Source organism: Oleidesulfovibrio sp. (assembly GCF_047973035.1).
Classification (GTDB): Bacteria; Desulfobacterota; Desulfovibrionia; order Desulfovibrionales; family Desulfovibrionaceae; genus Oleidesulfovibrio.
The window spans coordinates 114344-172014 of sequence record NZ_JBKEBF010000008.1; the positions used below are offsets into that span (position 1 = coordinate 114344).

Below are 57671 nucleotides of genomic sequence, written 5' to 3' on the forward strand. Positions count from 1 at the left end.
AGTCCCATCCGAATCCGGCAACCCCGAATACAAGCGATACGCCGAGCAACGTAAACGCTACGGGAAAGCCCATCAGAAGCAGCGCAGTGACACAGACAAAAAGCCAGCCGGCAAGTTCCTGATGCATGGCTATGCCTCCAGCCTGTGTTCGCGTTTGCCCAGCAGGACAAGCAGATTTTTAAGAAAGAAAGAGACCCCCTGCAGGGCCATCAGGCCGAAGCCGAAGGGAATGAGCGCCTTCAGCATCCATCGGTACGGCAGGCCGCCTGGATCGGGCGAAATTTCATTCATCATCATGCTGAACTGCACTATGGGCAGCGATGTTTTGATGATCAGGTAGCAGCCGGGAAAGAGAAACAGCAGACAACCCAGCACATTAATGAGCGCTTTTCGTTTGTCAGAAAGATGCTGGTACAGAACGTCCACCCGCACATGCGCATCGTACCGTAGCGTATAGGCGCCGCCCAGAAGGAACAAAGCGGCATACGCATGCCATTCCAGCTCGCGAAGCGCGGCAAAGCTGATGCTGAAAAAGTAGCGCAAGGCCACATCTACAACCACGGTGAGCACCAGAAAAAGAGCCAGCAGCATGGCTGCACGGCCGATGGTCTCGGTTATTTTGTCGATCACGCGGATAATGGTGTCGAGCATGTACTGTTCCTTGTTAATGCTGCAAAACATTCTATTATACTGAAGGTACGGCATAATTCATAAGCGACACCACATAACAAAAACATGGCACTTGCGGCAACGTAAAATTTACAAAAATGTAGCATTCTATGGAATGGCACACGGTTACGGCGGGCAAAACTGTTGCTTGCACAGGGGCCTTGTTTATGGAAATGTGGCGCCACATTCATTAGAGGTAAACGACATGAGCAAAAATCAGTCACAAGCGGATGAACTGCGTCAGGACTTGCTGGAAACAGCCTGCGAAGCCCTGATAGAAGGCGGCTTCCGTAATATAAAAGGTCTGCTGGATGAACTGGCGGAGCCTGATACCGTGGGCGGCTATCAGCCCGACCTGCAGGGCGAAAACACCAAGGGTGTTGTCTACTATTTTGTGGTGGAAACCGAGGTGACACTGGCCTTGCTGGAAACAGCAGAGCGCGTGAACGCCCTTGCAGAATATGCCGTTGAGCACGGCTGCCAGTGCGTTATCATCGTGCCGGAAGGCGATGAAGGCGTTGCCGGAGCCATGCTGGAAGAACACGATATCCCCGAAGATAATCTGGATATCTGGGAAGGCTAACCAGTCTTGCCGGAAAGAATGTTGAGCGCACGGAGTTATCTCCGTGCGCTTTTTTTTTTGCGAGGTGGAAGGGGCCGGGAAGACGCACAGGGGGAATTGTTCTGGTCTGGGTGCGTTAGAATAAAAGGTAAGGGGAGCTGTGCGCTGCGGGACAGAGCGTAACGGGTGGGGCCGTATAGCGTTTTTTTTTGCCTCCCGCGGCTAGGGGAAAGAATTCTCTTCGGCCCCCCTGTCAGGCGGGACATTGTTTTTTGTATTGGTAAGTAGGTAAGCGCTATGGTGATATCATGCGTTGAAACTTCATCGAGCTGTTTTTACTGCGGTAGCTTTTAACAATATCTATTCAAAGGCAGACCTGATGGCGAGCGTTTTTACTCCCATCCATGAGGAACAATGCGTATCTGAACAGATGCGCTGCGACCTGTGGCATCCACCAGTGTCAGGTTGGTAAAGCCGATGCTGTCCGGTAGCCAGAAGGTCTGACCTTCGGGCAGGGGGATGCCGTTTGCAATCCATCGCAAAGGGGCTGTGCCGCCCGAGGCTTTCAGAGCGATTCCTCCGCCCCTTTCGCTGCCCAGCGATTCGACAATTGTTCCGTCCCGGGGGTGCAGAATGCGCGGCGGTTCACCTGCCAGTGCGGGCAGTCCGCGTGAGTTGGCAGATACAAACCGTTGCAGGCCTGTAGGCAACTGTCTGTTCTGGCGTACATCCAGAACTCCGGCGGGGCGTTCCGGCCAAGGGGCGCTATCCGGTGGCAGACGGTCAAACATATCCAGAAGCAGCGGCACTGCCGCCGTGCGCCCGACCTCACCGGGGCGTGGCTGACCATCGGGTCTGCCTGTCCATATGCCCACCACCCAGTCGGGCGAAGCTCCCACCGCCCATGCATCACGATAACCGTATGATGTGCCGGTTTTAAAAGCCACGGGCCGGACGCCTGTTTCAGGCGCAAGGTAACCCCGCGGCCTTGGTGAATCGCGCAGAATGTCTATCACCTGCCACGCGGCTGCGTCTGTCATCAGGCGGTATCCGCCGGAAAGAAGCGCCTGCGTAACTGTGGAAGCGGCAGGATCTGTGGCGTATGACGTGCTGTTTCCGGTGCTGTTCTGCGCGGGGCTTATGGGACGTTGCGGTATGTTGCGTGGTTGCAGCGTAAAAAGAGGCGGCATTGCCACGCCGCCATCGGCAAGCGCGGCATAGAGCATTGTCAGGTCCAGCAAGGTTGTTCCTGCACCGCCAAGTGCTACAGGCAGGGTTGCATCGCCGGAAACAGCCAGAGTCGCCCCTGCGTTGCGCAATGCAGCCACAAGCCTGTCCGGCCCCATAGCGTACAACACGCTTACCGCAGGCACGTTCAGCGAATCACGCAATGCTTCGCGCACAGTTACTGCTCCCTGAAAGCCTCTGCGAAAGTTGCGGGGCCGGAAATCGCCGAACCGCTGAGCGGAATCGCTGATATGCGTTTCGGGGTGCAGAATGTGTTCATTGAACGCAAGCCCGTAGATAAAAGGCTTCAGCGTGGAGCCAGGTGAGCGGAGGGCCTGCGGCAGATCAAGGTAGTTGCGGGAACCGTCCGCATTTTTACCGCCGACATAGGCGCGGACCTCACGGGTTTTACGATGCATGACCACCGCGGCAACTGATGCGCCATGTTCCAGACCCAGCGCGTGCCGCTGGCACAGCATTTCGGCCGCCCTCTGCAAAGGCAGATTGAGCGCGGTTACAATGCGCTGGCTTTGCGGGTATGTCTGGCGCATGGATTCTGACAGTACCGGAGCCAGCATGGGCATTTGTCTGCGTATGGCGGGAATGCTTTCCGTGCGGGCTTCTGCATGTTGTTTTGCGCTGATAGTGCCTGTACTCCGCATGCGGGTAAGCACCTTGTCGCGGGCTTTACGGGCCTCCAGTGGATTTCTGTCCGGCCGCAAGCGCGTAGGGGACTGCGGCAGAGCAACCAGCAGCGCTGCTTCGCCGTATGTCAGTCTGTCCGGCTCCTTGCCGAAGTATGCATACGAGGCCGCTCTGACACCTTCAATATTAGACCCGAAAGGCGCCAGCGTAAGGTAAATGGACAGGACGCCGGAACTGCCGTTGCGCCAGTGCAGCTGGATTGCCCTGAGAGCTTCTGTAATTTTTGCGCCAAGCGTGCGCGGGCGGGGCTCCAGCAGGCGCGCGGCCTGCATGGACAAGGTGGACGCGCCGGAAACAACGTGTCCGGTAGTCAGCATCTGGCCTGTGGCACGTAGAATCGCCAGCGGGTCAACGCCTGGATGCAGGCCGAATCGCTTATCCTCGTAGGTGGTCAGCAACTCTATATAGCGCTTGTCCACATCCTTCGGAGTGGTGTGCAGCCGCCACATGCCATCAGGGCTGAGGAATGCATGCACAAGGCGTTTCTGTGCATCCATCACCAGTACGGAACGCTGTTCGTAACGTGTCATATCCGGCGGAAAGAGCGCATCCAGTAACAGAAAAAGCATGCAAAGCAAGCCAAGGCCGCTTGCGGCAAGAGCTGCGCGGCGACGCCACGCGCGGGTGGTGGCGGTGTCTTGGAGGGACATGCCGGCAGGGGTGGATGGGCCGGAATCACCGGAATTGTCAGAAGCGCCGAAAGGCCCGGAAGCGCAGAAACGGGCGCAATCGGCGCAACTTGTGTTGTCCGGCGCGGTATCTTGTGTGTGTTCTGGCGCGGTGTCCGGCGTGCAGCAAGGTATATGAGAGCTGTTCTTCGGCATTCGGTGCAGTATGTTCCGGTGATGGCTGTATCGCCAGTAAAAAGTTCCGGCTACGGCATGATAGCTGCCGCAGCCGGAAAGGGTATTCTGTGGTGTAGTGCGGCCTGTCTCGTTGCTATGGTGCGATAGTCAGCGTTCCTGCTTCGCTACGCACAGCAAAGGCAGGGTCGTACATATCTTCCGCACTGACGGGCGGCAGTGTAAAGCTGCCTGCTGTAACTGCGCGGACCACATATGCGGCTACCAGCGGTTTTGCACCGCGGGCGTTGTCCCACGGCAACCGGTCAAAGTCATAGACTGCCACAACGCGATCATCCTGCTTTTGCAGCATGGATGCTGTGGTGGGCTTCAGCCATGACCATGCAGAGCCGTTTTGCGGCACGATGCTTTCCACTTCCAGTCCTGCCGGCAGCAGATCATTCACTACAATCTGCCTGCGCTGGCTGTGCTGGGCAGACATGGTCAGACGAACGATGAACCTGTCATTGCGGCGCAAGGTCTTCAGGTCTACAGGCTTGCCTTCAAAGGTCAGATATTCGCGTTTCAGGCTTAAGCCTCTTCGGGCAAGTGCAGGCAGCGGACGCGCAGGCGTAAAATCAAACGCCGTTGTCACCCATGCGATGCCCTCGCCGATGTTCTTCAGGTTATGCTCAATCATGGCGGTCATGGTTTCAGGATCTGTGTAGCCGGTAAAGGGGCCTTCCGGCAGCGAAGCCAGAGCAACGCCGTCCACTACGCGTAACGGCGTGCCGTTCAGCTCTGCTGCCGTAGCGCCGGAACCTTTCAGCAGACCGTGCACCGCAAGCAGCTTCCAGCCCGCTTCCTGTGTGGTGGTGCTCCATTTGCCTGCATCTCTGTCAAAGCCGCCGCCGCGTTGCAGTAACTCGGCTGCAAGCTGTATGCGACCGGATTCTGCCGCACTGGCAACAACAAAGGCAAGGTTGCGCTTACCCCATTTATAGGGCGCAACGCGCACATCTTCTGCAGGTTTGCGACCTGTTTTGATGATGTCAGTGGCGTGTGCAAAGCTGGAGGTAGCGCGCGGTCCGTCGCCGACCAGATCAAAAGCCCTGCCGAGGTTGGCCCAGCCGGTGCTGTACAGTTGCGGGGCGTTATCGTGGAAGTAGCGCATGTCGGCTGTCAGCAGAACGCCTGCCTGCGCAAGCACTCTGTACGAATACGCAACGGCCTCCGGCGAGGCGCCGTATGCGCTGCGGCGGGCGACGCCGGTCAGGTATGTTTTGGCCCCTTCCAGCACGGCATCCGGCACGCTATGCCCCTGCAGACGCGCGCGTACAAGAAAGTCCATGGCGAAAACCGTTGTCCACGGGTCTGCACGCCATGAATCTCCGGGCCACATGTTCAGGCTGCCGTCTGCGTTCTGCATGTCGGCAATGCGGTAGATGGCCTCGCGGATGCGGTCCGCTACGGGAGCAGCGTCCTCTGCGCCGGTCATCTGAGCTGTTTCCGCCATATACAGCAGCGGCATGGCCCTGCTGGTAGTCTGCTCAAGGCAGCCGTACGGGTACCGGTCGAGCCAGCGCAGCAACGTGGGAACATCGGCTCCGAGGATGCCGCCTACCTGCACGGTCGTTTTCAGGCTGCCGGGCAGTACGTCGGCAATATCCAGCGCTCCGTACTCTTCCATGGCCTGCAACAGTTGCAGTTTTTTTAACGTAAGGGTTTTGCCGGAATCCAGCGTGGTGGCCGTTTGTAAGTACACCTTGCCGTAGCCGGAGCGCACAGTGATGTCCCGCTCAATTTTTGCAGTAAATGAAGGCCCGTTGACCGTGGCGGTTACAGAGCCCTGCCCGATGCCGGTGGCCGTAAGCGGCACGGGCAGCAGCACGCGCTCCCCTTTTTGCAGAGTGACCTTCTGCGTTGCTGCCATCGCATCAAGGGTGCCGGAAGTGCTGACGGATACTTCGTAGGTTCCGGCAGGTGCTTCCACATTATGCAGCAGCATTGTGGCATTCACGGAATCCTGCGGCGCAAGGAAGCGCGGCAGAATAATATCCGCTACCAGAGGATCACGGACAGTCATGGCGGAAGAGGCTGAGCCGACACCGTTTTTGTCCCATGCTACAGCCATAAGGCGCAGACGCCCCTGAAACTCCGGCACAGTAAGCTGAATGTCCGCCTTGCCGGATGCATCCACAGGGACAACTCCGCTGAACAGCGATACAATGCGCAGCGGCACAGCAGCCAGCGAGCCGGAGGCTCCGGCTATATCGCCGCCCTGACGTATGGCGCCGACAACGCCTTCACCTTCAATCAGCCTGCCATAGTCGTCACGCATGGTAATGCCCAGCCGGCGCTTGGCGTAAAAGTATTTTTCCGGCGAGGGAGAAACAAAGCGGGTAAGCTGCAGGATGCCTTCATCCACAGCCGCAAGGGTAACATAAGCCGATGTCGCTCCCTGAACCTGCACAGGTAAGGAAACGGTGGTACGCGGCCTGATGGTTTGCGGAGCTTTGATGGACACGGGCAAGGTATGTTCGCCCATATCTATGCTTATCCACGCAACACCCACGGCGCGGGCGGGAGAACGCCCTTTGCGCGATTCAAGCGGCTGATGCAGCGTGACCAGCGCGTATGCACCGGCTCCCCATTCTTTGCTTACGGGAATAGAGATTTCGCCGCCGCCTGCGGGAATATCCGCAGAGATGACTTTTTGTATATTTTCGTTGGCAATGACAACCGATGCCTTACCGGCAACCGGAGTGTTTACAAACAATGTTGCCGTAGAACCTGCGGTGTACCCTTTCCGGTCAAGGCGCACATCAAGCCTGTCCGGCCTGTCGTCGTCAGTCTCCGCACCCCAGCCCACGTAGAACTCATGGGCAACAACCGCATCTGTTTCAGGGTGGCGGATTTCCACCAGATATTTACCCCAGTCCAGCGTACGACTGAAACGCTGCGGGCCTTCGGCAGGTAACGATACGTTTTCTGTGCGGGTATCGACCACGCGCTCGACGTGTTCGTAGCGCCAGTTGCCGTTATCAGTGCGTGACCACTGCCACGAAACGCGAATGCGCTTCCATGTGACCTGTGCGTCAGGCAGTGCAACGGGATTACCCTTGGCATCCGTGCAGATTGCCATAAATTCTGTGGGCTGGCCCACCGGTGCATACCCGTCTCGGAAGAGAGGGCGAAGGCCTATGTACTGCTGCTGTGCAAGAACGGGAACAGCCACTGCGACTGTTGTGGTCCTGCCTCCGGGTTCCTGCACGCGTACGGTCACATCCGCACGGGCGGGCTGCTTCAGCAGCATTGTGTAGTCATTCTGCTGGCTGGCTGCGGATTTTTTCAGTGAAGCCAATGAAAGAACCAAGCTGGCTTTGCCGTCTGCATCAGTAGCGGGAATGTCCTGCTCCATGCGAATGGGACGGGTCTGCATATTGCCGAAGATGTAGCCGGCATATGCATTGCCGAATGGCGCAGGGTCGGGCCGCAGAATGATGTCACCCTCGGTCGTCAGGCCGTCGCCTGCTGCGCCGTATAAAAAGTCTGCCTGCACGTTGACCGTGGCGTTAGTGGAAGGCGTAATGCGCTCCGGCTCCACATGCAGCGCCACGGCAAGGCGTTCGGGCACAAAATCTTCTACCTGAAAGAATACTTCGCCCACGGGCGGGGCTTTGGGGTCAATGTGGGCTGTTGCCTGCCAGCGTCCGCGCAGGGCGGTTTCCGATAACTGCACGGGCAGATGTAGTGAGCCGTCCTGTTGTTTTTGCACGGTCGTGCGCAGGTATGCTTTGCCATCCGGTCTGTTGATTGTAACGGTAAGAGGAACATCACTGACTGCCTTGCCGCGCGGGTCGCGCAGCATGGTCACAAGGTTCACGGTTTCACGCGGACGGTACACGCCTCTGTCGGTGTACAGGTAGGCATCCACGCCGTGAATGGGCATGCGCCCTTCAATTCCGCGGTCTGAAAGGTCCAGCGGGGTGCCGCGCAGGTCGAGCAGGGCCGTGTCGTCACCGTTGGTTGCCGTAAGCATGACAGGCTCGGCTGCTCCCTTGCCGCGCACCAGTCCGGCAGGAAATTCCGCCATACCGTCCGCGCCTGTGGTGATGGTGCCAAGTTCTTCAAGATTGCGGCTTATCAATGTAACTGTGGTGTCTGCCACAGGCTGTGCCGTGGCATACGAACGTACAGCAACGGTCATGCCGTTTGCGCCGTGGTACGTGGTCAGCGCAAGGTCGGTTTCCAGCAGCATCTGACCGGCTACTTCAGAAGGAATGTCTTCATAGCTGAAGATGCCGTCAGCAGGAGCCAGCGGTTCGGGCGACCCCAGCACGAAATACAATCCGGCTTTACCTTGTGTTGCGATATCGCGCACGGGGAAAAGCGTGGTAATGGTTTCGTTTGGTCTGGATGCCACCTGCATGGTTCCGTTCCAGACAAGGTTGGCATGCCAGCGGTTCACCTGCACGATTTCCCACGGGTTGAAGCGTCTGCCGGAAATCGAATCGTTGTATACCTGCGTGATGGCATGAGGCGGCATACGCAGCACGGCAATCCAACATTCGTTTGTGTTTACTGTGGAAACGGGAAGGCCTTTTGCAGAGCCTCTGGGCAGGATGAAGCCGCGCTCAAAGTTTACCGAAGGCTTGCGATTGCGCAGCGACACAGCAATTTTTTCATCAGCAGGTAATGTTTCCTGCGATACGGCAGGCAAGCCTGCGCGCAGGGTCAGCGAGACGGAATCGCCCGCTTTTGCGCCTGTCAGGCACAAACGTTGTGCCTGTACGCGCGAAACGGTCAGCCTGCTTTCAGTAAGAATGTAGTCCTGATACGCCGTAGTGCCGGATTCATCCAGTGCCTGTGTAAAGTCGAGGCATATTTCCGGCCCATTTTGCGCTTCAATGATGCTGTAGCTTTTGTAGCCGAAGGGCAATGCTGCCTCTTCCTGCGTGGGGGAAGAAGCGCTGCCGGAACCCGCGGGCTGTGCAGGCGTCGAGGCGTTCTGGTCGGTAGCGGCAGATTGCTTTGTGTCGCTTGCTTTATCCTCGGCGGACTGGTCGCAGCCTGCAACCATCAGCAACGCTGAAAGCAGCAGTAGAAGGATCGTGAAACGGAACGGAGAACCGGATGCGGAACGGTGACGGAATGTTAAGCGCATGTGCGCCTCCTGCTTTGCCTTGCGTATTAAGTCTGGCTGTGTGCCGGGGTGAGTATTGTGCATTACCTTCGACGGGTCGTACAGTATGTGCTGAAAGTGGATATTAAGTGCCGGATGTAATGGCGGACTGAAATATGCCAGCTGTACCAGTCGTATCTTTCTATAATGTATTGCCATAACGCTGTTGTATCGCAGCGCTGTTACGTACCAGGACGTATGTATACTGGCTTTGCGCAAGAAAGGGAACATGCAGGCAGAACTATGTGGATAAAATAAAGCAGGTGTTTTGTCAGAAAGAGCCGGAGGAGGCCAGAAGCCCTTTCAGAAGCCGCTGATAACAGATTGAACTGCGTATTCTGCCGGAACTGCCAGAGCATCAGGATGACAAAAGCAAGGTGGTGGCTTTTTACCTGCCTTCCATAAAAAAGCGCCCTGTTCACACAGGGCGCTTTGGGGTCGTATGTGGTTCAACCGTGTTACAACCGGCCTTCTTCTAATGCGTGACAGGCCACCAGTGCTCCGTCGGGTTGCTCGATGGCCACAGGTGTTTCGCATCTGCAACGGCCATTGGTGTGCGGACAGCGCCCGTTAAACACACAGCCGCTGGGCAGGTTGATGGGGGTAGGCACATCGCCGGAAAGGCGGATATGCTTAAAGCCCTTTTGCCCGATGCGCGGAATGGCCGAAAGCAGAGCCTGCGTGTAGGGGTGGCGCGGGTTATTGAACAGAGATTCTGCCGATGCCAGTTCACACAGACTGCCGAGGTACATAACGGCAACGCGGCTTGAGATGTGTTCCACCACGGAAAGGTCGTGGCTGATGAACAGGTATGTCAGGCCGAACTCTTCCTGCAGGTCCATCATCAGGTTGAGAACCTGTGCCTGAATGGAGACGTCCAGCGCAGAGATAGGTTCGTCCGCTACGATGAATTCGGGCTTTACCACCAGCGCACGGGCAATGGAGATACGTTGGCGCTGACCGCCGGAGAATTCGTGCGGGTATCTGTCCGCCCATGCGGGGTTAATGCCCACCTGATCCATAACTCCGGCCACGCGTTCGCGTACTTCGGCGCGGGTCATGGTGGGGTTATGAAAGCGGACAGGTTCTTCCAGAATCTGACGCACGCGCATACGCGGGTTGAGCGAAGCGTACGGGTCCTGAAAGACCATCTGCATACGGGTGCGGTAAGGCATAACTTCTTTTTCAGAAAGATTGTCTATGCGTTGCCCGCGGTAGAGTATTTCGCCGCCGTTGGGCGGGTACAGGCCGATGACCGTACGAGCCAGCGTGGATTTACCGCAACCGGATTCACCTACCACAGACAGGGTTTCGCCTTCGTTGATGGAAAACGAAACATTGTTCACGGCGTGCACCACGGTCTGTTTGCGGGTCAGCTTGCCGTTTTGGAAACGAAGCTGGTCAAGCAGGCCGCCGGATATGTCGAACCGCTTGGTAAGGTTCTTTAGATCGAGCAATGGTGTATTCGCCATGACTTATTCCAGAATGTGGCAGGCAGCCATGCCGCCTGATTTCTTAAGTTGCAGGCTGGGGCGTTCGGTAAGACAGATGTCTTCCTTACAGGTACAACGGTTGTTGAATGCACACCCTTCAGGAATGGACCCGAGGCCGGGCATGATACCCGGAATCTGGTTAAGGCGTTTGCCTTTGACACCCTGAGGCAGAGCCGCCAGCAGACCCTTGGTGTAGGGGTGTTGCGGGTCGGCGACTACTTTGTCTGTGTCGCCCATTTCAACAATGCGGCCTGCGTACATTACGGCGATTTTTTCTGTCACCTGAGACACAACGCCGAGATCGTGCGTGATGAGGATAAGCCCCATGTTTTCCGACTCGCACAGCTCAAGCAGAAGTTCCATGATCTCTGCCTGAATGGTTACGTCCAGTGCCGTTGTAGGCTCATCTGCAACAATAAGTGCCGGAGAGGTAAGCAGAGCAATGGCAATGACTATGCGCTGGCGCATACCGCCGGAAAACTCGTGCGGGTACTGCTTCAGGCGTTTTTCCGGTGAGGGGATGTACACCTTGCGCAGCTTGTCCAGCGCGATTTTTTCTGCCTCTTTTACCGAGACTTTTTTATGTGCAAGGATGGTTTCTACCATCTGGGTACCGATGGTCAGCACGGGGTTCAGGGTCATCATGGGATCCTGAAAGATCATGCTGATACGGTTGCCGCGGATGTGCCGCAACGTTTCGTCAGATGCTTTGGTCAGGTCGTGCCCTTCAAACAGAATAGAGCCGCCGGTGATGCGGCCGGGCTTGCTGACCAGATTGATTATGGAAAAACCCGTTACAGATTTGCCTGCGCCCGACTCGCCCACAAGGCCGAGACGTTCACCCTTTTTAAGCGTGAACGAAACCTTGTCGACCGCGGTCAGCTGCGAATCGCGCATGGCGAACTGTACGGTCATGTCTTTGACTTCCAGCAGCGTACTCATGGTCTAGTCCTTGTAGAGCTTGGGGTTCAGATAATCCCGCAGCCAGTCGCCCAGCAGGTTGATGGTGAGCACAAGCAGTACCAGCACCACACCGGGGAACAGGGTGATCCACCAGCTGCCGCTGAAAATGTACTCAAAGCCGGATTTGATGAGTGAACCCAGCGAAGGCTGGTTTACGGGCATACCCAGTCCGAGGAACGAAAGTGCAGCCTCACTCATGATGGCGTTTGCCACCTGCACGGTGGAGATAACCAGCACAGGAGTGAGCGTGTTGGGCAGAATGTGGCGCCACATGATCCGTCGTGGCTTCAGGCCGATAACGCGTGCTGCTTCAACGTATTCTTTTTTCTTTTCTGCCAGCACGGATGCACGCACTGTACGCGCATACTGCGGCCATTCGGACAGGCCGATAACAAGGACAATGAACGGGACGGCTATTTCTGCAAATTTTGCCACGCCGAAAGACGCCTGAATGACAGCCCCGAAGAAAATGGCAACCATGTATGACGAGAACGACAACTGAACGTCTGTGATTCGCATAAGGAATGTATCAAGACGCTTGGAGCCGTAACCGGACATAAGGCCCACCAGAATTCCCAGCGATGCCTGCAGCGCGACAGCACCAAGGCCGATGAGAATGGATACACGCATGCCGTACAGAATGGCCGAGAACATGTCGCGGCCCTGTGCATCGGTGCCCAGCAGAAACTCAGGCGAACCGCCCGGCTTCCACGAAGGGGGCGTTTCGGCGTTCATAACGTCGATGGTTGCACCGTCGTACGGGTCATGAGACGTGAGCAGCGGCGCAAAAAGAGCAGACAGCACCAGCAAAGCGACAATAATAAAGCTGGTAAGAGCTACCTTGTCGCGAACAAAGTGGTACAGAAAGTCGGACTCGCGGAATTTTTTCCATGCGGACATTGCTACTTCCTCCCCGCGACGCGAACCATGGGGTTCACCAGTCCGTAAATGATGTCTACCACAGTGTTCACCACAACAAACAGCGCACCTACAAATACCATGTAGGCAACCAGCAGGGCTGTGTCGGAGCGTTCAACCGCTTCGATGAACATAAAGCCCATGCCCTGCCACTGGAAAACCGTTTCGGTCAGAATGGTATAGGCGATCATAATGCCTATCTGCACGCCGCCCACGGTGATGACAGGCAGCAAGGTGTTCTTGAAGCCGTGCACCATCAGTACGCGGCGTTCGCGCAGACCTTTGGCGCGGGCAAACTTGACGTACTCCGTTTCCAGCACTTCTTTCATTTCGGCGCGGATAAGCCTGATGAAAAGCGGCAGCATGATGGAAGAAAGAGCAATACTGGGCAGGATAAGGTGCTTGAGCCCGTCAAGGGTAAGCAGGCCCGTATCCCAGAAGCCGAATAGTTCGACTGTTTCCCCCCTTCCGTACGATGGTAGCCAGTGCAGTTCGACCGCAAAGACATAGATCAGCAGAATGGCTGTCAGAAAGACGGGTATTGATACGCCGACAACACTGAAGCCCATGAAAAACCGTGAAATTGGCGAGTTTGGTCTGTACGCGGCGTACACCCCGACCGGCGTGGATATGAGCAGGATGAGGAGTGAGCTACAGAATACCAGCTCGAGCGTGGCCGGAGCCTTGTCGAGGATAACTTCCATAGCGGGTTTGCGATAGAAGAAAGAACGCCCCAGATCGCCCTGAGCCGCATTTTTTACAAAGCGTACCCACTGGACGAGGTAAGGGTCGTTCAGCCCCAGTTCTTCGCGCAGGGCTTCGCGTTCCTGAACAGAAACGCTGACCCCCACCATTTCACGCACGGGGTCGCCAAGCGAATGCTTGATGGCAAACCCGATAAAACTGATGACAAACATGACGATAAGCGCCTGTGTCACCCTTCGGATAATAAAAGCGAGCATATGTGCTTGTGGGGTTAGAGGGTTGAAATCATGTGGTTGGTTGTCTTTATAGAGACACGGAACCGGCCTGAGGCCGGTTCATTGTAATTTTCTGTCTCAAAGACGCTTTGAAAGGAAGGCAAACAGGTTACGGGTTGCCTTCCTTTCAAAGCGTCTTTGCATAAGCGGAGCGGGCATATGCCCGCTCCGCGGTATGATCAGGAATTATTCGATCACAAGGTCGCCAAAGTAGGGGAAGTCCATAACGTTGACGATGTCTTCTGCGTTTTTCACGTGGGGAGCAACTGCCCAGGACAGGTGCTGCCAGTGCAGGGGAATGTAAGCAGCTTCGTCGTATACGATCTGCTCTACTTCCTGCAGCTGGGCGGTACGCTTTGCCTTGTCGGTTTCGCTCTGCGAGGCGATGATCAGCTCATCAACCTTTTTGTTGCAGTAGTTGCCGCTGTTGTACTGGCCGTAGCCGGTTTCCTTGTTGGGGCACATCAGCAGGAACTCGGTGTAGTTGGCGGAGTCTTCGGTATCAGGGTGCCAGCCGACCATCTGGACGTCAGCAACCTGTGCGTCGAACTCATCCCAGTACTGAGCCTTGGGCATGGTCTTCAGGTTAACGGTGATGCCGATTTTAGCCATCATGGAAACGAAAGCTTCAGCGATCTTTTCATCGTTCACGTAACGGTTGTTAGGAGCGATCATGGTCACTTCAAAGCCTTTTTCGTAACCGGCTTCCTTCATCAGCTGTTTTGCTTTTTCAAGGTCGAAGCGGGGAGCAAGCTCAGGCTTGTAGCCGAAGAAGCCTTCGGGACCCTGCTGACCGGCGGCAGTTGCGCGGCCTTTCATGATTTTGGCTGCGATACCTGCATTGTCGGTAGCGTATACCATGGCCTGACGAACACGTGCGTCCTTGAAGGCTTCTATACGGTTCTGGTTCATCTGCAGGGTGATAAGGCGCGAACCGGCCATGGTGATCAGTCTGACTTTGTCATGGCTGGCCAGACGGTCGTAGTCCTGCGGAGGAACGGGCATGATGAAGTCAACGTCGCCGGAAAGTACGGAAGCTACACGGGTAGCGTCGTTCTTAATGGGCTTCAGGTCAATTTCTTCAACGTTGCCGCGGGGGCCCCAGTATTCGGGGAAGGCTTTCAGAACCATCTGTACGCCCTGTTCGCGGGATACCACGTAGAAGGGACCGGTGCCGGATTCGTTTACGTTGGCAAACGAGGGGCCGGTTTTGACGATGGCATCTTTGGGCTGGCCGCTTTCATCGTTGCCGGAGTAAAACTTGCTGTCCATGGGGAAGATGTAGGTAGCCATGTTCAGCAGCAGGGGGTACGGCTTTTTGGTGATGATGTCGATGGTGTAATCGTCGATGATTTTAGGCTCGGCAAAGGGTTCGAACAGCGCCTTGTAGTCCTGAGACTGGTGCAGGCGGTTAAGAGTCCATGCTACGTCAGCTGCGGTGAATTCGTTGCCGCTGTGGAACTTGACGCCCTTGCGCAGATGAAAGCGCATGGTCAGGGGGTCAATACGCTCAAATTTTTCAGCCAGACGGGGCTCAAAGCCCATGTCACGGGTCCAGCGAACCAGCGGGTCGAATACGATGTGCGAGTACTGCAGCATGCCACCGGAAAGCTGAACGTGGGGGTCAAGAGATACAGGGTCTGCATCCATGGCAAGGCGCAGGACTTTTTTATCAACTTTAGGTGCTTCAGCTGCTTTTTCAGCGGGAGCTGCGGTTTCAGCCTTTTTTTCTTCGGGCTCTGCACTGCAGCCGAACGCGAGCATGGCAACAAGTGCGAGCAGCATGAGTTTCAGGATGCGCTTCATCCAGTACCTCCAAATGAAAATTTGCGAAAAATGTGACAGCCCGCATATCCGGCACCCTTCCGCAGGTGTCGGTGTGGGGGATGGGGCAGTCTACAAAAAAATCGCTTCATCTAAACCGAGCAAGGTGCAATGAGTCAAGGCATTTTCGTGCTGAATGCAGAGATAAAATGACAATTACATTTTTGTAACTTGCTTGATTTTCATGTTATTTGAGCTGTGTGTAATTACAATATCTGTTGGTAGTACTCTTACTGTCTGCCGTGCTGTAGTGGTAAAACGACTGGCAGTATAAAGAATAGATACGGCAATACAATTGATACAGCATGTAGCGAAGTATTACCCGCTGAATACATTGATGATTCTGTCCAATGCTTCCTGAAGCACGCTACGCGGGCAGGCAAAGTTAAGCCGCATGCACAGCTCGCCTCCGGTACCGAATGTTGCACCGTGATTCAGCGCCAGTCGGGCTTCCTGCTGCAGCTTCCGGATGATTGCATCTTTGGGCAGGCCTGTTTTTTCAAAGTCGATCCACGTCAGGTAGGTAGCTTCGGGGCGCATCGGTTCAATGCCGTTGACGGTTCCAAGCTGTTGCTGCACCAGCTGCCTGTTGCCGTCCAGATATGTGAGCAGTTCCTTTCGCCACGCATCTCCGTGGTTGTATGCGGCAATGGACATTGCAAGCCCGAAGGCAGAAGGATCAAACAGGCCGGCAGCGTGCATGGTTTTTTGCAGGCGTGCGCGCAGTCCGGCGTTTTGTACCACTGCCAGACCCAGCATGGAGCCAGCCAGATTGAATGTTTTTGTGGCTGAAATGCAGGTGATGGTGCGGTCGGCAATTTCAGGAGCAATAGTTGCCAGCATGGTATGCGTATGGCCTTCGTACACAAGGTCGTGGTGAATTTCGTCACTGACAATAAGCACATCGTACTTCAGGCAGATTTCTGCCAGCCGCGAGAGTTCTTCCTTGTGCCAGACTCTGCCACCGGGGTTGTGAGGACTGCACAGGATAAGCACCTTGCCGCCGTTGCGGCACTGCTCTTCTAGGTTGTCATAATCCATTACAAAGCGCGGACCATCTGGGCCTTCTTCGCGGCGGAGCGGGTTTTCCAGCACTTTGCGGCCGTTGTTTTGCGGGGCAAGCAGAAAGGGCGGGTATACAGGTGGCTGCACTATGATGCCTTCATCCGGTCCGGTGAATGCCTGAATGATAAGATGCAGCGCTGTGACCACGTTGGGCATGCGCAACACCCACTGCGGATGGATGTTCCAGCCATGACGGCGTGAAAGCCATGAGGTAAGAGCTTCGTCATGGTCGTGCCATGCGCCGGGGTAGCCGTACAGACCGGTTTGTGCCATGGCGGCAACAGCTTCGTTCACTGCCGGAGGCGATTTGAAATCCATATCTGCCACCCACATGGCAATTCCGGCAGGGTCGCCCGTTGCAGGTACGCCGTAACGGGTTTCCATCTCGTCCCATTTTTCAGAACGTGTGCCCAGACGATGCAGGCGAGTATCAAAATCATATTGCATAAAGCCTCCGTATGCGGAGCCCGTGCGGGCAACGCAGAGCGTGAAATGTGCAGAGCCGCACCCACGGCTACACCACTACGCGGCGGAAGTGAAGGAAAGGCTCTCTTTGATTTTTAATGAGGGAGTCTGAAAGAAATTACGTGAGGCGTGACCTTGCACGCGCTAGCCACGTTCGGAGTTTTTATAACTGGATTAAGAGGTGGGCTTGCCTGAAAGGTAAGGTCGGAGGGGAAGCTATAAAGAAATCAGACAGCAGCGATGGCCGATGCCCTCTGCCTGCTGTTTGCCTGATAGAGTCTGTGGTTAACTACTGACGGCTCAGGTCGTGGCTACGTGCAGCGTCGTCGTTTTTTGTTCTGCCAGCAGGAAAAGAGGCAGGCGTGCATCACGCCACATTTTCGACTCGGTACATATCCCATTGCTGAAGGAATGCAGCCTCGAACGAGCGGCTTTCCGCATAGGCACGTGCTTCGCGGCGCATCCGGGTAAGCTGCTTTTTATCAGCGCAAAGGGCTTCCATGGCGCGAGCCAGTGCCTGCGCGTTGCCTTCCGGTACTATGGTGCCTGTCTCATGGGGCAGCAGGTTTTCGCAGGGGCCGCCCTTGTCAGTTACAATGACGGGCAGGCCGGATGCCTGCGCTTCCAGCACTACGTTGCCGAAAGTATCGGTGCCGGACGGAAAGACGAAAACATCGGCAGAGGCATAGGCTGCGCTCAGTTCATCATCGGCAAGGTAGCCGGTGAAGATGACAGGCAGCCCTGCAAGCGCAGACTGCATGGGTTCCGCCCAGGGGCCGTCACCCACAATGACTAGTTCGACATCGTTACGACGGTTTATCAGCTGCTTGAAAGCCTGCGCCAGTATGTGCAGGTTTTTTTCGCGTGAAATGCGGCCCACGTAAAGCAGGCGTGTTTTGTCAGGCGCGCTGTTGTACTTTTTGTAGAACCCGTTGCGGTATGCAGGGTTGAAACGCTCGGTATCAATGCCTCTGGGGTAGAACACCACTTTGTTCGGGTGGATACCGCGGGCTATCAGGTCTTGCGCAGTCGCTCTGGAAGGTACGTATACCCTGTCCATCTGATTGTAATACCACACCATGTAACGCCACATTGCGTCTTCCAGCCCTGCGTCTTCGGTCAGCATGCTGACATATTGCGGAAAGGCCGTGTGGTACGTGGCATGGATGGGCAACTTAAGGATACGGGCAACTGCCAGAGCCATCAGCCCCATGGGCCCAGGGGTGGCAGAGTGTATGTGCGTGAAGTCTTCTGTGTAGCAGTAACGGATTATATCAAGCACCGGCGGAGAGAACAGCTTCAGTTCAGGATATTCAGGCATGGTGCAGGTTCCTACGGATGGAAAATTAACAACACCTTGTAGTCTGACCGGTTCACCTCCTTCCGGTCCGCAGGTGATAATTTTCAGCTGCTTGTCATTTTTTATGGCCATCTCCATCTGCATTTGCAAAGTCAGGGCAACGCCGTTCACATCGTGAAACGTGTCGGTAAAGTGCCCCACGTTCAGACTGGCATGGGGCCGGTGTGTATCCGTAAAGGCATCGCGGCACTGGCGGCAGAATTCGCGGTCTCTGGTGAACAGCGTATATGCGACAAAATATGGTACAAGCATGGCGTACAGCGATCCCGCAGACCCCATGCTGTTGAATACACTGAACAGGTTGGCACCCTGCAGGTTGTCCATCAGACTGGCGCCGAAGCCGGTCATTACTTTTTGTGTGGCACGGTTCACAAACCGGTACCATGTTTCTTCTCCGGTCGTGCTGCCTGCATCTGCATTTGCAGCGGCCTTGGCATGCGGGCGCGGCGTAGCTGCTTTTAGCTGACCTGCCGCAATGTTACGCAGCTCTTCGTCGCGCCAGATGATGTCTTCGGCTTCTTTTTGCAACAGCCCCTGCACAGAACGCGGCGGGCCGGAGAAAAAGTGTGCGGGCCTGCGATAACCGATGAGACTGTGCAGCTTGGTCATCAGACCGCTTTCCGGTTCCTGCGCAGCGCATAGTGATTTGTCGACAAAGCGCAGCAACAGGTCGCGATGAACGTGCTGCCCCAGCGAAAACTTATCTTTATAGAACTGGTAGGCGATGGAGTAGAGGTTGTGGGCCATGGTTTCCGGCGTGGCATCGCGGCCTGCCGGTTGCGAGCGGCCATTCATAACGCCGTGCAGGTAGTCTTCAATGTGCAGTTCTCTCCGCGCATTGATTCCGGTCACTATGGTGTGGCTGCGGGCGATGTTCAGCGAAGAATGGTCGTCGGAGCCAGCGGTCAGGTTTTTGAGCCATGGCTTTTCCATACGCGGGGCCATGTTATGCTTCGCAGCCAATTTTTCCATGGCTGGAGCGTCAAGGTTTTGCAGAATTTCCCGCAGGATGTTGTTCTGGTAGGCATCGCGTGAGCCGTTCAGCTCGAACGTGCGGAAAAGCAGCAGCATGCGTTCGAGGTGGCTGACAGTAAGCTTGTCGTTAAGTGAATACATCGGATGGGCGATGCCGTGCGGGATGCCTGTGTATATGAGGTAATCCACAAGCTCGTAGACGTTTTCGCGCAGGCGGGAGATGTCTTGATGATGAGCTTCGGTGATGTTCCATGCCAGTACATGAAGCTTGCACCGGTCTTCAGGAAAATATGCGGTTATTTCTTCGCTGATGAAGGTGTTCGGCAGGTGGGCAATCTCAAGACTGCCGGATATTGTATTGTGATCGGTGATGGTGACCAGATCCATGCCGCGTTGCAGGGCTGTATGATACAGCACGAGCGGGTCTGTATAACTCTCTGCGCAGCCTAGCTTTTGCAGAATCCATTGCGATGGTCTGGTTGAATACCGCGAGTGGACATGCAGATCGGCCTTAAGCGCTGTTTCATCCATCGAAGCCTCCCGGGGCGTTGCCCTATGCCATCAGGCATCATCTTTTTGATCAGGATATTGGCTACAACAGGTGGCAGGTGCGTGCCGTTGTTGTGGAAATTTCTTGTCCGTTTGATGGCGGACGTGTGGCGGGGAGGGATTAGCTCTTTGAATTATGTTGGCAGGTGATTGTATGAAGTCTTCAATAAACTTATAGCAATGCCGCATTTTTAATAAGTCTAGAGCAGTTATCCCTGTACTGCGATAATACCAGTTGCGAACACGTTCTGTGGGTATATTAAGGTCCAACGCAACTTGCTTAGTCGTAAGTTTGTTTTTCTTTAGTATGAGCACAATGCAAGATGTCAATATTGTATTATTAATTTCTATGTTGTGGCAAATCTGCCACAATAACTTTCTAGACATAACTCTTTCTCTGGTTGAGATTGTAAAACTGAAAACTCAATAACAGAATAGGGAGCTGTTCAGTTGATGCTGCAAGGAGAAAGAACATATACCGTTGAAGAGGTGCAACAGCTTGGGCTTAAATGTGCCATCTATGTCCGGATGTCGACAGACCTTCAAGCGGAGTCTTTAGAGAATCAAGAACGGCAAATCCGCTCTTTTGCACTCCATTACGGCATAGAAGTAGTTGAAGTCTATGCCGACTTCGGTGTTAGCGGAATGACAGCAGAAGGCCGTGAGCAGTTTCTCGCTTTGATTGCTGATGTTGAGGCCGGTGAGAATACCTTTAATCTCGTTTTGTATTTGGATGAAAGTCGCTGGGGGCGCTTTGTTAACAGTCGCGATGCGGAGTTTTATAGGATGTTGTTGGAACGAAAGAACGTCATGTGCCACCCCTGTGACAAGCCTCTGTCGCTTACGAGCACATTGGCTGATCGTATCATGACCTTACTAAGAGATGAGAGTGCCAGTGACTACTGCCGTCAGCTATCTCGAAAGGTATGGATTGGCCAATGTAATTTGGTTGAAAAAGGTTATCGGCAAGGGGGTGTTGCAGGGTACGGACTCCGGAGAATGCTTTTAGATGAAGCAGGCCATCGCAAACAAGAGTTAGTGATAGGACAACGTAAAAGCTTGCTTACAGAGCGCGTGATATTAATCCCTGGTCCCGAGGAAGAAAAAGATAATGTTCTTTGGATTTATGATCAATTTATCAAAGGGATGCGTGAGTCAGAGATTGCAACCCATCTAAATCAGCGGGGGGTGTGCAATCAATTTGGGCGACCTTGGTCTCGTGGGACAGTGCGAGAAGTGCTTACCAACGAGAAATACATTGGAACCAATGTATTTAATAGAACATCCAACAAAATGAAAAGTAAGACAAAGGTTAACCCAGAAGGTGAGTGGATTCGTAAAGAAGGAGCATTTGAGCCTTTAGTGGATATGGAGCGGTTCTATACTGTACGGGGAATATATCGGGAGCGGAGCAAAAAACTAACAGATACAGAGTTATTGCAAGGGCTTCGGGAGCTTTATGATCGTCAAGGGCGTCTGTCAGCCTTGATCATTGATGAAGCAGGCTCCTTGCCACCGAGTAGTTTGTTTCGTACCCGCTTTGGCGGTCTTCTACGCGCATATCGGATGATTGGCTACACCCCAGAACGGGACTATCAATATGTTGCCATTAATCAACGCTTACGCGCCTTACACTTTGAAATAGTTGCAGATGTAATCAATCGTGTGGAAGCGTTGTGTGGGAGGCACATCCTCGTCGATCCTGAAAGTTGTTTAATGGAGCTCAATTACAACTTATTCATTTCCATAGTAATTAGCCGATGTGTTGCCACCTCTTCAGGGGGACGACGTTGGAATATTAGATTTGATACTGGGCTTCGGCCAGACATAACCATTGCTGTGCGTATGAATCTCAATAACGAAGCTATACATGACTATTATATCTTGCCCGCACTTGAATTTTCTTATGATCTTTTGAAATTATATGAAAGGAATATAGGGTTTCTAGATAGTTTTCGGACAGATAGCTTGGAAAATATGCTCAGTTTGAGTGTTAATATTCCCCTAGATAAGGCGGTCAAAGATGCACATAGACGAAGTCAAACTTATCCCCATTGAGGAAATTAACATTTTGAACCCGCGCGTTCGTAACCAAATTATCGCAGAAGAAATACGACAGAACATTTTGAATGTAGGTCTTAAGCGGCCAATAACGGTCACGCTGCGAGGCAAGAGAAATGGGAAAATGTATGACCTTGTTTGCGGGCAAGGACGGTTGGAAGCGTATATTGCAGCTGGGGAGGATGAGATTCCGGCAATAATACGTGAAGTAAGCAGAGAAGAAGCACACCTTATGAGTTTGGTTGAGAATATTGCTCGACGAAGCAGTAATGCTCTCGAATTGTTGCAGAGCATCAAGCTTCTACGAGAACGAGGATATTCTAATAGCGATATTGCCAGAAAAACGAACCTCGGAAAAAATTATATCCAAGGAATTATCCGGTTATTGGACCAAGGAGAAGAGTATTTGGTCAGCGCAGTGGAAAAAGGGCGTGTTCCTTTGTATCAAGCGATTATGATTGCAACAGAAAGAGATTCTGATGTGCAGAAAGCTTTAGCTGGTGCGTATGAATCTGGCGAATTGTCTGGGAAGAAGTTTAAGGAGATTCAGAAGATTGTGACGCGCCGTAAGCATTATGGAAAGGGGAAGTACGCTCCTATCCGTCCCTCAAACAAAATTTCAGCTGAAGAGTTGATTGCAGCATATGAAAGGGAGTCAAAAGAGAAAAAGCAATTAGTGGCGCAATCGTATTATATTAAACAAGCATTGACGTATACGACAAGCGCACTTTCTATGTTACTAGAAGATGTTCATTTTAGAAATCAGCTTAAAGCTGTAGGTATGCATGATATTCCTAAAAATATTTTAGGAATATTAGATAGGTAAGGGTATGGCGGATAGAATAAAGCAAGGTTTTCAAACGGAACTCATTGAACTTGAAGTGTTTGATTTGCACCAGACAAGAAGAGTTTTTTCACAGAGCCTACGGGGAAGAAAATATATCCAAATACTATCTTCAATTAAAGAGGTTGGATTGATTGAGGCTCCAGTGGTTTCTCCTCTTGGAAATGGTAATGGCTATTTGCTGCTAGATGGACATTTACGCCTTGCAGCACTTAAGGAGCTTGGTATTGAACGCGTCTCATGTCTTGTTGCAACAGAAGATGAAGCCTATACTTATAACAAATATATCAACAAGCTTTCAGCGATCCAAGAACACAGGATGATTGTGAAGGCAATAGAAGCTGGCGTTTCGGAAGAGAAACTTGCTGCGGCTTTAAACCTTGAGTTGCGAACAATTAGAAATAAGAAGTATTTACTTGCAGGGGTTTCTTCTGAAGTAGTTGAACTACTGAAGGATAAGCCTGTACCGGAGCCTGTATTTCGAGTGCTCAAAAGAATGAAAGCGGCAAGACAACTCACTGTCGCAATGCTTATGAATGATCAGAATAAGTTTAGTTCGACCTATGCCAAAGCCCTTTTGAATGGAACTCCAACGGATCAACTCATAGCTAAAGGGAAACCGACGCAGGGTAATCCTGCAATTCTGGCAAGGCAAGCTAGACTTGAAGAAGAGAGCTTAGCCTTGTCTCAGGAAGTTTGTTCGCTGAAAGAACAGTATGGAATTGATATGGTAGATTTTATTTCGATCCAGTCATATTTGAAAAGATTGCTCGGTAATGAAGAGGTTACAACGTATTTACAAAAGTACCACGAAGCGATTTTTGAGAAGTTCAAAGAGATGGTTGAACTTGATCTATTTAAGTTTAAAGGAATAACGTAGTTGTTTTTTTATGATAACTTCTACCAATGTCTGAATTAGCTGTTTATTAACTCCTCTATCCTTAGATAATGTTTTAAAAAGTTCTCCTTCTAAGAAGCCAGCAAGTAATCAATACCCTTGCGATATCCTTTTGCGGCAAGGAACGGCTCAAGTTCTTCCGCGGCACCGTGCCCGGCAAGGTATGCAAGGCAGAATCCTTTGCCTGTTTCGGGTAGCGCGTTGCGTCCGCAGACGCGGATGCCGTCTACGATGTTGCCGATTTTGCGCGGGTCAACGTCAATCCAGCAGCGGATGGTGATGCCGTGCTCACGTAGCAGATTGGCGCGGCGTCTGCTTGTTTTGCCTGCGCCGATAATGGTGATTTCGGGATGGTGCGGATTGTTTTGCGCAAGCCAGCGTGCGAGATAGCGTGTTTTCAGGGCGTAAAAATTATCCACGTCATAATTGGCATGCGTGCGTGAAAGTCGCGTGGGCGGGTCGTACCAGTTCAGCAGGGTCTGAGGCAGCTTCTGCATGTTTACACCTGCTTCAAGCCAGCGCAGCCACAGCTCGTAATCTTCAGGAAACGGGCCGTCTGCATACTTTCCGTGCTCGGCAATAAGCGACGCGCGGAACATGACGGAAGGGTGCGCAAAAGGAGATTCGCGAAAGCGTTCAAGCGCGATGTCCTCTGCCGTCAGTAAGGTGTTTGTCCAGTCCACATAGCGTGCATAGCCGCCGTTTACCTCTCTGTCACCGGCAAAGTTGACACGGCACGAGACAAGGCCCGTCTGAGGTGATGCGTCAAGGCAGGCCGCTTGCAATGCCAGTCTTTCAGGATGGCAGGTATCATCGGCATCCATACGGGCGATGTAACGCCCCCGCGCTGCTTCCAGCCCTGCGTTAAGAGCGGCTACAATGCCCCCGTGCGGAATGGAAACAGGGAGTACGCGGCTGTCTGCCTGTGCGTAGCTTTTTAAAATGCGCAACGTGTCATCATCAGAACCGTCATCCACAGCCACAAGTTCAAAGCTATCATATTGCTGCGCCAGCACACTCTGCACAGCGGATTCAAGGGCGCTTTGCCCGTCTCGCTGTAGCGAAGCCGCGTTGTAGACTGGCATAAGAACGGAAACTGCGGGTCTGGGTGACGTTGTCATAGCATTGATGGCTGGTTGGAGTTGCTGCGCGCTGTCCGGTTAATTGATGGCCCGGGCCGGACTAGTTTGCAGATGTAAGAAAAGTATCCGGCTTGAAGAGCAGGATTTGCACTGTCAGGTGCATTCCGCGGTTATCTGAGGCTTCGGATTGTTTGAAAAAAAGAGATAATGCAAACCGGAACCGCCGTGTGCCACCTGTCTAAAATATCAGATAGCAGTTTCGCAAGCATGTTTCCGGTTGCGCGGGGCGGGGCAGAGGAGCTTAGCACTTTGGTTTGCCGCAAGGAGTCGCGGGAAATGCGTACTCACCTTTCATACAAAGCTGGTAGGATGACCCTTTTATCATAACATGAAACTCCGCCCTGCCGGTAAGGTTGCAGGCAGGGCGGAGGAGATACTTAATCCTGAGATACTGCTTCGCGAATGCGGCAGACACCGCATACTTCTGCGGAAGTGGGGTACCCGCATTTTTCACACGGCTGCAATTCGTCACCGTGGGTTTCTTCGTGCTTGGCAAACACTTCTTTACCGCGCTCCAGAAAGCCTAGGTAAAAATCCAGCTTGCGGCCGGGCATCTGTTCTTCAAGGTCGGCCCACAGCTTTTTGTACTGTGTAAAGCTTGCGCCTTGCGAGTAGGGGCAGGGCGCATAGTGGTATTCAATGCCCTGCAAAAAGCTGTAGTTGGCGGTTTCGAACTCCGACAGACGGTACAGTGGTTTGATTTTGCGCGCAAAACCACCTTCTGCAGGCAGGCCGGGGCCCTGATCGCTAAGGTAGGCAAGGTCCCATCGCAGGGTGTTGGAGAACAGACGTGCGATTTCGTCATCAAGGTTATGGCCGGTGGCAAGCACCGTATAGCCTTCATCCAGCGCGGTTTTGTTAAAGAAGTAGCGCTTGATTTTACCGCATGCGGAGCAGATGGGGCGGTTCAAGCGTGCTTTTACGTCGGGAATTGCCAGCCCTTCTTTTGCCATTTCCTTAACAATCAGCTTGAAGCCGTGCTTTTCGCAAAAGCGCTCGACCACGCCGCGGGCGGCTTCGGAAGAGTTCGGGATGGAAAGATCAATGTGCAGGCCGGTTACATTGTAGCCAAGCTTGCTGAGCACCAGCATGAGCGCCAGCGAATCCTTGCCGCCGGAAAGGGCAACAAGGATGCGGTCTTCAAATGTGAGCAGCTTTTGTCTGCGGATGCCCTTTTCTACCTGACGGGTAAAAAACAGGTCGTAGCACTCTTCGCAGAAACCTGCATGATGGCTGGGCAGCGCTACTGCGGCTGTCGCTTTGCAGCGTTTACATTTCATGGTGTGTTTTCCTGTAGTTTGTGTTCATGCGGCCCCCCATGATGTGCGGGGATGCCGGAGCCGTGCCGGAGGCAACAAGCCGTATCAGCCTGCAGAAACCACTGTGCGGACGATTAGTTCGTCGCCGCGGAAAAGCTTGCGGTCGGGGGTAAGCAGCTTGCCGTCGCGGATGACAAGCACGGTGCCCTTGCGCGCGCCTACTTTGTTCAGCAGCTGATGCACGCTGGTGACGTAGGGCAGCTCAAGCTTTTTGCCGGAAGGTTGCAGCTCTACGGTTGTGCCGTATTTGTTGCTTTTTTCGGTCATATAAGCCGTTCCGATAGTTGAAGGTGTACACAGCAAAAACGTGTCCGCGGATGGTATGCGGCCATGTTCTTCGCCTTTACATGTGTGCAGCGCCATGAATACGCTGCGGCAGCTGGCAACATGCCCCGATTGGCGCCTGTTGGCAACGACTGACTAAGGAACAGCTTGTTTTTGCAATACGCATGTTGGCAGCGGTGGAACTGCTGCTTTCTAGTAGTGGAATTTTAGTGAGTGATATATTCTGCCGCGTTGGAATGAGTGAATTGCAAAAGGAGGAGACTGTATGATCAGAAAGTTACTGGGGGCGCTGACATTGGTAATGATTTGGAACATGTCCGCTGCAGCAGGTTCAGATTTTGATTTTACCGGAAACCTTACATACCACAATGACATCCACTACTATAAAATTGTTATGCAGAAGGGGGCGGATACACAGCTTTTCACCACCTCGTGGTTGGGGGCAACTTTGACCCCATGCTGGCAATCTGGACTGCTGACGGTGAGTTGCTGGAGTTTATGGATGATGCATTGTATTCGCGCTCGGTGAAGTCAAACGGCGTATCCTACACGTTTGGCAGAAAGGATGTCCGCATACGCGTTGGAGCCGGGGGAATATACGGTGACGCTGAATGCATATTACAATGTGAACAAGTCGGACTATCTTGCCGATGGTTTTGCTTATGACGGCCAGCCTCCTGTGGAGATTGTCAATTGGGACCAGCAATGGGAAGGCGTGAATCCGGATTTTTACGATCTGCACATTGTTAATGTGGACTGGGCAGGGGTGGCACCCACTCCCGCGCCGGAGCCCTCCGCCCTGCTGTTGCTGGCGGTCGGCCTTGGCGGGCTGGCCTTTTATGGCCGTCGTAACTCTGCCGTATAACAGATTGTAACGTTAACTTGATAAAAACGCCCTGAGAGATCGGGGCGTTTTTTTATACTTTGTTGCAGGAGACGTTGCCTGTTATGTAGATGATGGTGTATTTTTGTACTGAAAATATTTTACGCGACACTGGCTCACGCATAGCCCGCTGCAGCGGCACGTTGGTTGCCCGTAGCGGGGCGGGGCAGAAAAGGAGGCATCATGCCTGCGAAAACGATACTAGTGGTAGATGACGAAAAGCACATCAGGATGCTGTATAAAGAAGAGCTGGAAGCAGAAGGGTACGCCGTTGTCACCTCTGACGGGCAGGAGCCTATTATGGAGGTCATCGCGCGGGAACAGCCTAATCTGGTGATTCTTGATATCAAGCTTGCGCCGGATGTCTCCGGCCTTGATCTGCTGCAGCAGATACGCAGCCATAACCATGATCTGCCTGTGATTCTGAGTACCGCGTACGACAGCTTTCAGCACGATCTGAAGTCGATTGCTGCTGACTACTATGTGGTGAAATCCGTGGATCAGGAAGAACTGAAGAATAAGGTAGCGCTGGCGCTGGCAAAAACAGAGTAGCTGTACCTGACCCGTTTTACTTCAGACTGCCGGCCAAAGGGTGGCAGGTCTTTTTGTATATCGCGTAAAAACGCCCGCAGCCGTATATCCTGTTGCGGGCGTTTTTGCGCTGTTTGCACGTGATTATAGCGGATTGGAGGGCAGGAGATGCAGGTTGAAACTCTGTGATGCAGCGTGTGTGGTTTGTGTATGCTTTTGGCGCAGGGACTTAGCCCTTAACACATGAACTGCATTGCAGAAGCAGCCCTGCTTGTCCGGCTCTTCAAAATTATGGCTTCTTCACAGCATGACATGCCGGAATGACAAGGCGCTGTGGCAATTCTTTACACTGTGTAAGTGGCGTTTTTCTTGCTCTCCCTGCGTCTTCGTGGTAGCCGCAAGACGCTATGTTTGACATTGATTTTGCACAAAGTGTACAGCGCATCACCGTGGCATTCGTCCCCATGATGCTTGGCATGGTCTGCCATGAGGTTGCTCATGGCTGGGCTGCATGGCGTCTGGGCGATCCCACTGCCAAGTCGCAGGGGCGTCTTACGCTTAATCCCGCGGTACATCTCGACCCGATGGGGTCGCTTATGTTTGTGCTCACTGCACTTACCAGCCCGTTTGTTCTTGGCTGGGCAAAGCCTGTGCCTGTAAATGCCCGTTGGTTCCGCAACCCTTCAAAGGGCATGATGCTGGTTTCTTTTGCCGGCCCGCTGACCAACTTTGTACTGGCAATCTGCTTTGCCTTGTTTGCAAAGGTGCTGACAGTGCTTCCGCCCGCCCTGCAACAGGGCACTGTGTTTGAATTTTTCATCAACATGGCTGCCATCGGCGTATGGATTAACTTTACGCTGGGCTGGTTTAACCTGATTCCCATCCCGCCGCTGGACGGCAGTCATATTCTTGCGGGAATGCTGCCACCAAAAATGGCGTGGCAGTATCATCAGGTAGGCCGTTACGGCATTATTATCGTAATTATTCTGCTTACAAGCGGTATGCTGGGGCGTGTTCTGTGGCCGCTGGTGGATGGCTCCGCCAGAGTGGTTCTGAGTATGTTCGGGCTTGCCGGCTGATTATCTTATCTGGAGGAACACTGACAATGAGCACTAATCGCACTGTTTCGGGCATGCGTCCTACTGGCGCACTGCACCTTGGCCACTATTTCGGCGTGCTGAAGAACTGGGTAGAAATGCAGCACGAAATGGAATCGTTCTTTTTTGTGGCCGACTGGCACGCCCTGACAAGCGACTTTGCCGACCCCTCCCGCATTAAAGAATTTGTTCCCCAGCTGGTGATGGACTGGGTTGCTTCCGGCCTTGATCCGCAGAAGTGTACTATTTTCCAGCAGTCTCAGGTGAAGCAGCATGCCGAACTGCATCTTTTGCTTTCCATGATTACCCCCCTTGGCTGGCTTGAACGCTGTCCCACGTATAAAGAACAGCAACAACAGATTACCAACAAGGATCTGGGTAACTACGGTTTTCTCGGCTACCCTGTGCTGATGGCGTCGGATATCCTTATCTACCGTCCGCAGTGGGTACCTGTGGGGCAGGATCAGTTGCCCCACCTTGAAATGACGCGCGAAATCTGCCGCCGCTTCAATCATTTCTACGGCGATTATCTGGTTGAGCCGCAGGCAAAGCTGACTCCTGCCGCCAAGTGCCCCGGCCTTGACGGACGCAAAATGTCCAAGAGCTACGGCAACGCCATTCACCTCGGGGATTCTATGGAAGAAATCACCCCCAAAGTGCGCGGTATGAAGACGGATGAAAACCGCCTGCGCCGTAATGATCCGGGCAACCCCGAAGTCTGCAACCTGTTCCCCTACCATGAGCTGATGACAGATGCGGACAAGCAGGCAGAAATCCGTCAGGGCTGTTCTTCTGCATCGCTGGGTTGTGTGGATTGTAAAAAGATTCTGCTCGAAAGCCTTGAGCGTTTCCTGACTCCCATCCATGAACGTCGCAGAGAGCTTGAAAGTCGTCCTGATACTGTTCAGGACATCCTGCGCGACGGTAATGCACGGGCCAGAGAAGAAGCTGAGCGCACCATGGAAGGCGTGCGCCAGCGGCTAAGCTTTGACTTTTAATTGAACGACAATAACAGGCGAGCGCACTATGTGCGCTCGCCGCTTTTTATACAGGAGCCGTCATGACCGCGCAGCATAACGATGTCGATACTACTCAGGAATTTCTGGACAGCATGCCGGAACTGAAGCAGGGCGAAAAATTTCAGTTTGCCTGCCATCCCGGGGTGGCCTGCTTCAATGCCTGCTGTTCTGACCTCCGGATGCCGTTGTCGCCTTATGACGTGCTGCAGCTTAGGCAGGAAACAGGGCAGGGCAGCGAAGGTTTCATCAAGGCGTTCACCCGTGTTGAAACCTACCCCAATACCAACTTTCCCATCCTGTACATGAAAATGACAGACGGCCCCGCACGGACCTGTCCTTTTGTGTCGCAGGCAGGCTGTCAGGTATATCCCCACCGTTCTGCGGCGTGCCGTACATACCCGCTCGGCCGTGCTACCCGCGTGGATAACGGCGAGCTTGTGGAACAGTATTTCATTATTGCAGAACAGCACTGTCATGGCTTTTCGGAAGAACCGGTATGGACCAGCGCAGAGTGGCTGCAGGATCAGGAGTTGATACCGTACAACCATTTTGGCGACCGCTATACCAGACTGATGGCCCGTGCTATTGAAAAAGAAATGGTGCTGTCGCAGAAACAGCTTACCTTGTGTCTGCTGGCATTGTACGAGCTGGACCGCTTTGGCGATTTTATTCAGGGTGTGAACCTGTTTGCACGGCTGAATGTTCCGGAAGAAGAGCAGCAACGCATTCTGGAAAATGAAGAAGCTCGTCTTTCATTCGGTCTGGACTGGGTGGAGCTGGTGCTCTTTGGCGATAATGAACGTTTGCAGGTGGTAAACCCGTAATGAGTACCCCTTGTGTACCGTCTGTTCCTGCGCACCCGAAGGTGGTGACTCTGGATGAACTGCTGGCTCAATTGAAAGACCGGCAGGGCGAGCGAGTGGTCTTTACCAACGGTTGTTACGACATACTGCACCCGGGGCATGTAGACCTGCTGGCTCGTGCCCGTGCCGAAGGCGATCTGCTGGTGCTGGGACTGAACAGTGACGACTCTGTCCGCAGATTGGGTAAAGGTGCCGACAGGCCTGTAAATACCTATGCTGTACGTGCGTATGTTGCTGCACACCTGCAAAGCGTGGATTATGTGGCCATGTTTGAAGAAGACACCCCGTATAATCTTATCAAAGCCATCCGGCCTCAGGTGCTTGTGAAGGGCGGAGACTGGAGCGTTGACCGGATTGTGGGACGTGATGTTGTTGAGGCAGGTGGCGGCAGGGTTCTTTCTTTGCCGTTGTTGCAGGGGTTTTCTACTACGAGGCTTATAGAGAAAATTCAAAATTCAGCTGTGTTGTAAGAATACAAAGCTATATGCTGTTAAGCGGTGCATGAAAGTGCGCCGCTTTTTTTATGGTCCGCTTTTGTGTGAAAAAGGACAAATAGTATTCTTAATAAATGTAAAAGTATGAAATATAGTTGTATTGGCTGTAAACAGTAATAGCTGCTTTTATCTTGCTGTGTTGCTTCGTACTCCTTATAGTTGCTACTAACTAGTTTAAAATAAATGTTAAAAAGCTCTGTGCCATACGGGGAAAGTCTTTGCACATTTTCTACTGGTAAGTGTAAGCTTGTATTCCTTTTGGTAATAGTTTTTGATTGCAAAATGATGGAGAAGCTTCCAGCAGGGTTGTATATTCCTGCTGTGTATCTCTGACGATGTAACCTGTTATATTGTCTATGCTATAAGTTGTATGTGTAAATTATTGTGCTATAACGTAGTTGCATATTCAAAAAAGCTTTTTTCCGATAACATGCTGAAACATAATGTTTTTAAAAGATAGCAATGCTGGTACGTCAGTCTTTACTGACATGCGGCAAAGTAATGCAGCTACAGTCAACAATAGATTGACACTATGGGCTATTGTTGTGGTATGTATAAGAGAGTTTTTTCACAATCTGTAACAGCGCGAGGTGTCTATGAACTCAGCATCGGCCTTGCGGTACTGTGCTTTGGCAGCACTGACAGTTGCGGTGGTAATGGGGGTATATCTGGCCAAGGAATCCAAGGCCACATCATACCTCTCCAGCGAAGCCACAGCCTGCATTAACTGCCATGTCATGGAGAGTTACTACTCTACATGGATGCATAGTTCGCACGCCCAGCGCGCAAAATGCGTGGACTGCCATCTGCCGGTAGAAAACTACATCGACAAGTACGCGTCCAAGGCCCGCGACGGGTGGAACCACTCTGTTGCTTTTACATTCAATACATACGGTAAACGCATCATGATAAGTGATGACGGCGCCAGAAGGGTTCAGGAAAACTGCATTCATTGCCATTCAAGTTTTGCAAAGCCGATTATTAAAAACGTGGATCGCCAGCACGCTTTTGATAGCAGCACCTTAGGTGACAGGAAATGCTGGGACTGTCATCGCATGGTACCGCACGGCAAAGTACGCAGCATTAACGCCACTCCCAATAGTCTTGCTGTAAAGCAGGCGCTGCAGAAGCTTTAGTCCAACAGAGAGGAGTCACAATGAAGAAGAGCTCTTTCATACTTGTTATTTCGCTGCTTGCCATCGCAGTGATGACGTACATGCTGCTGTCCATCAGCACCAAAAAGCAGGAACAGGTCGTACTGAACGCCAACCCTGTTGTGAAGGCAGAAGGCATAGAAAGTAAAAACGAAGAATGGCGCGACGCCTATCCGCGTCAGTATGATTCGTGGAAAAAAACTGCACAAAGCGACAAGATTGAAGATCTTGTTAAAAAGTATCCTCAGCTTGCCATCCTGTGGGCCGGATATGGTTTTTCAAAAGATTACAACGCACCTCGCGGTCACTTTTATGCCTTGCAGGATAATATCAACACCCTGCGTACAGGCGCACCCACCGGTCCCGACGATGGCCCCATGCCTACCGCGTGTTGGACATGTAAGTCCACAGACGTCCCCCGCGTAATAGCGGAAGAGGGCGAAAATGAATACTTTACCGGCAAATGGGCACGCCTTGGCAACCAGATTGTCAACCCCATCGGCTGTGCCGACTGCCACAACACTCAGACCGGCGAACTGCAGCTTTCGCGTCCGTACCTGACCCGCGCTCTTGAAAGTGCCGGTTGGGTGATGAAAGACGTCAGCTATCAGGACATGCGCTCGCTTGCATGCGCACAGTGTCACTCTGAATACTACTTCAAGAAGACCCCTTACACCGACAAAGAAGGCAACAAGCAGGTTGCTAACGTTGTTACCTTCCCGTGGGAAAAGGGCTTCACCGCAGAAGCGATGGAAGAGTACTACAACTCTTACGGCTTCAGCGACTGGACACATGCTCTGAGCCGCACTCCTCTTATCAAGGCTCAGCACCCCGGGTATGAAATTTTCAGAACCGGTATTCACTTCAAGCGCGGACTTTCCTGCGCAGACTGCCATATGCCCTACAAGCAGGAAGGCAGCGTGAAGTTCTCTGATCATAACCTGCAAAGCCCGCTGAACGATGTGGCAAACTCCTGCCTGACCTGCCACCGCCAGAGCGAAGCAGAGTTCAAGGCCATTGTGGAAGAAAAGCTGGAACGCAAGAATCAGCTGAACGTCATCGCTATGACCAACCTTGGCAAGGCTCACCTTGAAGCCAAGAAGGCATGGGATGAAGGAGCCACCGAAGCTGAAATGGCTCCCGTACTTGCTCTGCTGCGTTCTTCGCAGTGGTTCTGGGATTACTCCATTGCCAGTCATGGTTCCTTCTTCCACGCACCGGAAGAAACCCTGCGTCTGCTTGCTGTTGCCAATGATAAGGCCCAGCAGGCACGTAACCTGCTGGTGGGTATTCTGGCTCAGCACGGTGTGCTGAATTACGAAGCCCCCGACTTCTCCACCAAGGAAAAAGCTCAGGAACTGGCGAACGTTAACCTGCCCAAGCTGGTGGAAGAAAAGCTGCGCTTTAAGCGTGAGCTGCTGCCCCAGTGGGATGAAGAAGCCGTTAAGGCCGGTCGCCTGAATAAAGAATGGAAAGAAGGAATGTCCGATACGGCATCCTACCCGCAATAGCGGTTAGCTGACTGCACCAATCGTACATGAACACAGCGGCCCGCATGGATTCCATGCGGGCCGTTTTTTTATGAACGTCCCTCCCGCGCTATGGGCGGGGTTCCAATAAGGCGAAGCCTATGAGCGTCCGCCAAAGGATTTCTGCGTGTTAAGCAGAGTTTCCGGATAGTTGCCTCAGCCAAAGAGGGCGACAATGGTAGACCTCTTTGGCTGAGCATACGCGCTGGGACTGCAAATATCCTGTGGTATGGGCCCGCTAAGTTTCTGCTGGGCCGATCTGATGATGCGGAACGCTAGGTGCTATGTCTGTGCTGCATGTTGTTCAGGAGCCAAAGAAAGGAAGCTTGGATCAGGGAGATAAGCTGGGATAACAAAGAAAAAAGGCGGGTGCCGGAGCACCCGCCTGAATCGTTCGTGCTATTTGCACCCTAGCGGGAAAGCGGTCTGGTTGCTTCGTCCACCAGATAGAGAATAGAGCGGTACGACAAGTCGCTATGCAGCGACAGACCGATTTCGCAGGTACGTGATGTGGAATAGCCGTCGTCGCATCGTTCAACCTGCGGCTTCAGCTCTTTGAGGGCTGATGCATTGAGCTCGGGGAAGCTGAAGCCGCGGTCACCGGCAAAGCCGCAGCAGAAGACGTCTTCAGGGACGACGACTTCTTCGGCGCACAGTTCCGCCAGTTTTTTGAACTTGGCATCAAGGCCCATCTTGCGGCTGGTGCAGGTAGAGTGAATAGCCACGCTACGCGGCAGCCTGGTGAACTCCAGCTTGTCGGTCAGGTGTTCCAGCACAAAATCGATGGGTTCCCACAGAGTGAGTCGCTTATCCAGCGTTTCGCGCATACGGTACAGGCAGGGGCTTGTATCGCACAGCACGTGCAGTTCGCCATTATTGGATGCGCGCAGCAGGGCGTCGCTCAGTTCTTTGGATTTCGCATCTGCTTGTGCGGTATAGCCTTTGGATTCAAAAGCCTGACCGCAGCACAGCTTGTCCATACCTTCGGGGAAAATGACCTCGTAACCGGCTTTTGCCAGCAGGGAAACGGTCTTCTGCGGCAGCGGGTCGCGGTCATGGTCGTTCTTTGCAGGGCCCATGGTGCGGCTGACACAGCTGGGGAAGTAGACAACCTTCAGCGGGTTGGCCTGATTTACAGGTATAGGCTTTATTGCGGAAAGGCCGTTAGGCATTTCGCGGTTCCACATGGGAATTTTTTTCAGCGAGACAACGCGCAGCGTTTTGGAGGCACCGTCCATAAAGGTGGTGCCGAAGAGCTTGTGCGCAAGGTTTACGCCCTTAAGCGCTGTGGCAACGGACTTCGCTACGGTGTCAAAGTGTCCGCCTACCCATGCGGCGGCTTTTTCCTGACGGGGGCCGACCTTGGTGGAACGCAGATGCTTGACGAACGAGCCGGTGTTGATGCCTACAGGGCAGCGGGTGGCGCACAGGCCGTCGGCTGCGCAGGTATTATCGCCAAAGTAATTGTAGTCTTTGAGCAGCTTTTTAAGCAGCTTGCCCTTTTCTTCTTCATTTTCCATGCGGCACACTTCACGCCAGCTGACAATGCGCTGGCGTGGGGTGAACGTCACATCCCGCGAAGGACAGACAGGTTCGCAGAAACCGCACTCGATACACTTGTCCACAATGGAATGCGCGGGCGGCAGTGCTTTCAAATCCTTAACGTGTGCCTCAGCGTCTTCGTTGATGATAACACCGGGGTTCAGCAGGTTATGCGGGTCAAAGATGTTTTTGATTTCTTTCATCAGCATGTAGGCATCATGACCCCATTCCATTTCAACAAACGGAGCCATGTTGCGGCCTGTGCCGTGTTCTGCTTTCAACGAACCTTTGTAGCTGTCTGCAACCATGGCGCATACTTCGTCCATGAATTCCTGATAACGTTTCACTTCTGACCTGTCGCCGAAGTCCTGCGTGAAAACAAAGTGCAGGTTGCCCTCAAGAGCATGACCGAAGATGATGGCTTCGTCGTAACCGTGTTTTTTGAACATGGCCTGAAGCTCAAGGGTGGCGTCTGCCAGCGATTCAATGGGGAAGGCCACGTCTTCGATGATAACGGTGGTGCCTATGCGGCGCACTGCGCCTACTGCGGGGAACAGCCCCTTTCGCACCGCCCACAGCTTGCCGAACTCTTCGGGGATGTCTGTGAACTCATGTGCCCGTACGCTGGGAATATGCTTGATGGACGCCAGAATGGCGGCAATCTGCGCATCCAGCGTTTCTTTTTCGTTAGAACGGGTTTCCACAAGCAGGGCCGCTGCGTCGTCTCCAAGCTCCGTCAGGCCTTCGGGCATTCCGGGCTTGTCCTGCACGCTGCGCAGACCGGCACGGTCGATCAGCTCTACCGCGGCAACAGGCTGCTGCTTCAGCACAATGGTGGCTTCGCAGGCAGATTTGATGCCGGGGAACAGCATCAGAGCAGAAGCCTTGTGCTTGTGTTCGATAACCGTGCGGTAGGTTACTTCTGAAATAAAGCCCAGTGTTCCTTCAGAGCCGATCATCAGATGCTGGAGCATGTCGAAGGGGTCTTCGAAGTCGACCAGCGCATTCAGGCTGAAGCCGGTGGTGTTTTTGATCTTGAACTTTCGGGTGATAAGGTCTGCCAGCTCTTTGTCTGCCATGACTTTCTGACGAAGCAGGCGCAGGCGCTCCAGCACGTTGGGATGACGGCGCGCGAATTCTGCACGGCTTTTGTCGTCAGATGTATCCAGCGTGGTGCCATCGTACATGACTACACGCATGCTGTGCAGGGTCTTGTAGCTGTTTTCAGCTACGCCGCAACACATGCCGGATGCGTTGTTCGCCACAATACCGCCGATTTTGGCGCTGTCGATGGAAGCCGGGTCGGGACCGATTTTTTTGCCGAACTCTGCCAGCAGGCGGTTGGCATGGCTGCCGATGATGCCGGGCTGCAGCTGCACCTTGGTGGCGTCATCGAATATCTTGAACTTACGCCAGCCGTCCCCAAGGCGGACCAGAATGGAGTCTGAAACAGCCTGACCGGACAGACTGGTGCCGGCAGCGCGGAATGTTACCGGCAGCTTATGTCTGGTTGCCAGCTTCAGAATGCCTACCACCTCGTCTTCCACATTGGTGTCGATGACAATTTTGGGGATGAGACGGTAAAAGCTGGCATCAGTGCCATAGGCAAGTGTGCGCAGCGGGTCGGTGTAGATGCTGTCTGCCGGAATGAATTCACGAAGCTCTTTGTAAAAAGCTTTATACCTTTCGGGAAGCATAGGTCCTCCTGACTGTGTGTGCGTTTATCTTGCCGCGGTAAAGCGGCAACGGGATACTCATGAGAATGCGGCAGCATGAAGATGTGCCGGATTCATATGATAGCATAATTCCGGCTGTGCGGGAAAGAGTAAAAAGCTTTGAAACGTTTGTGTTTGCGAGTGCTTGCTTTATTTTTGCCAGGAGGCGGGCACACGGACTTTCTGTTTTGCCTTGTTGGTAAACAGCAGATAGCCGTTTTCGCGGCCGAACAGGTACAGGTCGCGGGTAATGCGCACGTCCTGTTCGCAGTATCGTGTGATTTCATCGATTTTGCCCTCTTTCCACCATTTGAGCGCCTGCAGGCCGTCGGCGGATTTGGGCGCATCAAGCGTGGCACTGGCAAGGTTGTCCAGCGAAAGCCGGTAGCTGAGGCGTTTTTTTACTTCGTCCAGCATGTCCAGCGTAGGCAGGTCTGTCAGCTGCCACGGCGTTCCTGCCGGTAACAGCGGGGTAAGAACCTTGTAGTCAAAGCGGATGATGTTAAAGCCGATGACAAGGTCGAATTCCGCAAGGCGCAGCAGCATTTGCGGAACCTGTTCTTCAGTATACGCGTAAAAGCTGTCATCACGCGAATCGTACAGTACGGCAATGCTGACTCCCATTTTGTCCGCTTTGTGCCAACCGCCTACCTCCTGCGCGGAACGCCGTGTTTCTACGTCCAGCACAGCGAGTGATGCCGGTTGCGTGATAGGAAAGCGGTTGCTCATGCGTGGCTCCTGTGGGCTGGTGAGGATAGAAATATTTTGTACTCGTCCGCTGTTGTTAGCCGCTATGTCGCCAGACATAGGCGAAAAGTAAGGCTGATTATCAACGCCGTTGACTTTATCAGGAGCGTCGACCGGAGCAGTCTGTGCAGGCATGGCCGCATTACCTCCGTCAGCGTGGGCATGGCGGGTGCCTTGAACGCCGCCTGTGACCGGAGGATGCGTATTGCTTGCGTAATGCTCCGGTCGGGGCAAAGCGCCAGAAACAGTGTTCTGTGTACCGGTCTGTTCTCTGATATCGGGCGCAGGCCATGCGGCTGAAGGAGCCAGTGGTTCGAGAACGAAGGAACCATCTGCAGGGGGGGCGGCGCACTTCATGGCATCCAGCAGGAACAAAGCGCCGTCTTTATCAATAGGGCGGTTGCCCGAGCCGCATTTGGGCGACTGTACGCACGACGGGCAGCCTGTTTCGCACCGGCATTCGGCAATAACCTTGCGGGTGCTGGCAAACAGTTCTTCCGCCTTGTCAAAAGCCATGCGCGAAAGTCCGGCACCGCCGGGCATTCCGTCGTAGACAAACACGCATGGTTTGCCTACCTGCAGATGCATGGGGGTGGATATGCCGCCAAGATCGTTTCTGTCCGTCATGACGATAAGAGGCAGAATGCCGATGGCGGCGTGTTCCAATGCATGGATGGAGCCCATGAAATGCAAGTATGCGTTTTCAACTTCACGCTGTGCTGCGTCCTGCACCTCAAACCATATGCCTTCAGTCTCAAACACATGAGGCGGCAGGTCCAGAGGCGTTATACCCAGCATCTGCCCGCTGCGGGTATTGCGCTTTTCATAGCCTGTAATCTGCTCGGTTACGCGCAGCCGCCCGAAGCAGACGCGGGTATTCCATGCGACTTTCTGGTCGATGACCTGCAGAATCTCCGTAGACTTGTTGCCGCGGACGCGGGTGAAATAGTCAACCTTTGCCGCAACGGCCTTTACGGTGCGTGCTCCCACATCAAGGTCTGTCACTACAAAAGATCTGCCCCTGTGCAGGTACACTGCCCCGGGGTGCGTTTCCCTGAAAGCTCTGTGGCCGTCCACACTGCCTATGACATTGCCTGTTGCAAGGTCTTCAATATGGAATGTGGGGCCTGCGCCGCGCAGGTCTACATGGCGCTGCGGTCGCTTGCGCGCAGCCAGCAGGCGGGTACCGTCTTCTGTACGCAGCAGCATGCTTTGTTCTTCCAGTGCGGCGGCAGCACGGCGGACAGCTTCTGCTTCGAACCACGGCTCTGTGATTGTCAGGGGAAATTCTGCGGCGGCACATTCCAGATGCCGTTCCAGAATGACGGGGTTGTGCGGGTTTAGCACTGCTTTTTCCGCAGGACGTTCGAAAAAATCCTCCGGATGCCGCATAAAGTACTGGTCCAGAGCATCCTCTCCTGCCACCAGCACAACGGCAGACTCCTGTTGCGCTCTGCCTACGCGCCCTCCGCGCTGCAATGTGGACATGACAGTTCCGGGGTATCCCACCAGAATGCACAGATCCAATGAGCCAATATCGATACCAAGCTCCAGCGCACTGGTAGTGATTACGGCCAGCAGGTCGCCGCTGTTCATGCGGGATTCAATCTCGCGCCGCTCTTCCGGCAGAAAGCCTGCACGGTATGCGCTTATACGGTTTGCATAGGCTCCTGCATTGTTGCCCGCCCACAGGCTGATAAGTTCCGTCATGCGGCGCGACTGGCAGTACACAATGGTGCGCATGCCCCGGGCAAGAGCGGCTTTAAGCAATTGAATGGCCGTGGTGGAAGGGCTTTCCGGCGGGTCAATGAAGACAAAGTGCCGCCTGCCTTGCGGGGCGCCGCTTTCCAGCACCGGCTGGGGGCGTATACCTGTAAGGCTGGTTGCCAGTTCTTCCGGATTGCCCACCGTGGCGGAGCAGAACACAAACGAAGGTGCGGTGCCGTAGCGTGAGCAAACCCGCCCCAGCCTGCGGAAAAGCTGCGCCATATGCGAGCCGAGTACGCCGCGGTAGGTATGGGCTTCGTCCACGATAATGTACGAAAGCCCTGCCAGAAATCGTGTCCACTGTTCATGATGCGGCAGAATGGACAGATGCAGCATTTCCGGATTGGTTAGCAGAATATTGGGCGGATTATTGCGGATTTTTTTGCGGAACCATGCGGTGGTGTCACCGTCATAAATGGCGGCGGTAGGGCGTGCGTCTGTACTCCAGTGCTCCGTCAGGCTGTTCAGAGTAGCCAACTGGTCCTGAGCAAGCGCCTTTAGCGGAAAAAGATACAGGGCGCGGGTTTCCGGATCGTGAAGAATCTGCTCAATGACCGGAAGGTTATAGATAAATGTTTTGCCGCTGGCTGTGGGCGTGGCTACCACTACATGCCTTCCCGCACGAATGTGGTCAGTGGCAAGTGCCTGATGCGCGTAAAGAGCTGTGATTCCAGCGTGTTCCAGAATGCCTTGCACGGCACGGGGCCACGGGCGCGTTACGGGTGCCGTACGGGCCTGTTTGCTTTGCAGTACTTTGTGGCAGGTAACAAAAGACCCCAGCCTGTCAGAGGCTTTAAGGGCGTCAATGTATTCCGCCACGGTATCTTTGGTGAATTTGTACGTCATGGGATGTTGCAGCCTTTATCGGCAGCCTTTGTGTTGAGTATGACGGGGGCGTTGGGTTGTCAATGAATGCACGGGGTGGGCTGCTTCCGGCCTGATACGGCATATGAAAGGGCAGTGGCAGAATAATAACGCCGTTGATATAACGGGCCGGATAAAGAAAGGAAATGGCAAAAGTTGCACCAATCGTCTGGAGCCCCTTGCAATTACCTTTGTTTATAGCAAATATACGGCATGTTGTATCGGGGCAGGCATTACATGCTTAGTGCAGCTTTGCTGTGTACGGCGTTTATTTTTGACATTCTTTATGGCTACGGCTTTGCCTATGCACACAGGGCCGCGCCGGAGTCTGCCGTCAAGGTGACTGTGCTGTCGTATTATACCTCTCCTCCTTTTTTAACAGCAGAGGGCAGGGGGCTTACCCATGACTTTGTTGCGTTGCTGAATAAAGCCGCAGGAGGAAGGTTTCACTTCGAGCTGAGCTGTCTGCCGAAGCGGCGTGCCGAGATGGCTTTGGAACGGGCGGATACGGCCCTTCTGCTTTTTGTGAATCCGGCATGGATAGATGTGGCAGGCCGCTACAGTTGGTCGGATGGTTTTTTGCCGGACAGGAACGGCCTGTTATCTTCTGCAAAGCAGCGTGTCAGCTATGATGGTGTGGAAGACCTTCGCGGGCTGACCATGGGTGGCGTTTACAGCAGCCGTTACGGTGAGCTTGATACGGCAGTCGCCTTAAAAGAACTCAGGCGTGAGGATGCCGCCACTGTCAGGCAGAATCTGCTTAAGCTTGTGATGGGGCGCATAGATTTTACCGTTGCGCCGGAGTCTGTGTTGCGTAGCCTTGTGTGCGAGCTGGGGCTGGAAGGGCAGGTCTATTTTTCACCCCTGCCATTCTCTGAATATACACGGCATATTATGATAAAAGGTGATTCAAAAGAGCTTCAGGGGTTTGTGACGCATTTTGTACGGGACCTGCTTCATAACAGCGAATGGCAAAAGATTGCAGAACAGTATTACCTTATTCGTGATGGAGCCATGAATCTTGCGAGTAACAGTGAATGGGCTTCGCAAGGTTGCCTGCTGATGGAAAAACAATAAGCCCCGCATCCGGAAGGAGAGCGGGGCTTTTATGTAGTTGTTTTGCAGACCACTTTTAGGCGGAGGTCTTTTTACCGGCTTTCTTTCCGGTAGTTTTTTTACCCGCTTTGGGTTCTGGTTGCGTACTTACGTTTTGTTTGCTTGAGCTTTTTTTTGCTGTTTCTTTTTCAGGCTGAGCTTTCGGAGCAGAGGCGGAACTATCTGCTCCGCTGGCGTCTTCGGGGTCGGATTTTTCTTTCGCCACCTTCCCATCGGCGCTATCTGAAGCCTTGAGCGGGGAGGTGCGGGGAGCGTCGTTATCAGGATGTTCCGCAGCTTTTTTTCTGCCCCGTCAGTTTGCTCCTTGCCTTCAGCTTTGCCGGATACGTCTTCAGGTTCAGCCGGTTGTTCCGCTTCCTGCCACGAAAGTTCAAACTCGACTTTCCGGCCGGTTCCCTTTTGCTTCAGTTCCAGTTCCAGCATTAGGGTTTCCGGAATACTCAGGGTCAGGGCACGCTCTTCATTTTCCAGCGTAACAGTACCTTGCTTCAGACCGGTCAGAATGCATTCAAGATAACCGATTGCCTCGTCACGCGTGAGCTGCTGCTCGATGCCGACTTTGGTCTTTTGCGCACTTTCTGCGTTTTTTTCGCTCTTTCCCATCATGTCACCTCGTTTGGTTTGCTCTCAGCAAAGTGAAAGCAGTATCGGATTAAGACGTCTGGGGTTTATTCTGTCACAGTTGGTTTCTGTAAGCGGCAGGCGGAGTATGCGTACGCCTTTTGCTTCAAGAGCCGTTTCCCCGGGGAATGGCTGGCAGTTGATATCCAGCAGAACAAAGTTAAGCACATCAGTATCTGTGATGGAGGTATTGTCTTTTTTCAAGTGGGCAAGCAGCGTATGCACCTGCGCTGCTATGTCGTGGCCGTTCAGTTCGGGGTCGTTGCCGGTATTGGGAATAAAAACCTTGGGGCAACGATTTTCGGCTATTGCGCTGCCAACACCGCGGGGCAGAAGGTTTGCAATGAGACTGGAGTAGAAACTGCCCATGGGATAGCAGATAAGCTCTGCAGAGCCTATAAGTTGCCGTGTCTTATCGCGGATGGTAACTTCGACAGGCGTCGGGTCGTTTTCGCCTGCGGCAAGCCATATTTCACTAACGGGTACCTTTGGCGGCACTTTGTTTTTGCCGGTAAAACGATGCTGCCCGCAGATTACTTGTCCATCTGCCAGCCGGACGCACAGGTGTACGTTGTTATTTGCTATGGGGCGTACAACGCCCAGTACCTGCACCATCTTGGAAAACAGGTAAATGACAGGGTCAAGGTGGCGCCGGTTGGCAAGATATCCTGCCGCCAGCACGAGGTTGCCGATGCTTGCGCCCCGCAGGTCAAAGTCTTCCGGCATCATATCTATGAACTGATGCAGGTGGTTGCGCAGAATGGCCCGTAAAGGGTCCGGTATATGCGTCACCAGCGGATGCTCGCCGTATGTGATGGTGGCAAGCTCATCCAGCAGGCTGTCGTGGTCTTTGTCGCGCGGCAGTCTGTAGGCAAACAGCTCGAACATTTCAGGGTTGCCCTGAATGGTCTGGTCAGCCAGAGACATAAGCCGGTTGCGGATGTCACCCACGGCAGGAATATCAAATGCCCGACGCAACTTGGCGGAGCTTCCGCCGGAATCAAACGGCGTAATCAGGTGAATGGAGTTGTGCGTATACTGGATGATATCTTGCGAAAGAGAGCGTAACGCGCTGCCGCCGCTGAAAAAAAGAATGCGTGGCCCCAATGCGGGGCTGTGCCGGAAACGCTCCAGCTTGACGGCGTCGGGTAGTGATATTTCTCTGGTTATGGAAATGCGCATGGCTCATCCTTAAAAAAACATATGAATGCTCAGGGCGGTACGGCTGGCTGAACACGGTAGCCTGTCAGCCTTTCACTACGCTCCGGTTATTGTCGGGGCTATGGAATAAGGCATAACCGCCTGATGAGGCTGTGATAATCGCAAAATCGATAAAAAACCAGCTTTCACTTTGCGGTATGAATGTACTTTGTCTTGCCCGGAAACTGCTCCGCCTGTGCCGCTGCTATTTGTATCTGGCGTGGCAGGCGGACTTCTGTCTGTTCAGCTCTTCCACGGCAGCACTGGCCGTTGCGGTATCGCCTTGCTTACAGGCTGCTTCCAGACTGTGCACGGCATCCATATAGTCGTTGTAAAATTCGTCTCCGTAGCCGGAAAACGAAATCATGGTGTGTGAATCTTCTACAAACAGATCAACCGTAGCCTGCTGCGGCATTGTTCCGTTACGGGCTGCGGTAAGCAGCGTGCGGAATGTGGCCTGCATGCGTTTTTTCAGGTGCTTGTAGCTGGTATCAACTACGGGGCTGCTGCCGCACTCGGAACAGAACAGGTCATCGTCGTCCTTTGTTGCAAAGCTGACCAGACAACGGTCCCCTTCATCTTTTACTGCCAGTTTCAGTTTGCGGAATGAATCCGTTTTGGGCAGTGGGTATGTGTCGGAGCCCTTACCCTCTACGGCGTCTGCTATGGCACGCAATACGTTTGCAAGTTCTGTTCGGGTACAGTGAAAGGCTGTTTTATATTTCATACGGTCCCCCGTCTTATCATAACTGTTGTCCGGCATTATGCCACGACCTGTCGTGGCGCAACGCGTTGTTATATGTACCATGTACCAGCCCTCCGGCAAAGATGGCAGAGGCGAAAAAGTTACGACGCAGTACCTGATGAAAATAAAAAAGCCGGAATACGGTATGTATTCCGGCTTTGAAGACAAAAAGAAGGCAAGCCTAATGGCCTGTGATGCCGTATTTTTTAAGCTTGTATTGCAGCAGGCTTTTGGAAATTCCCAGAAGTTCGGCAGCTTTTACCTGAACAAATTCGCTGCGCACCAGAGCTCGGCGGATAAGGGCTGATTCCAGCTTGTCCAGCGTGTCGGCAAGGTCCAGCTTGACGGGCAACAGGTCGACGGCACTTTTCAGCTGGGTTTCTTCGTCGCGGATTTCGTGCGGCAGGTCTTCCACCCCGATGGTATCACGGGGGGTCAGCACCATGCAGCGTTCCACGATGTTTTCCAGCTGCCTGATATTGCCCGGCCATTCATAGCCGGTCATGTAATCAAGAGCTTCCGGCGAAAATGTCTTGGGCTGTGTGTCATTGTCGTCGGCAAACTTTTGTACAAAGTGTGCCGCCAGCAGCGGAATATCTTCGCGGCGTTCACGCAGGGGGGGCAGCTCAAGCTGCACGACGTTAAGGCGGTAGAAAAGGTCTTCGCGGAAGGTTCCTTTAGTAACCTCTTCCTGAAGATTTTTGTTGGTGGCTGCCACCACGCGGATGTCCACCTCAAGGGGGTCGCTGCCGCCTACGCGTTCAAAAGTACGCTCCTGCAGCACGCGGAGCAGTTTAACCTGCATATCGTGCGAAAGTTCGCCTATTTCATCCAGAAACAACGTGCCGCCGTGGGCCATTTCAAAGCGGCCGCGCTTCATGGCGGTAGCGCCGGTGAACGAGCCCTTTTCGTGGCCGAACAGTTCGCTTTCCAGCACGCCGGGGTTCAGTGCCATGCAGTTGACGCTGATAAAGGGACCGTCTTTGCGGGGCGAAGAATAGTGAATGGCGCGCGCTGCCAGCTCCTTGCCGGTGCCGGATTCGCCGGTGATGAGCACAGTGGATTTACTGGGGCCTGCCCGTTGCACCATGGTCAGCACATCGCGGATGGCACGGCTGTTCCCCACAATCTGTCGCGGGCCGAAGCGCTGTTCCATGGCTTCCGCCAGCAGACGGTAGCGGCGGTGTGCCAGAGCCAGCTCTGCAGCGTTCTGGACTGACAACAGCAATTCGTCGTTGGAAAACGGTTTGGTGATGTAGTCGAAGGCTCCGGTCTTCATTACTTCCACTGCACCTTCGATGCTGCCGAAAGCGGTCATGATAAGAACAGGAACGTGAGGGTAGCGCTTTTTTACATGGTCCAGCACATTTTGCCCTGTCAGCTTGGGCATTTTCATGTCGGTAACGACTACGTCCACATCGGATTCATCCAGAAATGCCAGACCGGTTTCCGGATCACTGATGGCCGTGACCTTGTATCCGGCATCGGTAAGCAACGCTTCCAGCACCAGAAGATAGTTTTTTTCGTCGTCAAGCAGCAGAACGTGGGTGTCTTTGGTCATAGGTCATCCGTATCATGCCTTTGGCAGCAGAACGCGCACTTCCGCGCCGCCGCCTTCGGCATCGGTCAGTTCCATCGAGCCTTCATGGCTGGTGATGATATTGTTCACGATGGCAAGGCCGAGGCCGGTGCCTTCGTCACGGGTGGTGTAAAACGGATCAAGCAGCTTTTTGCGGCCTTCCTGAGGGAAGCCGGGGCCATTGTCCGAAAAGCGTATTTCTATGTTTCCGTCATTGCCGTTGCGTGTGGCAATGGTCAGTACGCCGTTATCCATGCTGTTACCCTGCATGGCCTGCAAGCTGTTAGCCATCAGATTGTAAAAGGCACGGTACAGCAGATCTTTGTCGCCTGCCACCGCAAGACCTTCGGTAAAATCAGTGGCCACGGAAACATTCGAGCGTGAAAATTCGCCTTCCATGAAGCCTGTGGCCTGCGTCAGTAAGGCTGCCACGTCAACGGCATCCTTGGCAGGACGCCGCGGTCGGGCGTAGTCCAGAAAATCCGTCACAGTCTGCCCCAGACGTTTTGCTTCGTCAAAGATGGCCTGCAGAATCTTACCGGTAAGAGGGTCGGCGTTGCCGGTGCGGCGCAGCAGCAATTCTGCACTGGAGCTGATAATCCCCAGAGGATTGCGGATTTCGTGGGCGATGCTGGCTACCATGCGGCCCATGCTGGCAAGCTTTTCGTTTTGATGCAGGTCGCGTTCGAGGCGTTCTTTTTCCACCAGCCGTTCGTTAAGAGCGCGTTCCGCTCTGCGGATGATGACCACCAGCAGCAGGAACAGCGTCAATGACGATGCAAGCGAGGCTCCTACCAGCAGCCACAGAAAGTTGACCACTTCTTTGTAGTCGCTGGTTATGTCCTGTGCAAACTCCATAACGCCGATGATTTCCTGCCTGTCGTCCGGCAGGTCGTCTTCCATGGTACGCAGCACATACGTCGTGCGCAGAATAAAAGTTCCCGGCTCCATGTCAAAGTTGAACATGGCATTGAGCAATGACGTGCGGCCGATGATGGAAAAGCTGTGCCCTCCCTTGTCAAAGGCGTTGGTAACGCTTCTGTCGGCCAGTGTTTTGAGGCCCACTTCATCCACTTTGGAAGAATATGAGATTGTGCCGGAATGGTCGAAAATTCGCAGATAATCCACCTGCAGTCCGTGGATAGTGGTCTGGATGACCTGATCAAGCCCGCGGTACTGAAAGGGTTTTATCAGCTCAACCCTGCCGAATGCCAGACGCGTGGGTTTGACGAAGCGCTTGTATATGTGGCTGTTCAGGTTTTCAGCCAGCAGCATGGCGTAATCTTTCTGCTTCATCAGCAGAGTTGTGCGCGCACTGTTTGCGATAAACAGCGAAAACACGGTGCTGGTGACTACAATGAGCACGAGTGAGGTCCAGGAAAGAAAGCGGGCGAACCGTAATGGGCGCTCACCCGTGCTGTAAAGTGCCGGCAAAGTTTAGAACTCCTGCTGCTTTCCTTGAGCGCTTAAAAAAGCGCCGAGGTCAGCTGTTTCGGTATCGTAACCGGGGGCGCCCAGCTTTGCGTTGGCAAGGCGTTTGCCCAGTTCAACTGCAGGCTGGTCCAGCGGATTTATATCCAGCAGCCAGCCGGTAAGCAATGTTGTAATTTCCAGAAGGCCGATAAGCCGCCCCGCCTGCTCTTCGTCAGAGCCTGCCATGTTGATTTCAACCAGCGGTGTGCCTGTGCTGTGCAGCGCCATGCGGGTGCCCAGCGCTTCTGCGTGCAGCAGTTCGCCAAATCGCTTGCCGCGCAGGAAATGCCATTTTTCGGGCATATCGTCGGGGAACTGGCGGCCTTCGGGTAATGAGCTGCATGTAAGGAACAGGCATGCCTTATCACGCGGGCCGTCAAGGAACATCTGCTGTGTGGAGTGCTGGTCGGTTACACCGACGGCAGGCAGCGGCATGGAGCCTTTACCCTCCTTGCCCAGACTTTCGGCCCACAGCTGCGCAAACCAGAACCCGAACTGTGCCCATAGCGGCATGTACGAAAAGAAAATCAGCTGGCTGTAGCCTTCTTTCATAAGAAGGGTATTCCACACGGCAAGCTGCCATGCGGGGTGCGCGCCCAGAGTTGCGGCGTCAGGATTGGCGTAAAGCGGAGCGCCTACGGCTTTTGCGCCGCGTACAAGCGCCTTCCAGTCCATGCCCATAAATGCCGCGGGAATTAACCCCACGCCGGAAAGCACGGAGTACCGGCCGCCCAGATTGTCGGGTACCGGCATGGATGCAAAGCCGTGGGTGTTTGCTTCATCGCGCAGAAAACCGTTGTTTTCGTCCGTTACGGTAACAACATGCTGTGCCCAGCTGTTGCCGCATTGCTGGCGCAACCAGTCGCGGACTATGAAATATTGACCGATAGTCTCAATGGTGCCACCGGATTTACTGATAACAACAACAACGGTTTTTTCTGCAGGCAGGCTGGCAAGCCATGCCTCAAGGCTGTCGGCATCCACGTTGTCTGCAATCCACAGCCACGGGCCTTTGTGTCCCGGACGGTCCTGCTGAGGGAAAAAGGCTTTTTGCAGGGCACGGGCTCCCAGTGCGGAGCCGCCGATGCCGAGAACGACCATATGCTCAAAACGTGCAAGCCCGGGAGTCAATGCTTCAAGCTGCTGTGTCATGCTGTCTGCATACGGCATGTTGATAAACGGCAGTTTTCCTGCGGCAATGTCGCGGCCCAGCAGGTTGGCTGCTTCACCAAGACGGGGAGTAAAGGCCGCAGGATCGGCTCCTGCCACGCGGCCGGTGTATGCATGGGCCCAGTTCAGAAAGGCGCTGCTGCTCATGTGCTCGCTCCTTGTTGGTTGTCGTGAATCGGCATGTATCCGCCCCCTTCATGTAAAACGAAGGGGGCGGCAGTCCGATCCATTATTCCCTATAAGGGGATTTATGGAAAGAGCACTTTGCTTATTTTGCCGAGAGCATCGCGAAGTGTTTCTTCTGAAACAGCGTAGGAGATGCGTACGCAGCGGTCATCGCCGAAGGCGACACCGGGGACAAGAGCCACTCCGGCGTCTTCCATCAGACGGGTGCACAGCGTTGCGGAATCGGGAATGGTGTCGTTGTACAAGCGGTGCACATCGGGGAACAGGTAGAATGCTCCGTCAGGCTTTGGACAGACCACGTCTTTCCAGCCGGACATGATGTCCAGCGCGATGTCGCGGCGACGGGCGTATTCCGTGCGCAGGGTGTCCAGCGCATCAAACGGGCCGGTAAGCGCGGCAAGTGCTGCTTTCTGGGCTATGGAGCACACGTTGGACGTGGACTGCCCCTGAATTTTGCCCAGAGCTTTTACCAGATCAGGGTGGCCCAGTACGTAACCTACGCGCCATCCGGTCATGGAAAAACTTTTTGCAAGACCGTTAACCACGCAGACCTGTCCGGGGTTGCTCTGCCACCACGGAGCAAGGCCCGCGGGGCTGGCGGGAGCGTATACCAGCTGGTCGTAAATTTCGTCGGAGATGATGAACAGACCATTTTCAATGGCCCATGCTGCAATCTCGTCCATCTCTTCGCGGGTGTAACAGGCTCCCGTGGGGTTGGACGGAGAGTTCATCAGCAGCACGCGGGTGCGCGGGGTAAGAGCCTGCTTCAGGTCTTTCACGCTGATTTTAAAGTCAGCTTCTGCACTGGCTGCCACGGTAACGGGCACGCCGCCTGCAAGCTGCACCATGGCGGGGTAGCTTACCCAGTACGGTGTGGGAATGAGCACCTCGTCGCCGGGGTTGAGCAGTACCTGAAAAAGGTTGTACAGAGCCTGTTTGCCGCCGTTGGTTACAATGGTGTTTTCAACGGCGGCATCAACGCCGTAAAAACGGTTGAAGTAACCTGCAACGGCTTCACGCAGTTCCGGAATGCCGGGTACAGCGGTGTAGCGGGTAAAATTGTCGTCGATGGCCTGTTTGGCCGCAGCCCCTATGTGAGCTGACGGGGGCACATCCGGTTCGCCTACAGATAGGCTGATAATTTCACGGCCCTGCGCTTTCAGTTCCAGCGCTTTGGCATTAACAGCCAAAGTGGCCGAAGGTTTGACCTGCATAAGACGGTCGGAGATCTTCATCGGGGTGTTCTCCCATGCTGGTATTGGTATGATGCTCGTACGGGCGTGGTTATCAGGTTACTGCACAACTGTAAATTTGACTTTGTCCGGGTGGAGCATTTTCCTGCATTTCATTATATAACGTGTGCTGTAGTATGTTTTTTCTGTGTAGCTGCGGTATGTTGCAGGATAGAGCTCTTATGCTGCTCCGCCGTTGAATTATATAAAGGATAAATACAATGAGTGATACCCCTTTGCTGCCCTTTCCCCGGGGATGTGCCGTAGGTGCGTTTGTGCGTCGTGTGAAGCGGTTCAGCGTGGAGATTGAGATGTCCGGTGAAAACGGGCCGGAAAGTGTGTGGATTCACAGCAATAACTCCGGCTCCATGATGGGGCTGTTGCGCCGCGGTGCGCCGGTGCTGGCTTCACCGGCGGCCAATCCGGACCGCAAGCTTAAATGGACGCAGGAGCTTGTCGGGCTGGACGGCATGTGGGTGGGCGTGAACACCCAGACGCCTAACAAACTGCTGGAACTTGCATTTCATGCCGGAAAGTTGCCCTGGGCCGAAGGGTACACAGCGTTCCGGCGCGAGGCCAAATGCGGCGAAAGCCGCCTTGATGCGCGAATGGATGCGGCAGAAGGGACCGGACTGCCTACGCTGTGGGTGGAATGTAAAAACGTGACGATGGTGGAAGATGATGTGGCTGCGTTTCCTGATGCTGCTACCGAGCGCGGGCAGAAGCACCTGCGGGAGATGATGTCTATAGTGAAGCAAGGGGGGCGTGCCGCCATGTTTTATCTGATTCAGCGTACTGACGGGCACTGCTTTGCCCCTGCCGATTTCATTGATCCGGTTTACGCCGCACTTTTTTACGAGGCCATGGCGGCAGGGGTGGAAATGTACCCGCACAGGGCGCTGGTAACCGATAAAGGCATTGACCTTGGCCCGCTGCTGCCCGTGGTGCCTGCTCCGGCAAAGTTGTAGAACGCGGATAGCGGCAATGAAGTAGTGCAGATGCAGGCAGGGCTGGCTGCTTGTCTCTGTCTCTGCCGGAGGTGCAGCCGGTATCTGCTGGCAGGCTTTGCCTGTAGCGGACTTCCTCTGCAGCGTGGTTTTTATCTGGAAAACGATGGCAGGACAAGGCTGGATGCAGCCCCTTGTTGCGTCAGCCGGCAGAAAGGGCCACGATGTAACGTGGCCCGCTTATGAAAAATCCGAAAGGGAAAAGAATATGCAGCGGTCAGAAGATTGTCCGGGTGCGGGGCATAGGGGAAAAGTGTTCTGATGACCGCAGTGTTTTTATACGTTACTCGCCGTTGCCGTGTTTGGCTTTCAGGCGCTCTTGCCCGAACTGCTTGCGGGCTTCCCATACTTTCAGGCCTATTTTCCGGCCCAGATCTGCTTCCCGCGCACGCAACAGCGCTTCTGCCGCGTCTTTATCGCCCTGCTGTTTGAGCAGGGTGGCAGATTCCAGATCGCGAAGAAACTTTTCACACTCCCCGATGACGGCAGACAAATCCAGCGATGCGAGCTCCTCCGGAACGCGCACGGATTTCACCTTTCTTGGCATGGTTATCTCCTTTGCTGCGATTATGTAATACAGATTGAAGGTAAAAGGTCAACGGTCCGCCGGAAAATAGCATGGCGTGCCGCTTGACTTTACTGTAAGGGGATGAAACAAGGTTCGGTTTAATTTTGCTTACTACATCAGGAGATGATGAATATATGACTCGTTCTTCAGAACATCGCTGCGGCTGGGTAGCCTTGATGGGCCCCCCCAATGCGGGCAAATCCACGATGATGAACACTCTGCTGGGGCAGAAGGTTGCCATCGTGACGCCCAAGCCGCAGACCACGCGTAACCAGATTGTCGGTATCCTGACTGAATCTGATGCGCAGGTAGTTTTTATGGATACTCCCGGTATCCACCAACTGCGCGGCAAGATGAATCGCCTGCTGCTGCAGACCGCATGGCAGAGCATGGATGGCGCTGATGCCATTCTTGTTGTGCTTGATGCCAATCTGTACGTGCGCAAACCTGACTTCCTCGATAACGACATCACCCCGCTGCGCGAAGCTATCCGCAACGAGAAGCGTCCTGTTATCGTTGCCCTGAACAAAGTTGACCTGTTTGCTGACAAGTCGCGGATGCTTCCCTTGCTGGAAAAGCTTGCCGAACTGTGGCCTCAGGCAGAGATTTACCCTGTTTCGGCTCTTAACGATGACGGCCTGCGCCAGATGCTGGCTCACATCAAGGCCCAGCTGCCCGAAGCCGGACCTGCGTTCCCTGAAGATCAGGTTTCCACGGCACCTCTCCGCTTTATGGCGGCAGAAATCATCCGTGAAAAACTGTTCCTCGAACTTCGTCAGGAACTGCCCTACAATACCGCCGTCAGCGTGGAAAAGTGGGAAGACCTTGAAGAAGAGGGCCGCGTGGTTATTCATGCCGTTATCCATGTGGCACGTAAAAACCACAAGGGTATGGTCATCGGCAAGCAGGGACAGACGCTTAAAAAGATCGGCACCGATGCGCGTAAGGAAATTGAAAAACTTGTGGACAGCAAGGTGTTTCTGGATCTGTGGGTGCGCGTGACGGATGACTGGATGGATAACGAAGGCTTTATGATTGATCTGGGCATGGGTGCTCAATAGGTTGTAATGCTCCGGCTGATTCCGGTTTGCCGCTGAATCTGACTGCGCCGCGATGCCCTGCCTGACGGCGGGGCATTGCTGTTTCGGGCGTATTTTTTTGCGTGCTGTCAAAAAAACGTTTAACGGGAACAAGATGCCGGTATGGTTTATTGTACCGGTGCCGATAAAGCTTGTACGGGAAATTATAAATGACGTTGCTTGAACACGAACAGAAGGCGCTGTGCGACCGTCTGGCTTCGGTGCGTCACCGCCTTGATGAGGCTGTGCGCGTAGCAGGCAGAGCGCATGATGAAGTGACGCTGGTTGCTGTTTCCAAATTTCATCCGGCAGCCGCGGTAGAGGCTCTGGCAAGGCTTGCGGGGCATTTCGCCTTTGGCGAAAGCTATATGCAGGAAGCGTTGGAAAAACAGCAGGAACTGGCCACACTTGATATCGCATGGCATTTTATCGGGCATGTTCAGTCCCGCAAAGCCCGCGATGTCGCAGGGCGGTTTGCGCTAATACATACAGTTGACTCTGAAAAGCTGGCCCGTAAATTGCAAGGAGTCATGCAGGCCTTGGCAGAGGCCGAACAATCCTTTGCCGGTGCCGTGCAGGATGTGCTTATTCAGGTTAACATCGGCTGCGAACCACAAAAGTCCGGTGTAGCGGCGGACGATGAGCTTCTGCAACTTGCAGACAGCATCGCCGGTATGGATTCGCTCAGGCTTAAAGGGCTTATGTGCATGCCGCCGCTGAGTTGTCAGGGTGACGAAGCAAAGCCGTATTTTGCGCAGCTGCGCCAGCTTAAGGAACAGCTTGAGCCGCGCATCGGCCACGCATTGCCGCACCTTTCAATGGGCATGTCGCACGACTTCGAGCAGGCCGTGGCAGAAGGCGCCACACTGGTAAGAGTGGGAACAGACATTTTCGGTGAACGTGCTCCCCGCTGACAGGGAAAAGAGAACTCTTTATGGATTTGGCAACCATACTTGGCATTGTGATCTCCTTCGGTCTGGTGCTTGCGGGCATCCTCGAAGGCGGCAGCATTATGATCTTCGTGTCTATTCCGTCGCTGCTCATCGTTATGGGCGGCACTATCGGGGCCACGCTGGTCAACTATCCGCTGGCAACTGTGCTGGGCGTTATGGGGGTAATCAAAAAGACGTTCAATGCCTCCAGCCAGAGTCCCACCGCCATCATTGATCAGTTTATGGACTTTGCTAACCGTGCACGTCGCGAAGGTATTCTTTCGCTTGAGCCGGTTATCAAAGAAGTAAGCGACGCTTACCTGCGCAAAGGTCTGCAGCTGACGGTTGACGGCCTTGAGCCGCAAGCCATTCAGGAAATTCTTGAAACGGAAATCAGCAGTCTGGAATCCCGCCACGAAACCGGCGTGGAAATTGTAAACGCCATGGGCGCGTATGCTCCTGCATTGGGTATGATCGGTACGGTTATCGGTCTTGTGCAGATGCTGCAGACCATGAGTGACCCCAGCTCCATCGGTCCTGCAATGGCTGTGGCGCTTATTACGACTTTTTATGGCGCCGTTCTGGCGAACCTTGTTTTTATTCCCATGGCGGGAAAACTGAAAATGCGCTCCCGCGAAGAAGTGACCGTGCGCGAGATGCAGATGGAAGGTATTCTTGCCATTTCACGTGGTGAGAACCCCAGAATCATTCAGGAAAAACTGTCCAGCTATCAGCCGCCCAAAGAACGCAAAGCTGACGCAGGTTAGTCTGCGGCACAACAAGGACGCAGGGCATGGCACGCAAGAAAAAGAAAAAAGGTGGCGGCGGAGGCGGCGCCCCGACATGGCTCATCACGTTTTCGGACATGATGACGCTTATGCTTACCTTTTTTGTTTTGCTGGTCAGTATGTCTGTGCTGGACGAGCGCCGCAAACTGGTTGTGCTTGCTTCTGTAACCGGAGCCTTCGGCACGGCTACGGGCAGCTTTAACCCCATGGCGGTGGACGGCCCTTCCAGAATTGTAGAGCCCGGCCCGATGGAAATGGACAGCGTTAATGACCTGCAACCCCTGAAAGACCTTATATGGGAAGACCAGAACAGGGATTTGAACTTTCAGGAAAACAGCATGGTGCAGATTTTGTCCATCAACGATGCGGTACTGTTCAGCCCGGGGTCGTTTATTCTGACTCCCAGCGGTGTGAAATTGCTCGACAGGATTCTGCCCTGGCTCCTTAAGGTCGATCACCCGTTGCTACTGGCAGGGCATACTGCCTCGCAACGCGCAGAAGCAGGACAGGAGTACAAAGTTTCTTTTAATGAAAAGGAACCGGCTCCTACCTGGCGGCTTTCATTTATGCGGGTGATGGCTATTTACAGATATCTGACAGGGCGGGGTCTGCCGGAGAAGAATTTGAAAGTTGAGGCTTTTGCTCATTTTCGCCCCAGATATGATAATAAGACTCCTGACGGGCGCAGGCGTAACAGCCGCGTAGATATTGTGCTGGATAAGCGTAACCGTGAATGGATACGCAAGATGCAGGAACAGGAGCAGGCCAGGTATCGTGAGCGGGGCCTTTTTGAATACAAGGATTTTCGCTTTTCGCTTGATGCGCCGGTGGAAGGCCCTGTAGGCGGCAGGCTGAATGACAAGCCTGCACCGCAAGATAAGGGCAATGTGCTTCAGGATGCAGGCGGGTACGACGACCTGAGGAGGCCGTAAGCATGGCACGGGAAAAGAAACCGCCGGAGGAAGAAGGCGTCCCGATGTGGCTGGTGACGTTTTCCGACCTCGTTACTCTGCTGCTTACGTTTTTTGTATTGCTGCTTTCCATGGCTTCCATGGATCAGGTGCTTTTGTCGCGTATCAACCCGTACTCGAGTAACTTCAGCGTGATGGGTGCGCTAAGTCCCGGCAAGGTGCCCCAGCGTATCCAGCTGGTTCTGGAGCTTCTGGATTCACCGCAGGACACCATGGATAAGCCCGACAGGCTTAAAGATCTTCTTTGGCCGGACGATGTCTTGCCGCCGGAGATTGATGCCGGTACACTTGATAGAAACCTGCGTATTTTACAAGACCCGCAAGGGCTTGCCATCGTGCTTACAGACGGTGTGCTTTTCCGGCCCGGCAGCTGGGATCTGACCGAAGCGGCAAAAAAGCTGCTTGTCCCGCTGGCGGATGTGTTGCAATACAGCTCGGCGGATGTGAATATCGCAGGCTATACGGATGATACGCCTTCTGCCCGGATTGATAATTATGATCTTTCAGGCAGGCGGGCTTTGGCGGTGCTGGAGTTCTTTCTGGGGCGGAGTCTGGAAGCCAGCAGGTTTTCCATTTCCGGCTACGGGCCGGACAAACCGCTGGTACCCGATACCACGCCGGAAGGCAGAGCCCAGAACAGGCGTGTGGAAATTTTGCTTAAGACGACCCAATGGCTTGGGCGTTACAGCTAACACAGCGAACCTGCAAGGAGTAATATCGTGGCGGAAGAAGTCACTCAGGAAAAAAAAGGCGGCAAGCTTAAGTGGATCATCATGATCGTGCTGCTGCTTGTGCTGGCAGGTGGCGGTGCGTTTGCCTACTTTACCTTTTTTGCAGGTGGCGGCGATACAGCGCAGGAAGAACAGGTTCAGCAGGGTGAAGAAACACCTGAAGATGTTCAGATTGTTACGTTGCCGACATTTCTGGTCAACCTTTCCGACCCGCTCGGCAGGCGGTACCTTAAGATGACGCTGGACGTCGAAGTGATAAACCCCAAGGCAGGGGAAGAGCTTAACAGGGCGACTGCACGCATTCAGGATGCCATCATTCTGTTACTGTCCAGCAAGTCATATGCGGACCTTGCTCCGCTGGAAAATAAGTTGCTTTTGAAGAATGAGATTGTCGCCAGGCTGAACCAGATTCTGGGTGGCTCAAAGGTGCGGCGGGTGTATTTTACCGAAATGGTCATCCAGTAGGGAGCCCTGCGGCTTGTGTGTTTTGCCGCAGAAGACAACCCAAGGAAGGATAATGATATGGCAGATAAAGACGTCGATCAGGATGCATTGGCCGCCCAGTGGGCTGCAGCGCTGGAAGAGCAGGAAAGCGAAGAAGATGGCGGTGCTGATGCCGGCGGCTCTTCGGCGGAAGACCAGCTGGCTGCGGAGTGGGCCGCTGCTTTGGCAAGCGATGAGCAGGACCAGCTGAAAAAAGAGAAAGAGCAGGGCTTCTTTGCTTCTGCTGCACGCGATATGGAATTTAAGGACCTGACCGAGGAAGCCAAATCTCCCAGACCTGATTCCGGCAAGCGCGAGCTTGATTTCATTCTGGATATTCCGCTTGATGTTTCGGCAGAACTGGGGCGTACCCGCCTGCTTATCAACGAGCTGCTCCAGCTTGGTCAGGGGTCTGTTGTAGAGCTGAATAAGCTGGCAGGTGAGCCGCTTGAAATTTATGTTAACGGCAAGCTGGTCGCCCGCGGCGAAGCTGTTGTCATTAATGAAAAATTCGGCGTGCGTCTGACAGATATCATCAGCCCCATCGAACGCGTGAAGCAGTTAGGGTAGCCGGAATTTTGCAATGCTTAATGCCACGCTGAATGCAACAGGCAACGCCGCGATTCTGCAAGCAAACGGTACACAGGAAGCGCAGAGTGTGCGGGGTGTGCTTGATGCAGTTTCGTCGGTCAATGCCACTGCCGCAGAAGCCGTAACCCGTGCTGCCAACGCTACAGGGCTGGGGGCAGGCGGCGCCTCGTTTGACTGGACGGGGTATATTCAGGCCATCGGGATGCTCTGTCTGCTGCTTGCAGCGTTGTATGGCATTTTGTGGGCTGTCCGGCGTTTCGGTCTGGCAGGCAGAGGCAAGTCCTTCAGGCCGGGGGACATGCACGTGGAGGGGCAACTGATGCTTGGCCCCAAGCGTTCCGTCATGGTGGTACGCATCTTGAATAGACGATTGGTGTTGGGGGTCACGGACCACAACATCAATCTCTTGACGGAGCTTAAAGACCACCATGATGATGCTGAAAACGGCTTTGCAGCGGTGCTGCAGGACACTCAAGACAACTCGTAAACCCGCCGTCACTCTGTTGACAGGCGTCGGGTTGCTTGCGGCAGTGCTGGCAGCGGTACTGCTGCCCGAAGCTGCCTCGGCCGCACAGGACATCGCCCTGCCGGACCTGCAGCTTACTCTTTCCGGCGGAGCGACCGAGCCTGAAAAAGTCGCCGTCACTCTTGAAATCCTTTTCCTGCTTACGGTCCTTTCGCTGGCTCCGGCCATCATGCTTACCGTAACCAGTTTCACCCGCA

Annotated in this window: 48 protein-coding genes (2 of these 48 running past the window's edge); 24 read left to right on the forward strand and 24 right to left on the reverse strand. The window is 53.8% G+C overall.

The window, feature by feature from the left end; translation table 11 throughout:
• Together ACK5LI_RS02020 and ACK5LI_RS02025 are read right to left on the reverse strand one after the other, a co-directional pair.
• Nucleotides 1-127: the 5' end (the start) of a TRAP transporter large permease gene (locus ACK5LI_RS02020; RefSeq protein WP_416945961.1), read on the reverse strand. The gene continues 1211 nt to the left of window position 1, outside the view; only the first 127 of its 1338 coding nucleotides appear in the window; it begins with the start codon at nt 125-127; its stop codon lies off the left edge, out of view.
• A 2-nt stretch (nt 128-129) separates the two neighbouring features.
• Nucleotides 130-651: a TRAP transporter small permease subunit gene (locus ACK5LI_RS02025; protein ID WP_416945962.1), complete on the reverse strand. Its 522-nt coding sequence runs from the start codon at nt 649-651 to the stop codon at nt 130-132.
• Between the two features lie 223 nt (nt 652-874).
• Here ACK5LI_RS02025 and ACK5LI_RS02030 point away from each other — a divergent pair, with 223 nt between their 5' ends.
• On the forward strand, nt 875-1252 hold the full coding sequence (locus ACK5LI_RS02030) for a hypothetical protein (protein WP_416945964.1): 378 nt from the start codon (nt 875-877) through the stop codon (nt 1250-1252).
• A 371-nt stretch (nt 1253-1623) separates the two neighbouring features.
• Here the strand turns inward: ACK5LI_RS02030 and pbpC are convergent, their stop codons facing one another.
• The 9 genes from pbpC to ACK5LI_RS02075 form a co-directional block, all read right to left on the reverse strand.
• A complete protein-coding gene (pbpC, locus tag ACK5LI_RS02035) occupies nt 1624-3987 on the reverse strand; it encodes a penicillin-binding protein 1C (protein WP_416945965.1) in 2364 nt (787 codons plus the stop codon).
• Between the two features lie 115 nt (nt 3988-4102).
• Nucleotides 4103-9112, reverse strand: a complete 5010-nt coding sequence (locus ACK5LI_RS02040; RefSeq protein ID WP_416945966.1) for an alpha-2-macroglobulin family protein — start codon at nt 9110-9112, stop codon at nt 4103-4105.
• 476 nt (nt 9113-9588) lie between these two features.
• Nucleotides 9589-10602 (reverse strand): ABC transporter ATP-binding protein, encoded by a 1014-nt coding sequence (locus ACK5LI_RS02045; RefSeq protein WP_416945967.1) that lies wholly within the window; start codon nt 10600-10602, stop codon nt 9589-9591.
• Nucleotides 10603-10605: 3 nt separating this feature from the next.
• Complete coding sequence (locus tag ACK5LI_RS02050) at nt 10606-11565, reverse strand: ABC transporter ATP-binding protein (RefSeq protein ID WP_416945968.1); 960 nt, start codon at nt 11563-11565, stop codon at nt 10606-10608.
• A gap of 3 nt (nt 11566-11568) precedes the next feature.
• Complete coding sequence (locus ACK5LI_RS02055) at nt 11569-12486, reverse strand: ABC transporter permease (RefSeq protein WP_416945969.1); 918 nt, start codon at nt 12484-12486, stop codon at nt 11569-11571.
• A 2-nt stretch (nt 12487-12488) separates the two neighbouring features.
• Nucleotides 12489-13466 carry an ABC transporter permease gene (locus ACK5LI_RS02060; protein WP_416945970.1) on the reverse strand — a complete coding sequence of 326 codons (978 nt, stop codon included), beginning with the start codon at nt 13464-13466 and terminating at the stop codon, nt 12489-12491.
• Between the two features lie 204 nt (nt 13467-13670).
• Nucleotides 13671-15290, reverse strand: a complete 1620-nt coding sequence (locus ACK5LI_RS02065) for an ABC transporter substrate-binding protein (protein WP_416945971.1) — start codon at nt 15288-15290, stop codon at nt 13671-13673.
• 336 nt (nt 15291-15626) lie between these two features.
• On the reverse strand, nt 15627-16820 hold the full coding sequence (locus ACK5LI_RS02070) for a MalY/PatB family protein (protein ID WP_416945972.1): 1194 nt from the start codon (nt 16818-16820) through the stop codon (nt 15627-15629).
• 385 nt (nt 16821-17205) lie between these two features.
• On the reverse strand, nt 17206-19704 hold the full coding sequence (locus tag ACK5LI_RS02075) for a glycosyltransferase (RefSeq protein WP_416945973.1): 2499 nt from the start codon (nt 19702-19704) through the stop codon (nt 17206-17208).
• A gap of 471 nt (nt 19705-20175) precedes the next feature.
• On the opposite strand from ACK5LI_RS02075, the gene ACK5LI_RS02080 reads away from it, so the two are divergent.
• Genes ACK5LI_RS02080 through ACK5LI_RS02090 form a run of 3 tightly spaced genes read left to right on the forward strand, consistent with a single transcriptional unit; the run spans nt 20176 to nt 23507 of the window.
• A complete protein-coding gene (locus ACK5LI_RS02080; RefSeq protein WP_416945974.1) occupies nt 20176-21780 on the forward strand; it encodes a recombinase family protein in 1605 nt (534 codons plus the stop codon).
• Complete coding sequence (locus tag ACK5LI_RS02085) at nt 21746-22609, forward strand: ParB/RepB/Spo0J family partition protein (protein ID WP_416945975.1); 864 nt, start codon at nt 21746-21748, stop codon at nt 22607-22609. The genes ACK5LI_RS02080 and ACK5LI_RS02085 overlap by 35 nt, the downstream gene beginning before the upstream one ends.
• Nucleotides 22610-22613: 4 nt before the next feature.
• Complete coding sequence (locus tag ACK5LI_RS02090; RefSeq protein WP_416945976.1) at nt 22614-23507, forward strand: plasmid partitioning protein RepB C-terminal domain-containing protein; 894 nt, start codon at nt 22614-22616, stop codon at nt 23505-23507.
• A gap of 89 nt (nt 23508-23596) precedes the next feature.
• On the opposite strand, the gene ACK5LI_RS02095 is transcribed toward ACK5LI_RS02090, so the two are convergent.
• From ACK5LI_RS02095 to ACK5LI_RS02105, 3 genes are all read right to left on the reverse strand, one after another.
• Nucleotides 23597-24646: a glycosyltransferase gene (locus tag ACK5LI_RS02095; RefSeq protein ID WP_416945977.1), complete on the reverse strand. Its 1050-nt coding sequence runs from the start codon at nt 24644-24646 to the stop codon at nt 23597-23599.
• A gap of 398 nt (nt 24647-25044) precedes the next feature.
• Nucleotides 25045-25947, reverse strand: coding sequence for a TIGR00269 family protein (locus ACK5LI_RS02100; RefSeq protein WP_416945978.1), 903 nt, complete (start codon nt 25945-25947; stop codon nt 25045-25047).
• A gap of 84 nt (nt 25948-26031) precedes the next feature.
• A complete protein-coding gene (locus ACK5LI_RS02105; RefSeq protein WP_416945979.1) occupies nt 26032-26253 on the reverse strand; it encodes a MoaD/ThiS family protein in 222 nt (73 codons plus the stop codon).
• 283 nt (nt 26254-26536) lie between these two features.
• Between ACK5LI_RS02105 and ACK5LI_RS02110 the strand changes: the two genes are divergently transcribed.
• The 9 genes from ACK5LI_RS02110 (at nt 26537) to nrfA (ending at nt 33823) form a co-directional block, all read left to right on the forward strand.
• On the forward strand, nt 26537-26800 hold the full coding sequence (locus tag ACK5LI_RS02110) for a hypothetical protein (protein ID WP_416945980.1): 264 nt from the start codon (nt 26537-26539) through the stop codon (nt 26798-26800).
• 36 nt (nt 26801-26836) lie between these two features.
• Complete coding sequence (locus ACK5LI_RS02115) at nt 26837-27136, forward strand: DVUA0089 family protein (RefSeq protein ID WP_416945981.1); 300 nt, start codon at nt 26837-26839, stop codon at nt 27134-27136.
• A gap of 201 nt (nt 27137-27337) precedes the next feature.
• A complete protein-coding gene (locus tag ACK5LI_RS02120) occupies nt 27338-27706 on the forward strand; it encodes a response regulator (protein ID WP_416945982.1) in 369 nt (122 codons plus the stop codon).
• Nucleotides 27707-28092: 386 nt separating this feature from the next.
• Complete coding sequence (locus ACK5LI_RS02125) at nt 28093-28764, forward strand: site-2 protease family protein (RefSeq protein WP_416945983.1); 672 nt, start codon at nt 28093-28095, stop codon at nt 28762-28764.
• A 26-nt stretch (nt 28765-28790) separates the two neighbouring features.
• Nucleotides 28791-29780, forward strand: coding sequence for a tryptophan--tRNA ligase (gene trpS, locus ACK5LI_RS02130; RefSeq protein ID WP_416945984.1), 990 nt, complete (start codon nt 28791-28793; stop codon nt 29778-29780).
• A 62-nt stretch (nt 29781-29842) separates the two neighbouring features.
• Complete coding sequence (locus ACK5LI_RS02135; RefSeq protein WP_416945985.1) at nt 29843-30625, forward strand: YkgJ family cysteine cluster protein; 783 nt, start codon at nt 29843-29845, stop codon at nt 30623-30625.
• Nucleotides 30625-31134 carry a D-glycero-beta-D-manno-heptose 1-phosphate adenylyltransferase gene (rfaE2, locus tag ACK5LI_RS02140; protein ID WP_416945986.1) on the forward strand — a complete coding sequence of 170 codons (510 nt, stop codon included), beginning with the start codon at nt 30625-30627 and terminating at the stop codon, nt 31132-31134. The genes ACK5LI_RS02135 and rfaE2 overlap by 1 nt, the downstream gene beginning before the upstream one ends.
• A gap of 620 nt (nt 31135-31754) precedes the next feature.
• On the forward strand, nt 31755-32294 hold the full coding sequence (gene nrfH, locus ACK5LI_RS02145) for a cytochrome c nitrite reductase small subunit (RefSeq protein ID WP_416945987.1): 540 nt from the start codon (nt 31755-31757) through the stop codon (nt 32292-32294).
• 20 nt (nt 32295-32314) lie between these two features.
• Nucleotides 32315-33823: an ammonia-forming cytochrome c nitrite reductase gene (nrfA, locus tag ACK5LI_RS02150; RefSeq protein ID WP_416945988.1), complete on the forward strand. Its 1509-nt coding sequence runs from the start codon at nt 32315-32317 to the stop codon at nt 33821-33823.
• 428 nt (nt 33824-34251) lie between these two features.
• Here the strand turns inward: nrfA and ACK5LI_RS02155 are convergent, their stop codons facing one another.
• The gene (locus ACK5LI_RS02155) at nt 34252-37080 is read right to left on the reverse strand and encodes an FAD-binding and (Fe-S)-binding domain-containing protein (protein WP_416945989.1); all 2829 of its coding nucleotides are present in this window, start codon (nt 37078-37080) and stop codon (nt 34252-34254) included.
• Between the two features lie 168 nt (nt 37081-37248).
• Nucleotides 37249-40458: a DEAD/DEAH box helicase gene (locus ACK5LI_RS02160; RefSeq protein WP_416945990.1), complete on the reverse strand. Its 3210-nt coding sequence runs from the start codon at nt 40456-40458 to the stop codon at nt 37249-37251.
• A 255-nt stretch (nt 40459-40713) separates the two neighbouring features.
• Here ACK5LI_RS02160 and ACK5LI_RS02165 point away from each other — a divergent pair, with 255 nt between their 5' ends.
• On the forward strand, nt 40714-41553 hold the full coding sequence (locus tag ACK5LI_RS02165) for a substrate-binding periplasmic protein (protein WP_416945991.1): 840 nt from the start codon (nt 40714-40716) through the stop codon (nt 41551-41553).
• Nucleotides 41554-41679: 126 nt separating this feature from the next.
• Here ACK5LI_RS02165 and ACK5LI_RS02170 read toward each other — a convergent pair whose 3' ends face one another.
• The 7 genes from ACK5LI_RS02170 to ACK5LI_RS02200 form a co-directional block, all read right to left on the reverse strand.
• On the reverse strand, nt 41680-42198 hold the full coding sequence (locus tag ACK5LI_RS02170; protein WP_416945992.1) for an amphi-Trp domain-containing protein: 519 nt from the start codon (nt 42196-42198) through the stop codon (nt 41680-41682).
• A 21-nt stretch (nt 42199-42219) separates the two neighbouring features.
• Nucleotides 42220-43395 (reverse strand): GAK system CofD-like protein, encoded by a 1176-nt coding sequence (locus ACK5LI_RS02175; protein ID WP_416945993.1) that lies wholly within the window; start codon nt 43393-43395, stop codon nt 42220-42222.
• 223 nt (nt 43396-43618) lie between these two features.
• Nucleotides 43619-44140: a GAK system XXXCH domain-containing protein gene (locus ACK5LI_RS02180; RefSeq protein WP_416945994.1), complete on the reverse strand. Its 522-nt coding sequence runs from the start codon at nt 44138-44140 to the stop codon at nt 43619-43621.
• A gap of 199 nt (nt 44141-44339) precedes the next feature.
• Nucleotides 44340-45719: a sigma-54-dependent transcriptional regulator gene (locus ACK5LI_RS02185; protein ID WP_416945995.1), complete on the reverse strand. Its 1380-nt coding sequence runs from the start codon at nt 45717-45719 to the stop codon at nt 44340-44342.
• A 12-nt stretch (nt 45720-45731) separates the two neighbouring features.
• Nucleotides 45732-47102 (reverse strand): sensor histidine kinase, encoded by a 1371-nt coding sequence (locus tag ACK5LI_RS02190; RefSeq protein WP_416945996.1) that lies wholly within the window; start codon nt 47100-47102, stop codon nt 45732-45734.
• Nucleotides 47103-47174: 72 nt separating this feature from the next.
• Nucleotides 47175-48527, reverse strand: coding sequence for a glucose-6-phosphate isomerase (locus tag ACK5LI_RS02195; protein ID WP_416945997.1), 1353 nt, complete (start codon nt 48525-48527; stop codon nt 47175-47177).
• Nucleotides 48528-48628: 101 nt separating this feature from the next.
• Nucleotides 48629-49801: a pyridoxal phosphate-dependent aminotransferase gene (locus ACK5LI_RS02200; RefSeq protein ID WP_416945998.1), complete on the reverse strand. Its 1173-nt coding sequence runs from the start codon at nt 49799-49801 to the stop codon at nt 48629-48631.
• 218 nt (nt 49802-50019) lie between these two features.
• Here ACK5LI_RS02200 and sfsA point away from each other — a divergent pair, with 218 nt between their 5' ends.
• Nucleotides 50020-50766: a DNA/RNA nuclease SfsA gene (gene sfsA, locus ACK5LI_RS02205; protein ID WP_416945999.1), complete on the forward strand. Its 747-nt coding sequence runs from the start codon at nt 50020-50022 to the stop codon at nt 50764-50766.
• A gap of 322 nt (nt 50767-51088) precedes the next feature.
• Here the strand turns inward: sfsA and ACK5LI_RS02210 are convergent, their stop codons facing one another.
• A complete protein-coding gene (locus ACK5LI_RS02210) occupies nt 51089-51352 on the reverse strand; it encodes a hypothetical protein (RefSeq protein WP_416946000.1) in 264 nt (87 codons plus the stop codon).
• Between the two features lie 155 nt (nt 51353-51507).
• On the opposite strand from ACK5LI_RS02210, the gene era reads away from it, so the two are divergent.
• From era to fliP, 9 genes are all read left to right on the forward strand, one after another.
• Nucleotides 51508-52434, forward strand: coding sequence for a GTPase Era (era, locus tag ACK5LI_RS02215; RefSeq protein WP_416946001.1), 927 nt, complete (start codon nt 51508-51510; stop codon nt 52432-52434).
• 188 nt (nt 52435-52622) lie between these two features.
• Complete coding sequence (locus ACK5LI_RS02220; RefSeq protein ID WP_416946002.1) at nt 52623-53366, forward strand: YggS family pyridoxal phosphate-dependent enzyme; 744 nt, start codon at nt 52623-52625, stop codon at nt 53364-53366.
• A gap of 20 nt (nt 53367-53386) precedes the next feature.
• Nucleotides 53387-54151 carry a flagellar motor protein gene (locus ACK5LI_RS02225; RefSeq protein ID WP_416946003.1) on the forward strand — a complete coding sequence of 255 codons (765 nt, stop codon included), beginning with the start codon at nt 53387-53389 and terminating at the stop codon, nt 54149-54151.
• Between the two features lie 26 nt (nt 54152-54177).
• The gene (locus ACK5LI_RS02230; RefSeq protein ID WP_416946004.1) at nt 54178-55104 is read left to right on the forward strand and encodes an OmpA/MotB family protein; all 927 of its coding nucleotides are present in this window, start codon (nt 54178-54180) and stop codon (nt 55102-55104) included.
• A gap of 2 nt (nt 55105-55106) precedes the next feature.
• Nucleotides 55107-55835 (forward strand): OmpA/MotB family protein, encoded by a 729-nt coding sequence (locus ACK5LI_RS02235; RefSeq protein WP_416946005.1) that lies wholly within the window; start codon nt 55107-55109, stop codon nt 55833-55835.
• Between the two features lie 27 nt (nt 55836-55862).
• A complete protein-coding gene (locus ACK5LI_RS02240; protein WP_416946006.1) occupies nt 55863-56339 on the forward strand; it encodes a flagellar basal body-associated FliL family protein in 477 nt (158 codons plus the stop codon).
• 57 nt (nt 56340-56396) lie between these two features.
• A complete protein-coding gene (gene fliN, locus ACK5LI_RS02245; protein ID WP_416946007.1) occupies nt 56397-56927 on the forward strand; it encodes a flagellar motor switch protein FliN in 531 nt (176 codons plus the stop codon).
• A 13-nt stretch (nt 56928-56940) separates the two neighbouring features.
• Entirely contained in the window at nt 56941-57435 is a 495-nt protein-coding gene (gene fliO / locus ACK5LI_RS02250; RefSeq protein ID WP_416946008.1) for a flagellar biosynthetic protein FliO, read from the forward strand.
• Nucleotides 57380-57671 carry the beginning of a flagellar type III secretion system pore protein FliP gene (gene fliP, locus ACK5LI_RS02255; RefSeq protein ID WP_416946015.1) on the forward strand. It continues 539 nt past the right edge of the window, so the window shows 292 of its 831 coding nt (coding positions 1-292); its start codon is at nt 57380-57382; the stop codon falls past the right edge of the window. Before fliO ends, fliP begins: the two co-directional genes overlap by 56 nt.

Excerpts from the sequence above, each read along its gene's own strand:
- ACK5LI_RS02025 (WP_416945962.1), bottom strand. The coding sequence starts at position 651 with ATGCTCGACACCATTATCCGCGTGATCGACAAAATAACCGAGACCATC.
- ACK5LI_RS02030 (WP_416945964.1), top strand. The coding sequence starts at position 875 with ATGAGCAAAAATCAGTCACAAGCGGATGAACTGCGTCAGGACTTGCTG.
- pbpC (WP_416945965.1), bottom strand. The coding sequence starts at position 3,987 with ATGCCGAAGAACAGCTCTCATATACCTTGCTGCACGCCGGACACCGCG.
- ACK5LI_RS02040 (WP_416945966.1), bottom strand. The coding sequence starts at position 9,112 with ATGCGCTTAACATTCCGTCACCGTTCCGCATCCGGTTCTCCGTTCCGT.
- ACK5LI_RS02045 (WP_416945967.1), bottom strand. The coding sequence starts at position 10,602 with ATGGCGAATACACCATTGCTCGATCTAAAGAACCTTACCAAGCGGTTC.
- ACK5LI_RS02050 (WP_416945968.1), bottom strand. The coding sequence starts at position 11,565 with ATGAGTACGCTGCTGGAAGTCAAAGACATGACCGTACAGTTCGCCATG.
- ACK5LI_RS02055 (WP_416945969.1), bottom strand. The coding sequence starts at position 12,486 with ATGTCCGCATGGAAAAAATTCCGCGAGTCCGACTTTCTGTACCACTTT.
- ACK5LI_RS02060 (WP_416945970.1), bottom strand. The coding sequence starts at position 13,466 with ATGCTCGCTTTTATTATCCGAAGGGTGACACAGGCGCTTATCGTCATG.
- ACK5LI_RS02065 (WP_416945971.1), bottom strand. The coding sequence starts at position 15,290 with ATGAAGCGCATCCTGAAACTCATGCTGCTCGCACTTGTTGCCATGCTC.
- ACK5LI_RS02070 (WP_416945972.1), bottom strand. The coding sequence starts at position 16,820 with ATGCAATATGATTTTGATACTCGCCTGCATCGTCTGGGCACACGTTCT.
- ACK5LI_RS02075 (WP_416945973.1), bottom strand. The coding sequence starts at position 19,704 with ATGGATGAAACAGCGCTTAAGGCCGATCTGCATGTCCACTCGCGGTAT.
- ACK5LI_RS02080 (WP_416945974.1), top strand. The coding sequence starts at position 20,176 with ATGCTGCAAGGAGAAAGAACATATACCGTTGAAGAGGTGCAACAGCTT.
- ACK5LI_RS02085 (WP_416945975.1), top strand. The coding sequence starts at position 21,746 with ATGCACATAGACGAAGTCAAACTTATCCCCATTGAGGAAATTAACATT.
- ACK5LI_RS02090 (WP_416945976.1), top strand. The coding sequence starts at position 22,614 with ATGGCGGATAGAATAAAGCAAGGTTTTCAAACGGAACTCATTGAACTT.
- ACK5LI_RS02095 (WP_416945977.1), bottom strand. The coding sequence starts at position 24,646 with ATGACAACGTCACCCAGACCCGCAGTTTCCGTTCTTATGCCAGTCTAC.
- ACK5LI_RS02100 (WP_416945978.1), bottom strand. The coding sequence starts at position 25,947 with ATGAAATGTAAACGCTGCAAAGCGACAGCCGCAGTAGCGCTGCCCAGC.
- ACK5LI_RS02105 (WP_416945979.1), bottom strand. The coding sequence starts at position 26,253 with ATGACCGAAAAAAGCAACAAATACGGCACAACCGTAGAGCTGCAACCT.
- ACK5LI_RS02110 (WP_416945980.1), top strand. The coding sequence starts at position 26,537 with ATGATCAGAAAGTTACTGGGGGCGCTGACATTGGTAATGATTTGGAAC.
- ACK5LI_RS02115 (WP_416945981.1), top strand. The coding sequence starts at position 26,837 with ATGTCCGCATACGCGTTGGAGCCGGGGGAATATACGGTGACGCTGAAT.
- ACK5LI_RS02120 (WP_416945982.1), top strand. The coding sequence starts at position 27,338 with ATGCCTGCGAAAACGATACTAGTGGTAGATGACGAAAAGCACATCAGG.
- ACK5LI_RS02125 (WP_416945983.1), top strand. The coding sequence starts at position 28,093 with ATGTTTGACATTGATTTTGCACAAAGTGTACAGCGCATCACCGTGGCA.
- trpS (WP_416945984.1), top strand. The coding sequence starts at position 28,791 with ATGAGCACTAATCGCACTGTTTCGGGCATGCGTCCTACTGGCGCACTG.
- ACK5LI_RS02135 (WP_416945985.1), top strand. The coding sequence starts at position 29,843 with ATGACCGCGCAGCATAACGATGTCGATACTACTCAGGAATTTCTGGAC.
- rfaE2 (WP_416945986.1), top strand. The coding sequence starts at position 30,625 with ATGAGTACCCCTTGTGTACCGTCTGTTCCTGCGCACCCGAAGGTGGTG.
- nrfH (WP_416945987.1), top strand. The coding sequence starts at position 31,755 with ATGAACTCAGCATCGGCCTTGCGGTACTGTGCTTTGGCAGCACTGACA.
- nrfA (WP_416945988.1), top strand. The coding sequence starts at position 32,315 with ATGAAGAAGAGCTCTTTCATACTTGTTATTTCGCTGCTTGCCATCGCA.
- ACK5LI_RS02155 (WP_416945989.1), bottom strand. The coding sequence starts at position 37,080 with ATGCTTCCCGAAAGGTATAAAGCTTTTTACAAAGAGCTTCGTGAATTC.
- ACK5LI_RS02160 (WP_416945990.1), bottom strand. The coding sequence starts at position 40,458 with ATGACGTACAAATTCACCAAAGATACCGTGGCGGAATACATTGACGCC.
- ACK5LI_RS02165 (WP_416945991.1), top strand. The coding sequence starts at position 40,714 with ATGCTTAGTGCAGCTTTGCTGTGTACGGCGTTTATTTTTGACATTCTT.
- ACK5LI_RS02170 (WP_416945992.1), bottom strand. The coding sequence starts at position 42,198 with ATGATGGGAAAGAGCGAAAAAAACGCAGAAAGTGCGCAAAAGACCAAA.
- ACK5LI_RS02175 (WP_416945993.1), bottom strand. The coding sequence starts at position 43,395 with ATGCGCATTTCCATAACCAGAGAAATATCACTACCCGACGCCGTCAAG.
- ACK5LI_RS02180 (WP_416945994.1), bottom strand. The coding sequence starts at position 44,140 with ATGAAATATAAAACAGCCTTTCACTGTACCCGAACAGAACTTGCAAAC.
- ACK5LI_RS02185 (WP_416945995.1), bottom strand. The coding sequence starts at position 45,719 with ATGACCAAAGACACCCACGTTCTGCTGCTTGACGACGAAAAAAACTAT.
- ACK5LI_RS02195 (WP_416945997.1), bottom strand. The coding sequence starts at position 48,527 with ATGAGCAGCAGCGCCTTTCTGAACTGGGCCCATGCATACACCGGCCGC.
- ACK5LI_RS02200 (WP_416945998.1), bottom strand. The coding sequence starts at position 49,801 with ATGAAGATCTCCGACCGTCTTATGCAGGTCAAACCTTCGGCCACTTTG.
- sfsA (WP_416945999.1), top strand. The coding sequence starts at position 50,020 with ATGAGTGATACCCCTTTGCTGCCCTTTCCCCGGGGATGTGCCGTAGGT.
- ACK5LI_RS02210 (WP_416946000.1), bottom strand. The coding sequence starts at position 51,352 with ATGCCAAGAAAGGTGAAATCCGTGCGCGTTCCGGAGGAGCTCGCATCG.
- era (WP_416946001.1), top strand. The coding sequence starts at position 51,508 with ATGACTCGTTCTTCAGAACATCGCTGCGGCTGGGTAGCCTTGATGGGC.
- ACK5LI_RS02220 (WP_416946002.1), top strand. The coding sequence starts at position 52,623 with ATGACGTTGCTTGAACACGAACAGAAGGCGCTGTGCGACCGTCTGGCT.
- ACK5LI_RS02225 (WP_416946003.1), top strand. The coding sequence starts at position 53,387 with ATGGATTTGGCAACCATACTTGGCATTGTGATCTCCTTCGGTCTGGTG.
- ACK5LI_RS02230 (WP_416946004.1), top strand. The coding sequence starts at position 54,178 with ATGGCACGCAAGAAAAAGAAAAAAGGTGGCGGCGGAGGCGGCGCCCCG.
- ACK5LI_RS02235 (WP_416946005.1), top strand. The coding sequence starts at position 55,107 with ATGGCACGGGAAAAGAAACCGCCGGAGGAAGAAGGCGTCCCGATGTGG.
- fliN (WP_416946007.1), top strand. The coding sequence starts at position 56,397 with ATGGCAGATAAAGACGTCGATCAGGATGCATTGGCCGCCCAGTGGGCT.
- fliO (WP_416946008.1), top strand. The coding sequence starts at position 56,941 with ATGCTTAATGCCACGCTGAATGCAACAGGCAACGCCGCGATTCTGCAA.